This is a genomic window from Conexibacter sp. S30A1, assembly GCF_023330665.1.
GTDB lineage: Bacteria > Actinomycetota > Thermoleophilia > Solirubrobacterales > Solirubrobacteraceae > Palsa-465.
Genome location: NZ_CP097127.1, coordinates 2,833,065 through 2,890,265, shown reverse-complemented (window position 1 = coordinate 2,890,265; position 57,201 = coordinate 2,833,065). Strand labels below are relative to the sequence as shown.

Annotated in this window: 51 protein-coding genes, 2 tRNA genes and 2 pseudogenes (1 of these 55 cut by a window edge); 21 read left to right on the top strand and 34 right to left on the bottom strand. The window is 66.1% G+C overall.

The features are described 5' to 3' along the window. The first annotated feature begins 347 nt into the window (after positions 1-347). The 3 genes from M3M54_RS13880 to M3M54_RS13870 all read left to right on the top strand — a co-directional run bounded on the left by M3M54_RS13880 (position 348) and on the right by M3M54_RS13870 (position 3,831). The gene (locus M3M54_RS13880; protein ID WP_249019632.1) at positions 348-569 is read left to right on the top strand and encodes a hypothetical protein; all 222 of its coding nucleotides are present in this window, start codon (positions 348-350) and stop codon (positions 567-569) included. 399 nt (positions 570-968) lie between these two features. Then, a complete protein-coding gene (locus tag M3M54_RS13875) occupies positions 969-2,318 on the top strand; it encodes a transposase (RefSeq protein ID WP_249019222.1) in 1,350 nt (449 codons plus the stop codon). Positions 2,319-2,529: 211 nt separating this feature from the next. Then, complete coding sequence (locus tag M3M54_RS13870) at positions 2,530-3,831, top strand: site-specific integrase (protein ID WP_249019631.1); 1,302 nt, start codon at positions 2,530-2,532, stop codon at positions 3,829-3,831. A 328-nt stretch (positions 3,832-4,159) separates the two neighbouring features. Here M3M54_RS13870 and M3M54_RS13865 read toward each other — a convergent pair whose 3' ends face one another. Both M3M54_RS13865 and M3M54_RS13860 read right to left on the bottom strand, forming a co-directional pair. After that, positions 4,160-4,582, bottom strand: a complete 423-nt coding sequence (locus M3M54_RS13865; protein ID WP_249019630.1) for a DDE-type integrase/transposase/recombinase — start codon at positions 4,580-4,582, stop codon at positions 4,160-4,162. 578 nt (positions 4,583-5,160) lie between these two features. After that, positions 5,161-5,343 carry a transposase gene (locus M3M54_RS13860; protein WP_249019629.1) on the bottom strand — a complete coding sequence of 61 codons (183 nt, stop codon included), beginning with the start codon at positions 5,341-5,343 and terminating at the stop codon, positions 5,161-5,163. A gap of 200 nt (positions 5,344-5,543) precedes the next feature. On the opposite strand from M3M54_RS13860, the gene M3M54_RS17075 reads away from it, so the two are divergent. Beyond that, complete coding sequence (locus M3M54_RS17075; protein ID WP_371878597.1) at positions 5,544-6,089, top strand: tyrosine-type recombinase/integrase; 546 nt, start codon at positions 5,544-5,546, stop codon at positions 6,087-6,089. Between the two features lie 165 nt (positions 6,090-6,254). On the opposite strand, the gene M3M54_RS13855 is transcribed toward M3M54_RS17075, so the two are convergent. The 8 genes and pseudogenes from M3M54_RS13855 to M3M54_RS17065 form a co-directional block, all read right to left on the bottom strand. Further along, positions 6,255-8,303 carry a dipeptide ABC transporter ATP-binding protein gene (locus tag M3M54_RS13855; protein WP_371878679.1) on the bottom strand — a complete coding sequence of 683 codons (2,049 nt, stop codon included), beginning with the start codon at positions 8,301-8,303 and terminating at the stop codon, positions 6,255-6,257. 226 nt (positions 8,304-8,529) lie between these two features. Next, positions 8,530-9,453: an ABC transporter permease gene (locus M3M54_RS13850; RefSeq protein WP_249019627.1), complete on the bottom strand. Its 924-nt coding sequence runs from the start codon at positions 9,451-9,453 to the stop codon at positions 8,530-8,532. A gap of 39 nt (positions 9,454-9,492) precedes the next feature. After that, complete coding sequence (locus M3M54_RS13845) at positions 9,493-10,122, bottom strand: ABC transporter permease (RefSeq protein WP_249021782.1); 630 nt, start codon at positions 10,120-10,122, stop codon at positions 9,493-9,495. A 93-nt stretch (positions 10,123-10,215) separates the two neighbouring features. Beyond that, positions 10,216-10,434 (bottom strand): annotated as a pseudogene (locus tag M3M54_RS17070) (ABC transporter permease); the annotation flags it as partial. Between the two features lie 94 nt (positions 10,435-10,528). Next, entirely contained in the window at positions 10,529-11,548 is a 1,020-nt protein-coding gene (locus M3M54_RS13840) for an arginase family protein (protein WP_249019626.1), read from the bottom strand. A 104-nt stretch (positions 11,549-11,652) separates the two neighbouring features. Then, positions 11,653-13,035, bottom strand: coding sequence for an ABC transporter substrate-binding protein (locus M3M54_RS13835; protein WP_249019625.1), 1,383 nt, complete (start codon positions 13,033-13,035; stop codon positions 11,653-11,655). Positions 13,036-13,506: 471 nt separating this feature from the next. Beyond that, positions 13,507-14,826, bottom strand: coding sequence for a threonine synthase (locus M3M54_RS13830; protein WP_249019624.1), 1,320 nt, complete (start codon positions 14,824-14,826; stop codon positions 13,507-13,509). After that, positions 14,823-15,674, bottom strand: coding sequence for a FadR/GntR family transcriptional regulator (locus M3M54_RS17065; protein ID WP_371878596.1), 852 nt, complete (start codon positions 15,672-15,674; stop codon positions 14,823-14,825). The genes M3M54_RS13830 and M3M54_RS17065 overlap by 4 nt, the downstream gene beginning before the upstream one ends. Before the next feature lie 154 nt (positions 15,675-15,828). Here M3M54_RS17065 and M3M54_RS13825 point away from each other — a divergent pair, with 154 nt between their 5' ends. From M3M54_RS13825 to M3M54_RS13815, 3 genes are all read left to right on the top strand, one after another. Continuing rightward, the gene (locus tag M3M54_RS13825; RefSeq protein ID WP_249019623.1) at positions 15,829-15,981 is read left to right on the top strand and encodes a hypothetical protein; all 153 of its coding nucleotides are present in this window, start codon (positions 15,829-15,831) and stop codon (positions 15,979-15,981) included. Between the two features lie 991 nt (positions 15,982-16,972). Continuing rightward, positions 16,973-17,635 (top strand): allophanate hydrolase subunit 1, encoded by a 663-nt coding sequence (locus M3M54_RS13820; protein ID WP_249019622.1) that lies wholly within the window; start codon positions 16,973-16,975, stop codon positions 17,633-17,635. After that, positions 17,632-18,564 carry a biotin-dependent carboxyltransferase family protein gene (locus tag M3M54_RS13815; protein WP_249019621.1) on the top strand — a complete coding sequence of 311 codons (933 nt, stop codon included), beginning with the start codon at positions 17,632-17,634 and terminating at the stop codon, positions 18,562-18,564. Before M3M54_RS13820 ends, M3M54_RS13815 begins: the two co-directional genes overlap by 4 nt. 495 nt (positions 18,565-19,059) lie before the next feature. Here M3M54_RS13815 and M3M54_RS13810 read toward each other — a convergent pair whose 3' ends face one another. Beyond that, entirely contained in the window at positions 19,060-20,205 is a 1,146-nt protein-coding gene (locus M3M54_RS13810) for a hypothetical protein (RefSeq protein WP_249019620.1), read from the bottom strand. A gap of 86 nt (positions 20,206-20,291) precedes the next feature. On the opposite strand from M3M54_RS13810, the gene M3M54_RS13805 reads away from it, so the two are divergent. Continuing rightward, positions 20,292-20,861: a hypothetical protein gene (locus M3M54_RS13805; protein WP_249019619.1), complete on the top strand. Its 570-nt coding sequence runs from the start codon at positions 20,292-20,294 to the stop codon at positions 20,859-20,861. Between the two features lie 128 nt (positions 20,862-20,989). On the opposite strand, the gene mobF is transcribed toward M3M54_RS13805, so the two are convergent. The 4 genes from mobF to M3M54_RS13785 form a co-directional block, all read right to left on the bottom strand. Continuing rightward, positions 20,990-23,269 carry a MobF family relaxase gene (gene mobF, locus M3M54_RS13800; protein WP_249019618.1) on the bottom strand — a complete coding sequence of 760 codons (2,280 nt, stop codon included), beginning with the start codon at positions 23,267-23,269 and terminating at the stop codon, positions 20,990-20,992. A gap of 196 nt (positions 23,270-23,465) precedes the next feature. Further along, positions 23,466-23,690 (bottom strand): helix-turn-helix domain-containing protein, encoded by a 225-nt coding sequence (locus M3M54_RS13795; RefSeq protein WP_249019617.1) that lies wholly within the window; start codon positions 23,688-23,690, stop codon positions 23,466-23,468. Between the two features lie 873 nt (positions 23,691-24,563). Then, complete coding sequence (locus M3M54_RS13790; RefSeq protein ID WP_249019616.1) at positions 24,564-24,950, bottom strand: VOC family protein; 387 nt, start codon at positions 24,948-24,950, stop codon at positions 24,564-24,566. Positions 24,951-25,115: 165 nt separating this feature from the next. After that, positions 25,116-25,439: a hypothetical protein gene (locus M3M54_RS13785; protein WP_249019615.1), complete on the bottom strand. Its 324-nt coding sequence runs from the start codon at positions 25,437-25,439 to the stop codon at positions 25,116-25,118. A gap of 149 nt (positions 25,440-25,588) precedes the next feature. Here M3M54_RS13785 and M3M54_RS13780 point away from each other — a divergent pair, with 149 nt between their 5' ends. From M3M54_RS13780 to M3M54_RS13770, 3 genes and pseudogenes are all read left to right on the top strand, one after another. Then, on the top strand, positions 25,589-25,915 hold the full coding sequence (locus M3M54_RS13780; protein ID WP_249019614.1) for a hypothetical protein: 327 nt from the start codon (positions 25,589-25,591) through the stop codon (positions 25,913-25,915). Positions 25,916-26,454: 539 nt separating this feature from the next. Then, the gene (locus M3M54_RS13775; protein ID WP_249019586.1) at positions 26,455-27,825 is read left to right on the top strand and encodes an IS1380 family transposase; all 1,371 of its coding nucleotides are present in this window, start codon (positions 26,455-26,457) and stop codon (positions 27,823-27,825) included. Between the two features lie 621 nt (positions 27,826-28,446). After that, a pseudogene (locus M3M54_RS13770) lies at positions 28,447-29,464 on the top strand (transposase). Positions 29,465-30,411: 947 nt separating this feature from the next. Here M3M54_RS13770 and M3M54_RS13765 read toward each other — a convergent pair. Beyond that, positions 30,412-30,484: transfer RNA gene (locus M3M54_RS13765), tRNA-Glu, on the bottom strand. A gap of 137 nt (positions 30,485-30,621) precedes the next feature. Between M3M54_RS13765 and nudC the strand changes: the two genes are divergently transcribed. Beyond that, positions 30,622-31,635, top strand: a complete 1,014-nt coding sequence (gene nudC / locus M3M54_RS13760) for an NAD(+) diphosphatase (RefSeq protein ID WP_249019612.1) — start codon at positions 30,622-30,624, stop codon at positions 31,633-31,635. Between the two features lie 182 nt (positions 31,636-31,817). Continuing rightward, positions 31,818-33,293 carry a cytosine permease gene (locus M3M54_RS13755; RefSeq protein WP_249019611.1) on the top strand — a complete coding sequence of 492 codons (1,476 nt, stop codon included), beginning with the start codon at positions 31,818-31,820 and terminating at the stop codon, positions 33,291-33,293. Between the two features lie 58 nt (positions 33,294-33,351). Here the strand turns inward: M3M54_RS13755 and M3M54_RS13750 are convergent, their stop codons facing one another. From M3M54_RS13750 to M3M54_RS13740, 3 genes are all read right to left on the bottom strand, one after another. Next, positions 33,352-35,592, bottom strand: coding sequence for an acyltransferase family protein (locus tag M3M54_RS13750; RefSeq protein ID WP_249019610.1), 2,241 nt, complete (start codon positions 35,590-35,592; stop codon positions 33,352-33,354). Positions 35,593-35,744: 152 nt separating this feature from the next. Continuing rightward, complete coding sequence (locus M3M54_RS13745) at positions 35,745-36,326, bottom strand: cation transporter (protein ID WP_249019609.1); 582 nt, start codon at positions 36,324-36,326, stop codon at positions 35,745-35,747. 12 nt (positions 36,327-36,338) lie between these two features. Further along, on the bottom strand, positions 36,339-37,007 hold the full coding sequence (locus tag M3M54_RS13740; RefSeq protein ID WP_249019608.1) for a class I SAM-dependent methyltransferase: 669 nt from the start codon (positions 37,005-37,007) through the stop codon (positions 36,339-36,341). 685 nt (positions 37,008-37,692) lie between these two features. Between M3M54_RS13740 and M3M54_RS13735 the strand changes: the two genes are divergently transcribed. Next, on the top strand, positions 37,693-38,439 hold the full coding sequence (locus M3M54_RS13735; protein ID WP_249019607.1) for a spermidine synthase: 747 nt from the start codon (positions 37,693-37,695) through the stop codon (positions 38,437-38,439). Positions 38,440-38,456: 17 nt separating this feature from the next. On the opposite strand, the gene M3M54_RS13730 is transcribed toward M3M54_RS13735, so the two are convergent. Then, entirely contained in the window at positions 38,457-39,185 is a 729-nt protein-coding gene (locus M3M54_RS13730; protein WP_249019606.1) for an SGNH/GDSL hydrolase family protein, read from the bottom strand. A 240-nt stretch (positions 39,186-39,425) separates the two neighbouring features. On the opposite strand from M3M54_RS13730, the gene M3M54_RS13725 reads away from it, so the two are divergent. Continuing rightward, positions 39,426-40,394, top strand: coding sequence for an NAD(P)-dependent oxidoreductase (locus M3M54_RS13725; RefSeq protein WP_249019605.1), 969 nt, complete (start codon positions 39,426-39,428; stop codon positions 40,392-40,394). Here the strand turns inward: M3M54_RS13725 and M3M54_RS13720 are convergent. The 7 genes from M3M54_RS13720 to M3M54_RS13690 all read right to left on the bottom strand — a co-directional run bounded on the left by M3M54_RS13720 (position 40,373) and on the right by M3M54_RS13690 (position 44,590). Then, entirely contained in the window at positions 40,373-41,215 is an 843-nt protein-coding gene (locus M3M54_RS13720) for a GNAT family N-acetyltransferase (protein ID WP_249019604.1), read from the bottom strand. The genes M3M54_RS13725 and M3M54_RS13720 overlap by 22 nt on opposite strands. Further along, positions 41,212-41,400, bottom strand: a complete 189-nt coding sequence (locus tag M3M54_RS13715; protein ID WP_249019603.1) for a hypothetical protein — start codon at positions 41,398-41,400, stop codon at positions 41,212-41,214. The genes M3M54_RS13720 and M3M54_RS13715 overlap by 4 nt, the downstream gene beginning before the upstream one ends. A 187-nt stretch (positions 41,401-41,587) precedes the next feature. Further along, on the bottom strand, positions 41,588-43,042 hold the full coding sequence (locus M3M54_RS13710; protein WP_249019602.1) for an IS66 family transposase: 1,455 nt from the start codon (positions 43,040-43,042) through the stop codon (positions 41,588-41,590). A 180-nt stretch (positions 43,043-43,222) separates the two neighbouring features. Beyond that, positions 43,223-43,363 (bottom strand): hypothetical protein, encoded by a 141-nt coding sequence (locus tag M3M54_RS13705; RefSeq protein WP_249019601.1) that lies wholly within the window; start codon positions 43,361-43,363, stop codon positions 43,223-43,225. A 155-nt stretch (positions 43,364-43,518) separates the two neighbouring features. Then, positions 43,519-43,767: a hypothetical protein gene (locus M3M54_RS13700; protein ID WP_249019600.1), complete on the bottom strand. Its 249-nt coding sequence runs from the start codon at positions 43,765-43,767 to the stop codon at positions 43,519-43,521. Positions 43,768-43,799: 32 nt separating this feature from the next. Next, positions 43,800-44,204, bottom strand: coding sequence for a type II toxin-antitoxin system RelE/ParE family toxin (locus M3M54_RS13695; protein ID WP_249019599.1), 405 nt, complete (start codon positions 44,202-44,204; stop codon positions 43,800-43,802). Between the two features lie 104 nt (positions 44,205-44,308). Beyond that, entirely contained in the window at positions 44,309-44,590 is a 282-nt protein-coding gene (locus M3M54_RS13690; RefSeq protein WP_249019598.1) for a glutathione S-transferase N-terminal domain-containing protein, read from the bottom strand. A 171-nt stretch (positions 44,591-44,761) separates the two neighbouring features. On the opposite strand from M3M54_RS13690, the gene M3M54_RS13685 reads away from it, so the two are divergent. The 5 genes from M3M54_RS13685 (at position 44,762) to gnd (ending at position 48,634) form a co-directional block, all read left to right on the top strand. Further along, positions 44,762-45,046 (top strand): hypothetical protein, encoded by a 285-nt coding sequence (locus M3M54_RS13685; RefSeq protein WP_249019597.1) that lies wholly within the window; start codon positions 44,762-44,764, stop codon positions 45,044-45,046. Positions 45,047-45,076: 30 nt separating this feature from the next. After that, complete coding sequence (locus tag M3M54_RS13680) at positions 45,077-46,207, top strand: quinone-dependent dihydroorotate dehydrogenase (RefSeq protein WP_249019596.1); 1,131 nt, start codon at positions 45,077-45,079, stop codon at positions 46,205-46,207. A gap of 44 nt (positions 46,208-46,251) precedes the next feature. Continuing rightward, positions 46,252-47,121, top strand: a complete 870-nt coding sequence (locus M3M54_RS13675; RefSeq protein ID WP_249019595.1) for an MIP/aquaporin family protein — start codon at positions 46,252-46,254, stop codon at positions 47,119-47,121. Continuing rightward, positions 47,118-47,501 carry a hypothetical protein gene (locus M3M54_RS13670; protein WP_249019594.1) on the top strand — a complete coding sequence of 128 codons (384 nt, stop codon included), beginning with the start codon at positions 47,118-47,120 and terminating at the stop codon, positions 47,499-47,501. The genes M3M54_RS13675 and M3M54_RS13670 overlap by 4 nt, the downstream gene beginning before the upstream one ends. Positions 47,502-47,614: 113 nt before the next feature. Further along, positions 47,615-48,634 (top strand): phosphogluconate dehydrogenase (NAD(+)-dependent, decarboxylating), encoded by a 1,020-nt coding sequence (gene gnd / locus M3M54_RS13665; RefSeq protein WP_249019593.1) that lies wholly within the window; start codon positions 47,615-47,617, stop codon positions 48,632-48,634. Positions 48,635-48,665: 31 nt separating this feature from the next. Here the strand turns inward: gnd and gndA are convergent, their stop codons facing one another. Beyond that, positions 48,666-50,147, bottom strand: coding sequence for an NADP-dependent phosphogluconate dehydrogenase (gene gndA, locus M3M54_RS13660; RefSeq protein WP_249019592.1), 1,482 nt, complete (start codon positions 50,145-50,147; stop codon positions 48,666-48,668). Between the two features lie 189 nt (positions 50,148-50,336). On the opposite strand from gndA, the gene M3M54_RS13655 reads away from it, so the two are divergent. Next, positions 50,337-50,409: transfer RNA gene (locus tag M3M54_RS13655), tRNA-Val, on the top strand. 163 nt (positions 50,410-50,572) lie between these two features. Here M3M54_RS13655 and M3M54_RS13650 read toward each other — a convergent pair. The 6 genes from M3M54_RS13650 to M3M54_RS13625 form a co-directional block, all read right to left on the bottom strand. After that, positions 50,573-51,757 (bottom strand): hypothetical protein, encoded by a 1,185-nt coding sequence (locus M3M54_RS13650; protein WP_249019591.1) that lies wholly within the window; start codon positions 51,755-51,757, stop codon positions 50,573-50,575. A 992-nt stretch (positions 51,758-52,749) separates the two neighbouring features. Further along, on the bottom strand, positions 52,750-53,511 hold the full coding sequence (locus M3M54_RS13645; RefSeq protein WP_249019590.1) for a L,D-transpeptidase: 762 nt from the start codon (positions 53,509-53,511) through the stop codon (positions 52,750-52,752). Between the two features lie 32 nt (positions 53,512-53,543). After that, positions 53,544-54,731, bottom strand: a complete 1,188-nt coding sequence (locus M3M54_RS13640) for an ice-binding family protein (protein ID WP_249019589.1) — start codon at positions 54,729-54,731, stop codon at positions 53,544-53,546. 375 nt (positions 54,732-55,106) lie between these two features. Beyond that, a complete protein-coding gene (locus M3M54_RS13635; RefSeq protein WP_249019588.1) occupies positions 55,107-55,304 on the bottom strand; it encodes a hypothetical protein in 198 nt (65 codons plus the stop codon). 79 nt (positions 55,305-55,383) lie between these two features. Next, positions 55,384-55,914: a M55 family metallopeptidase gene (locus M3M54_RS13630; protein ID WP_249019587.1), complete on the bottom strand. Its 531-nt coding sequence runs from the start codon at positions 55,912-55,914 to the stop codon at positions 55,384-55,386. 219 nt (positions 55,915-56,133) lie between these two features. Beyond that, positions 56,134-57,201, bottom strand: the 3' portion of a protein-coding gene (locus M3M54_RS13625) for an IS1380 family transposase (RefSeq protein WP_249019586.1). 303 nt of this gene lie beyond the right edge of the window; 1,068 of the gene's 1,371 nt are visible here — the last part of the coding sequence; the start codon falls outside the window, past its right edge; the stop codon is at positions 56,134-56,136.

Here is a 57,201-nt window from a genome sequence, read left to right as displayed (position 1 = left end):
CTCTCGGCCATCAGAAGATCAGGCGGCTTTCGCGGGAAGGGGACATTCAGATGAAGGTCTCGCCCTCAGGTTGCCTTCGCTGTCTGACCATCAGAGCGTAGCGCACCCCCCATTCGACCAGCCAGACCAGAGTCCACCTCCTGCTGCTGAAGGCAGGCAGCAAACTTGGCATGTCCCTCTACGGCGGTGGTCCGACCGGCCGTCAAGCCGGCTTGATGGGCGGGCCCGCCGCGTCGGGGGTCGCGGCGTGGGTCGCCGACGTCCAATTGGTCGCAGGCCCGGGCACGGAACCTACCGCGGACGCGGTCGGTTCGCTCCTTGTTACTGCTGGCTGCGACACTTCGGGCATGCGCGAGGGTGCGGCATTGAGGCTCGACAGCGGCGAGGAGCTGCGGTTCGACATCGACCGAGACGGCCTTGCGCGTGACGAGCCAGTGCTGCGGCGGCCCGCCGCCAACGCGGGCCCGCTGAAGGACCGCCTGGCAGTGCTCGACAGCATCATCGCCACCGCACTACCTCGCCCAGCCGGAACGACCGATCGCCTGCTCGCGGCCGACCGCGAGCGCTGAGCGCCCGGCATATACCGCGACACCTCCGCGCTCAGACGCCGCTGCAAGGACGCCCAACGGGCCGCAGGCGTCCACGAACTGCGCTGGCACGATCCACGCCACAGCAAGGGCTCGCTGCTGGCTTGATTGCACTCAAGAGCCTCCTGCGACCAACTGAACACGTACTGAGAGCCCGCAATTTCAGGCCCTTCCACGAGTACTCGGGTTTCGCACTTTTGTGGGTTGAGCGGCGGCGTGTTGGCGGCGGCGGGGTGGCTGCGGGCTTGATGGCCTGAGCAGCTCGGGGCGGGAGAGGAAGGAGCATCGGCGGCTGCTGCGAAAGCGGTTGCTGTCAAGGAAACCTGTCCGTCGCAGCCAGGGGAGGCGCGCTGCGCGGCTGACCCCTGGAGGTCGCCGCCGATGCTCTGCGTCCCATCTTCGCTGAACGAGCTGCTTGTCCTGTTTGAGTCGTGTTTCACCCAGCCGACGTTCAACACGTTTCGCGCCCTGGTGGTTGGTCAGGTCTCCCAGACCCGTTTGCGGTGCGTGACCGGGATGCTGACAGGCGCCAGGCTGTCGGGGATCTGGCATCACGCTCGCTGCCACCGGTTCTTCGCCAACGCGCGTTGGTCCGTGGACGAGCTGGGGTTGGCGCTCGCGTGCCTGATCGTTGAGCGGTTCACAGACCCCGGCGGGCCGGTGCTGGTCGCGGTCGATGACACGCTTTTGAAACGTCGCGGACGCCGGATCCACGGCACGTTTTGGCATCATGACGCGACCGCTAACAGCCGCTCCGGGTCGGTCGCGTGGGGCAATGACTGGGTTGTGGCCGGGATCTGCATCCGTCTGGCGTTTCTGGAGCGGACGGTGTGCCTGCCGGTCCTCTTCAGGCTCTGGCAGCCCAGACGCAAACAGTATGTGAGCGCGTCAAAGCCCGATCCCGGACGGCCCGGCAAAGTGAAGCTCGCAAACGACATGATCTGTCTGCTTGCCGCCCGGCTTCACGATCGGCAGATCGATGTTGTCGGCGACAGCGCGTATATCAGCGGCGCGTGGCGTGAGCGGCCCAAGCGGGTGACGATCACATCCAGGTTGCGTACCAACGCGGTGCTCTACGCCCCCGCGCCACCACGCACCGGCAAACGCGGCCGACCCCGCAAATGGGGGGACCGGCTCCCGGCCCTCAACAACATCGCACTGGACCCGGCGACCGAATGGGTGGCTCACACCGTCTGTCGCTACGGCAAGCCCGTGACGCTCAAGCTCGCCGAGATCTGCTGCCTATGGGAGCCGCTGGGACCCGACAGCCCGGTACGGGTGATCCTCGTCAAAGACGACACCAGGCCGTGCGGCTACCAGATCGCGCTGATCAGCACCGACCTGCAGGCCACACCCACCCAGATCGTTGAGCGCTACGCCGACCGCTGGCCGATCGAGGTCGCGTTCCTCGAGGGCAAAGAGATCTTCGGGGTCGGCGAGGCCCGCAACCGTACCCCCAACGCTGTCGCGCGAACGGTCCCGTTCCAGTTCCTGGTCATGGACCTCACGATCGTCTGGTACGCCCTTTACGGCCACCACCCCGACATCGTCACCGAGCATCGCGCTCGTGCGCCCTGGTACCTCACGAAAAGCACCCCGTCCTTCACCGACATGCTCGTCAAGCTACGACGAACGATCATCGCCAACCAATTTCAACCCGAACAAGCCCGAACCCCCACAACCCGGGAAATCAGCGCCGTCCAGCAAGCATGGGCCGACGCCAACCTATGAACTGCGAAACCCGAGCGAGTACCCCCAGCCGGGCTCGAACCGGCGATCTCCTCCGTGAAAGGGATAGGAAGAGGGTGTCATCTCAGTAAGTACGGGCAGTTTAGCGTTGCGAAAATGCCTGTAAAAACGCTATGTCAGACTTGTTTGGTAGCCAAATTGGTAGCCAGATCAATTTGGTAGCCACGTGGTAGCCAAAGCGTATGATGGGCTCATGACCACCACTCCGACGCTCGTGATCAGGTCCCATAACGGCAAGCCGTACTACGAAGCGAAGTTCCGTGACGCGGAGCGTCAGGTGATGCGCCGGATCGGTCCCGCCTGGCTTGAACCGGGACCCGGCCGGGTCTGGGTGCCACGCAAGGGCCGGGTTCCCGAGGGCTACTTCGACGAGCGTCGCGCGCATGTGCGGGCCGCGGAGCTGGTGTCCGCGTATGTGGCGGAGAAACCGAAGAGCGGTCGTGTAGTGCAGCGCGCCACCTTCCGCGAGCTCGCTGCCGACTACATGCGCTGGCTTGAGACGGATTACGGCGCAAAGCCGACGACGCTGCGTGATCACTCCTACAAGCTGGCCGAGCCCGGAACGTCGCACCGGCGCGGCGCCGGCGTCGCCCAGGGCCGGATCATGCGCGAGCTCGGCGATCGTCTCGCCGCAGACATCACCGGCGAGGACGTGCGCCGGTTGCTGTCGTCGATGACGGCAAGCGGCATGTCGGCACGCAACGTCAACAAGCACCGCAACCTGATCGCGGCGATCTTCAACCACGGAGCCAGGCGCGCCACCGGCCGCTTCAAGCTCGAAGCGAACCCGACCGTCGGGATCGAGCTTCGGCGCGAGCCCAAACCAGCGCCGCTCTTGTACTTCTCGCCAGAAGAGATCGAAGCGCTGGCCCGGGCGCTCGAGACTGGCGTGCACCGCACCCGCGTGGGTGACGGCGATGCCGCGGAGCTCGAGCGCCGAGCTGGACAGGATGCACAGGACGCGGAGGCGGTGCGGCTCTCCGCATACACCGGTCTGCGGCGCGGCGAGCTTGTGGCGCTGCGCTGGAAGGACATCGACTGGACCGGCGCCAAGCTGACCGTGTCCCGAGCGCTCAGCCTCGGTGTCGAGGGCTCGCCCAAGAGCGGCAGCTTCCGGGATGTTCCACTGTCCGATCAAGCGCTCGCCGCGCTTGAACGGCTGTCGCACCGTCGGGACTTCACAGGCCCTGACGACCTGGTGCTGTGCAACGCCTACGGACGTCATCTCGACGCCACCGCGCTCGGGCGCCGCTACAACCGGGCGCGCGACGCGATCGGCCTCAGACCACTGCGCTGGCACGACCTCAGGCACACGTTCGGATCGCTCCTTGTTGCTGCTGGGATCGACACCGTCACCGTCAAAGCAGCCATGGGACACGAGCGCATCACGACAACGGAGCGCTACCTGCACGCACGCCCCGCCACCCAGCAAGCAGCCGCGTTCACAGCCGCGTTCGCCGCTCAAAGTGCGAGCCAGCCTGCACTGGCACACTGACTGGCCCCTTTCGGTCCCGCATCCCAGATACCCCCGGACGGCGTGCTCCCCCGGAGGAGACCCAACCGCTTAGAGAACTCCGGCTACCGCCACCGACAATAGTTGACCACTTCCGTGCGCACTGGTTGCCCCAAAGAACCTCTTGCGACGCTCTCGGCTCCTCTTAGCTACACGCTGGACGGGTTGGCGGCACCCTTACCTGCCCCCTTTGGGCAGCATCGTTCCCGCGAGCGCACTAGACTGTTTAGAGTCTCTGGCCAGCCCAATGGCGTCCACGCGGTCGGCCCATCGAACGACTGTGGTTCCCCCCGGATCGTGGAGGGTTGATCTATGCGGCTAGTGCCTCGAAGTTGACTGGGCTCATCTGCAGGATATGGCTGTGACGTCGGATGTGGTTGTAGAACCCGTAGCACCACTGTTGGGTGGCGGCTTGGGCGTGCTCGAGGTCGCGGAACTCGGCGTCACGGAGGACCTCCCATTCCAGCGAGGAGAAGAACGCCTCGGCAGCGGCGTTATCAAGAAACGACCCGACACGGCCCATCGACTGTTGGATCTCGAGCTGTCGGCACAGGCTGGTGAACCGCTGCGCCGTGTATGTGGCTCCTTGGTCGGTGTGGAAAATGACGTTGTGGACAGCACCAGGCCCGCCACGGGCCGCGACCGCGGTCTGGATCGCTGAGCGAGCCAGGGTCGCGTTCGCGCTCATGCTCGTGCACGCGGCCAGGCAACGACGGGAGTACAGATCGATCACGGTCGCCAGATAGAACTTGCCGTGCCCTCAGGCGGGGATCTCGGTCATGTCCCCGACCCAGCGGAGGTTCGGGCCACGGGCGGTGAAATCACGGCGCAGCAGGTCAGGAAACGGCTTTCTGGTCTTATCCGGCCGGGTTGTGTTGCGACGACGTCGGATCCGGCGCGCGATGAGCCCCTGTCGGCGCATCGAGGCGGCCAGCAGTCTTCTCTTGAGACCGTCCAGCCGGCCTCGCGCAGGTCGACGAGCAGCCGCGGTGAGCCGTGTCTGCCCTTCGCCTTCTCAAACGCTAAAGCGACCGGGTCATCCAGCGCCTGGCGGCGCGTCTCAGAGACGCTCCGCTCACCGCTGCTGGCACGGCCCGTCCATTTGTAGAACCACGACACAGACACCCCCAAAAGCCGGCAGCACGCGGCGTGTGGCACACGGAAGCGGGTCCTCTGATCAAGCGATCAAAGCAAGCCACCGTCACCTCGTCGCCTCCCCCGCCCAGAGGACCACGGATCGCTCAGAGGACATCACGCCCCGATCCGCAATGTCGCGACCTTGCGCCCGCAGCTGCCCAGAGCTCCTCACGCTCATCCGGCCTTGAGACCGCCCGGGTCAGCTGCGGCCCTCGCTTTCGCAACCCAGTTACCCAGGGTGCCCTCACCCACACCCAGATCCCGGGCTATCTGAGCGATCGGCTTGCCGGACTCCTGAACAATCCCGACCGCGCTCGCTTTGAACTCCTGACCTGACTTCTTCCCGCTCTCTGACATCGGGACTCCTCATAGCTGGAGCCTCCACGGTCTTGGGGGAACCTCAGGTCAGGCCCGCAAATTGCGGACGAACACCACGGCCCGGCCGGTCATCACCACGATCCTGGCGTTTACCGCGATCAACAGCCGATCACATCGCCACGCTCAACGACGTTTGACGCCCGAGCCGTCGCCACCCGGCGGGTCGCTCGACACCCACCGTGACCAGAACGAGCTGCGGGAGGACCCACCAGAGCGCCGAGGCGGTGCGAGTGGCCGCCTACGCAGGACTCAGGCTCGGCGAGCTTCTCGCACTGCGCTGGCGCGACATCGATATGCCCGGAGCGGCCTTGACGATCAGCCGTGCGATCAGCGCCGGGATCGAAGGCCCCACTAAATCTGGAGAGGTGCGGCGCGTACCAATAGCCGACCAAGCGAGACTAGCCCTCAGACGGCTTGGCCAGAGAGCCGACTACACAGCGCCTGACGATTTCGTGTTCGCCAACGCCCTCGGCCGACCGCTCGACGGCTCCGCGTCACGGCGCCGGTACAAACGCGCGCGCGTCGCCGCCGGGCTTCGACCGCTGCGATGGCATGACCTACGCCACACCCTCGGGTCGCTCCTGATCGCCAGAGGCGTGGATCTCGTCAGCGTCCAAGACGCCCTCGGACACTCCCAACTCCCGACTACCAGCCGCTACTTCCACACCCGCCCAGCGAACGAGCGCGCCGCCGCATTCACCGCGGCATTTACAGACCGTTCGTGAACAGCACGCACGTCCCGGTCCTCAACTTCACCTGCGGCCGTTCACACTCGCCCGCCACACGAAAAGCCACCGTGATCTGACGCCCTCGGCCGACCAAGAAAGCGGCTTTTGCCTGGTACCTCGCCCCTTCTCGGAGGTCTACGATGCGGTGGTTACCGTGTCGGGCTACTGCCCTGCAGCAGTGCCCAAACTCTCTAGTGACAGATGACAGCGTATGGCTCTGCCAGGCGCGAGCTCGCGCAAGGGTGGTTCTTCCTGGCTACACTTACCGTCAGGCAGCCGCCGCTGGCAGCGTGTATTGAACACACAACCAGTCGGCGGCTCTGACGGGCTTGGTATCTCGCCCGTCAACTTGATCCTTTCGTCCGCCTTCTGATCGAGGGTCGGGACTGCTGACAGAAGCGCTTCCGTGTATGGATGGTGCGGCCCGGCGAACACCGCCGCTGCGGGACCGTATTCCATGACGCGCCCCAGATACAAAACCAGCACGCGGTCGGCGAGATAGCGCACGACGCCAAGATCGTGAGAGATGAATACGTAAGCAATATGCTCATCCTGCTGCAGGTCAACGAGTAGGTTCAAAATCGCGGCCTGGACCGACACATCGAGCGCCGACGTCGGCTCGTCACACACGAGCACGCTGGGGCTGCCCGCGTACGCACGAGCTATCGCGACCCGCTGCTTCAGGCCACCCGAGAGCTGAGCCGGCCGCATCGCTAGGTGGCGTGGCTCCAGCCGTACCGAACCCACGACGTCTGCTATGCGCTGCTGCCTTTCGCCGCCCTTCAAGCCGCCGAGCTTTGTGACGGCCCTGCCGATGATGCGGCCGACGCTGTGACGGCGATTGAGCGCGGCGTCAGGGTTCTGAAATATGATCTGAACCAGCTTTAACTGCTCTCTGGAGCGATTCGCTACGATCGGCGCGGCCGCCTCGCCGCGAATTTCGACCCGCGAGCCAGGGTCAGGCGCCGTTAGCCCAAGCAGTATCCTCGCCAGGGTCGTCTTGCCACACCCGGACTCGCCCACCACTCCAAGCGTATCCCCTGCGTATAACTCGATATCGATGTCGTTAAGTGCACTGACCCGCCCGCCTTTACGACCAGGGAAGGTCTTTGACACGCGCTCAAGCCGAACCAGCGGCTCGGTTTCGGCTGGTGTTGCCGTTAGGCATCGGGAAGCATTATCTATGCGTGGAATGCTCTCCGCTTCGCGGTGCTTAAAGCACCTCGAGAGATGTTCCTTCCCCACGTCAAACACTGGTGGCGCATCAGCCCTGCATCCGTCGTCAGCTAAGGCGCACCGCGGCGCGAACACACATCCGACCTGCATCAGGCCCGGCTCGGGCAAGAATCCAGGGATCGTGTCAAGTCGATCTCGGTCCTTCCTTTGAGTCCGCTTCGGAATGCACCGCAGTAAGCCGACCGTATACGGATGCTGGGGTCTCTCCAAGACGTCTCGGGCCAACCCCTGTTCGACGATCTCTCCCGCATACATCACAGCTACCCGATCACACATCTTTGAGATGACCGCCAAGTTGTGGCTGATGAACAGCGTCGACATTACCAACCGCTGCCTGAGCGAGGCCACCAGTTCCAACACCTCAGCTTCAACGGTCGCGTCGAGCGCGGTCGTCGGTTCGTCGAGTATCAGGAGCGTAGGCTCAGACGCGATCGCCATCGCGATCACAACGCGTTGGAGCATTCCCCCGGAAAGCTCATGCGGATAGGCGCCCATCACCCGCGGCCCGTCTGGGATCTGTACCGCATCGAGCGCGTCGCGGGCCCGCTGCATAGCCTCCATCTTGGACGCCCCTAGAACCCGAAACACCTCGGCGACTTGGTGGCCGATCCTCACGGATGGCGTGAGTGCCCTCCCAGGCTCCTGGTACACGACAGAGATATCTCTGGCGCGCAGCTCTCGAAGCTCCGGTTTGCCCAGTCTCGCGATGTCCCGTCCCCGGACCAAGACCTGTCCGCCGGTCACCTTCCCGTTTCGCGCCAGATAGCTCGTGATCGCCTGCACGGCCGTGGACTTGCCGCATCCAGATTCGCCCACGAGTCCAAACGACTCGCCAACATCGATCTCGAAGCTCACGTCTCTCAATATCGGAAGGTCCACGCCGCGCACTCTGTAGCACACCTCAAGGTGAGACACTTCCAGCCCTAAAGCCTTAGTCTTGCGCCCACCGTTCACGGCCAAAGGGACATCTGCCATCTCGTCAGGCCGCACGGCTGCACACCTGTTCCCTCGGATCGGCACCGGCTGGTCCGGCATGACCGTGCACAGCTCCTGTCGGGTGCCCGGCTTCAGTAACCGCCGCATTAACAGTCACCTGCATGAGGCATCGGCTATTCTTTCCTCTAAGCGGCCGCTCGCGCCTAGAGGTGAGCCTAGACCACGTGATCGCTTTGCGGTTAAACGTAACAGAGCTCATCGCCGCTCACCCTATGAACGTACTCTCAAGCGCACTACTGATCATATTGATTGCCGTGACCAAGGAAACAATAGCCAGCGCTGGAAACAGGGTTTCCCACCAATATCCGGCAGACAGATACTGATAGCTTGCAGCAATGTCGGCTCCCCAGTCTGGCGTCGGCGGCTGCACTCCGAGGCCGAGGAACGATAGCGATGCAACGGTAAAGATCGCATAACCCAGTCTGATTGTGAACTCTACGAAAATCAGTGGCAGGACGTTGGGAAGCATTTCGACAAACATCACGTACGGTCCGCTTTCGCCCCGCAGTCCTGCCGCGGCAACGTAGTCCAGCTCCCGCTCGGCCAGCGCAGCCGTCCGCACCGTACGAGACACGATCAATGCGAAGGCTAACCCGATCACGATCACGAGCGTCGCTGTCGACGGTCCCAGCGCCACGATGAACAAAAACGCAACAATCACGGTGGGCAAGGCTAAGCCAGCTTCCACCAGCCTGCCCGTGATCATGTCAGCGACCCCTCGATAGTACGCTTGAGCCAGACCCAGTACCGTACCGCCCACGACGCCAACGCCAGTGGCCAACGGAGCGATGATCAAAATCGTCCGCGAGCCGGCGATGACCCGCGATAGCACGTCGCGGCCGAGATTGTCGGTCCCGAACCAGTGCGCCAGTGACGGGGCTTGATTGATCGCGTTGAAGTTCTGCACCAGGGGACCGTACGGCACGAATAGCTCCCCGAATGCTGCGCACACGACCCAGAACAGGAGCACCACGCCCCCAGCTTGGAACGCGCGTGACCGGAACAGCATCGTCCATCGCGGGTTCTCGAGCTCGTGTCTGGCGGTCTTACGGGCTTCGCCGCCGGTGACGCCGCCCAGGTCACCGCGCTCGCCCTGCGGCTCAGTCGTCTGCGTAGAGCGCACGTTCATGATGGCTATCAGACCGCCGGTCTAAGATAGGGAGCAGCATCAGTCGCTCGCTTCGAAGCGGACGCGGGGATTGAGGACTACGTAAAGCACGTCCGCGATCAAAGTGCCGAGCACGAAAACCACACCGATTACGAGGACTCCGGCCTCAAGCATAGGGAAGTCCTTGTACTGCGCTGCCTGATAGATTAGTCGGCCGAGCCCAGGATAGTTGAATAGGGTTTCTATTACGACAAGCCCGCCGATCAAAAAGCTCACCTCAGTTGCGATCACGGTGACTGCGGGCGACAACGCATTCCGCAACACGTGCCGACGGACGACTTGCCAACGCGGGAGTCCTTTCAGTGTGGCGGTCCGAACGTAGTCTGACTCGAGGGCATCGACCATGCCCGCGCGCGCCACCCTGAGGATGTACCCAAAGATGACACCGTCTAGTGACAACGCGGGCAAGAGGAGGGATACCAGTCTGCTACCGAAGCTGCCCTGGGCTTCGGCCTCAACGGGTAGCCACTTCAGGCCTAGTGCAAATACGACGATCAGGATCGTGCCCGACACAAACTCAGGCACTGTAGCGAGTGAAGACCCAAGCGTCGTGATTATCCAGTCTAGGCGTCTGCCTCGGTATAGCGACGTGACTACGCCTGCGGCCAGCGACGTTGGCACCACAATCACGAATGCCAAGCCTCCCAGCTCAAGTGAGCGAAGCAACGCGGGCCATAAGAGGCCAGCAACGGGTGCGCGATACTCATACGATTCGCCAAGATCGCCGTGCAAGATGCCACCGGACCAGCGAAGGTATTGGGTAAACAGCGACCTGTTCAAACCGAGTTGTTTGTCGAGAGCCGCAACAGCAGCGCGTGACGCGCTGTTGCCGAGGATCTCTCGCCCTGGACTGCCCGGGAGGACTTGACCCGCTACGAAAACGAGAATCGTGAGCAACACCAGCGTCAGCAGCGCCGCGCCGACACGCTTGACTACATAAATGAATATGTGTCACGCACCTAGGTTCGACCAGCACTCCGGTTCATGTCGCGCCAGCCTGCGCCGCGGCCAGGTGGCACGCGAATGATTTCTAGCCTCATGGGCGACCGTCCTGAACAGCAGGAGCGATGCCAGCTAGGCAGTGCAAGAGTGCGTGGGATGCGATCACATGCAACTCAGCGGCCCCGGGCGGGACGGCCATAAACGACAGCCCGGCGAGCCGTTGCCGGCCGGCTGCTCGTGCGAGCGCCTCCACCATTAAAATGAGTTCGTCGGCGCTCGGCCCGAAGGGCTCGCCGACGAAGCTTGGATTCGAGCCCATATCCAGGACATCAACGTCGATCGCGATCCATACGGCGGGCGTCTCCGCCACCACCTCCGCGGCCCACGCAGCGGCCCATTCTGCAAAGCCCGCCTGCCGGGCGCGGCCTATCGCACCTGGGTCCAGAATCTGCGCCCGCTCAACGCCAAGATCTCGGAATCGGTCAACCACACGCTTGTCGTTAACCGGTCCGCGCAGCCCTACGTGGTAGAAGCGGCGCGCATCGATGTCCGGTCGTTCGAGCATTTGATGCACCCAACTACTTCCCCAGCTTGAGAACGCGGGGTCCTCAGCACGCCAGTCGCCAGGCCTGTTATCACCATGCGCGTCAAAGTTGACGATGGTGACCTCACCGTCCGCCTCTTGAGCGATTCCGCTGATCACTGGGTACGAGGATGGGCCCGCATTACCGCCATAGCTGATCACCACGCATCCGGCGCGTCTGATGGCGCGCGTGCGCGCCTCGATTCGCTGCAGCATCTCCTCCATGTCGCCGCTCACAGCGACATCGCCAGAATCAACCAGCTTCACACGATCGAAGATTGCCATGTTCAATTCAAGTAGGAACCCACCGCGATGGCGTAACGACGCCCGTCGGAATATCCCTGGACTCATACCCGTTACCCCGAAGTTCGCGCCGCCCCCCGTGAACGCAAGATCGGGTCGCACGGGTGCCGCCCACGGGATTCCCATGAACACCGCGTCAGCATCCTGAAACCCATCGTCCTCACGAACAAACGGTCTTCCGTATGCCGTGGGGGTACTACTGCCAATCATGGGCAGCGCCAGGCTCACCCAATCGCGATCGTTCGGTTGCATTCCCTCACCGCCTTGCGCTAATAGTCGATGCCGCCATCGGCGCCACATCTAGCCCGTTGTGGGTCGCGTTCACGCTGGCGTCACTCCTTCGTCATGTTCCAATAGAACAGGCCACCCGGCACCGGGAACACGCCTAGCGTGCCTTTGCCCATGGCGGTTAAACTGTTCGCGAAATAAGGCACCGTCACCGGAGTCTGGTCTAACAGCAATGTCTCGATCTGCCCAGCGAGCCGCCGTTGCACCGCCAGATCTACTGTTCCTACGAGTTTCACCGCGAGCTCGTCGCATCTCTGATTGCTGAAGTGAGCACTGTTCCAAGCACCGCGCCCCGTCTTCGGGTCGTACGTCATCAGCGTCGCGTCCAGCAACGTGCTTGGCACTGTGTCCCGACCGAAATAAGCCATGCTGACCGTCGTGTCTAGCCACGGCGATTGTCCGAACGTCGCCGACCCATAATACTCGCTGGCCGCCATCACAGATAGTTCGAGATCGATGCCAATTCGTGCTGCGCTCTCCTTGTAGATTTGCGCGACCTCCGGCGCCGAGAGCGAATCCACCACCGCCATTTGCGCCTTGAACCCTCGCGACACGCCAGCGGCCGCGAGCAGTTTCCGCGCCTCGCTCAAGTTCTGATGCCGCTGCGGCACGTCACGATTAGTCGACGGGTAAACAGGCGCAAACGGACTATCATTCCCAACCTGAGCGTGCCCCTTGAAGATCGCCCTGACGATTCCCGGACGGTCCAGCGTAAGCGCCAGCGCCTGACGGACCAGCTTATCCCTGAACGCTCCCGCGTCACATCGCATCGACGTCATGTTGTTGTTCGAGGCCGCCTTCGAAACGACGTTGTAGCCGCCCCCAAGGAGCTGGGGGCTATTGGCTACCGAAAAGCTGTCATCCACATCTATGTCGCCACCAGACAGAGCTGCAGTCTCCGCTTGCTCGTCCGAGAAGTAACTCAGAACGATCGCCGCCGGTTTAGCCGGACTTCCCCAATAGTGTGGATTGCGCACGAACTTACCCCCAAGCTGGTCTGAGTAGCTCACCATCTTGAAGTGTCCAGTGCCAGGGAGTTCCCGGTTGAACTTCGCCCAGTCGTACCCGCGCGGAACAATACACACGTTTCCGTTTTGCTGCGACACGCCGAGGTTCGGCCAGGCCGCGACAGGACTCTCGAGCGCGAAGCGGACATAATGGTCGCCTACCTTATGGACCCCATCTGGTGTTAGCACGCCACCGAAGATGGAGGCAGCGTTGACGCCGATCTTTGGGTCGGCTTGCTGCTTGAACGTGTACACGATGTCATCGACTGTCATGGGCGTCCCGTCGTTAAACTTGACGCCGCCACGGATCTTGAACGTCCAGACCGTCGCATCGTGATTAGAGACCCAGCTTTCTGCGAGCCACGGGTGTACTGTAAGGTCGTAGTCGACAAGCGTCAGCCATTCGCCCACCAACTGCATCGTCTCAAATGCCCCGCTGGTAGAAGCGGTAAGGGGATTGACTGGGCCACCAGGCGCGCTCTGGCCGGCGCGGATAGTCGCACCAACCCCTCTCGCGGCGCGCGCGAGCCCGCGCGGTGTCGAAGCGACCGCAGATCCCTCTGAGCCCTGCAGGATTGCTCCCACTACTGACAGTGAGATTCCCGCCGTAGTTGCGTGGCGTATGAAGTCTCGTCTAGAGAGATGACCGTCGACGAATTCGTCTATGATGTGCTCTTGGACTGGTGACCCTTGGCGTCGATAGCGCTCGAGCCGGCTGCTGGCGTCTGACATAGTGATCCTCCCTTTGTTGCAGCTTGACCTGGCTGTGACGCTGCGGACCGGCAGCGTCGTAGATACTGTTTTTTTGTGGCGTCGTTACTCGTGGCGTCGTCGTTGGGCTCGTGCGTACTTTGGCACGGGGGCACATGGGTCCTTGGGTCCGAAACGAACTCAAGCCCTCCCCGGTCGACGCGAACGACTGTTACTGGTACTTCCATCGGCTGGTGCCGCTTTGACGGCATCGGCGTCATTGGGGCTAAAGGGCGACGGCTCTATCGTTTGGCCAGCCGCAATAACGGGCGCATCTACGCTGATTAGGTCGGCATACTTTGTCCCAGTGCCGGTGTTCACGGCGACGACGGTGCTGTCGGTGTCGAGCCATCCGCTATCACGCAGTTTTGATACAGCAGCGACGGTCGCTGCGCCTTCTGGGCAAACAAAGCAGCCCTCTGTGGCGGCGAGACTGAGTTGGGCTGCGAGTAGTTCCTCGTCGGTGACACTGATCGCGGTCCCGCCCGATTCATACAACGCGTCTAGAATGAGAGCGTCACCTAGGGGGTTAGGAACAGTGATGCCGAATGCGACGGTGTGCGCGTTGCTCCACGCCTCAGCACGGCGCGCTCCCTGCTGAAAGGCCCGCACAATGGGGGCGCAACCAGCAGCCTGCACTGCGACGAGCTTCGGAACGGTGCCATCGGTCCAACCGAGCTCGCGCAGCTCCAAGAATGCCTTGTGCATGCCAATGAGACCAACGCCCCCACCCGTGGGGTATACGATGACCTCGGGTAGGCGCCAGCAAAGCTGCTCGGCGAGTTCTAGGCCCATCGTCTTTTTACCCTCCAGCCGGTATGGCTCCTTGAGGGTCGAGACGTCGAAGTACGGGGCGTTCACGCCTGAAATTAGCGGTTTGAGGGCCGCGCCCGCATCGCCGATCAAACCTTCGACCAGATACAACTCGGCGCCCGCTGCAAAACATTCGCTGCGCGGGATCGGGGGGGCGTCGACCGACATTGTGATGGCAGCCCGAATCCCGGCCCGCGCGGCGTACATCGCCCAAGCCGCGCCGGCATTGCCGTTCGTGGGCATCGCAATGCGGCCGATCCCCAACTCCGACGCACGCGACACACCCACCGTAGCCCCGCGCGCTTTGAAGCTCCCGGTGGGCAATAGCCCTTCGTCCTTAAGCATGAGGCGCTTCAGGCCCAGTTCCGCTCCGAGCCGGCTTAACGGCAGGAGAGGCGTCAGCCCTTCCCCAAGCGTCACAATATGCGTCGGGTCTCGCACTGGCAGCAGCTCGTGGTAGCGCCAAAGGTCTGGACTGCGTGTCGCAAGGAACGCGGGGCCTCGAAGGTCTGTGGCTAGTGCCGCCAAGTCGTATCGCGCAAGCAGCGGTGCCCCGCACGAGCACAGGCCCTGAACCTTGTCCGGGTCATACACCCGGTCGCATGCGCTGCATTCAAGTGTCTCCAAATAGCTGAACCGGGCGCTCATTTATGTGTCGGGTCCTCGTTCAGCAAATTCGCAACACGCGCGCGGTCACGTTCCCCGAGTCGGACGCTACCCGCTGCGTTTTCTAGTACAGAGCGGAGATGCGCTCGACACACGCCGCGAGCACCGTTTCCGTCGTGATCTGCAACCGCCCGAGCCATGGCGATGTGCTGACCGAGCCACACTCTCGGTAGGCGTTCGTCGCTCCACGCGCGGTCCCTCACTGACCGCCAGAGGCGTCCGTCAGTTCGTCGCAGTAGCGTCTCCGCCGCTTCAGCCAGCACTCGGTTACGACAGATCCGCACCAGCGCGCGATGCAACGCTAGGTCACTACAGCAATCAAGCGAGTCTCGAACCAACGCGAGTTCCATCCCCTCAAGTGAGCGGTCGACCGTAGCCAGACCTCCCGCGATGGGATCGACAGCTGCGTGGTAGAGCACCTCGGGCTCAATCACTAGTCGCGCCTCGAAAACATCCACGATGTCTGACGGCCGCTCGATCAGTGACGTCGCGATGGGGCCTTGACCTACCGCCGCTGCCGACACAACGACCGACCCGGCGCCGCGTGTACTCTCGATATACCCGCTGAAATGCAGCGAGCACAGGGCTTCCCTCACCGTTGGACGGCTGACGTGAAACTGCTTCGCAAGGACGGCTTCACTTGGTAGGCGGGTGCCTACTGCGATCTCGCCGGTCTGGATCATTGAAGCGAGCGCGCTAGCAACCTGAAGCGCCACCGGCACTGATCGGTCTACTGCGCTGATCTGTAGATCATCGCGCTCCCGCGCGCGCGCCGCCCTGCCCGCGGAGTCCCCGCTGTGCGTACGTTCCGCAAAATGAGCTGCCTCCATCGAGACGCCATGCTACCTGGTTGCCTGGCAGCTTGTCAAGCTAAGATCAAAACGGGGCCGCCGGGCACCCGGTGAGACCCGTTGAGTCCCGATCGGCTCAACTAGCTGTTCCGGCTGCGGGTTCGCGTTACCTCGATATTGGAGGGGTTTTGCGATGGCGCCGGCCCTGTTAGGGGCGCTCGGACCGTTCTACGAGCCTGAGGCGATGTCCGCCCTTCCGGTCACCGCGACTCCCGGCGGCTCGACGCCGGCCGGCTCGGCGCCCCCGGGGCTGCTGCGGCAGTTCACGCGAAACTGGCACGATTGAATCAACCTTGCCGACCGCTGGTTTGCGGAGCTGATTACCGCGCACCTTCAATGTGGCCCACACCGTTCCGTGCGAGCGCTGATAGCAGCCGGCGAGACTGCATCGTCGCCGAAAAGCGAGAATCTCCGCAGTTTCATCTAGACGAACCGGCCGCGCAGCTCCTCGACTCATGAAGGACGCCTGCAACCGAATCAACCAAACCGCAGACTGAGCGCGGGTTGCGCCCAGACCGAACTCGATAGTGGTGTATGATAGGCGCTGAGTAAGTGTCGTTCTGACATACCTGAACTCAGACAGTGGAGAGCGGCCCGGACCTAAAGGGAGCGACGTCGATCCTGACATCCTAGTCAGAAGGTTCAGTGCTCACGTCCCGTGTGGCTCACGCTGAGGGCGGCGCGGTGACGCGGTCGGCATGTGCGTTCTTGACCTCGGGCCACCAGTGGATCAACACACACGTCACGTGCTCGACTAGGACGGTTTGGGTCGCATGCACCTAAAGGCTGTCAACCCAAACAAGCTTGGGAGGCATGTTGTACAACAGCCCAGGAGCTGCAGCCGATGACAACCACGGGCGCGACGTTGACGTATATGAGCCACGCGGAGCGCTGGACAGCCATGCCGCGGTGGACCCAGTCGCGGTCGACGCCGGGGCTCCACGCGTGGCGTCGGGGGGAACGGATCTGAAACTCGTCGATCCACTGCGGTTGGAGCTGCTCCTCGCCTCTGGCCGGGAGCGCCGGGAGGGCGTCGCCGCTCCCCGGTGCCGCGCCGACAGCGTGCGTCTGCTCCGAGGTGCGCAGTGGCAGTGCCTCGATCGACCGTTGGCGCGGGCGAAATCGATCCAGAGCAAGCACCCGATGGCCGCCATTGATGGCGACGTGATGCCGTTAGTAGTGGGCCCAGCCTGCCTCAATGGCGCCAGTCCTAGAGTCCCGGGGCTGGCGCTGCGCTCCACTCTGATCGGCACCGGTTGTGGAGTCCGCTCGTTCACATGACCGAGAAGCCATCAGTCAGGCCCAGCGGAGATCGTGCGGTGCTTTTACAGCTCGCAAGGAACCGAGACGTGCACGCAGTTACCCGTGCTGCGCGGATGCATTGGGGCGGCGAACTCAGAGACGTCGTGCCCGGCCACAGCACCGTTCTGCTCGTTTGGGAGACTGCGCGGCCTGACGTACGTGCTGTCACGTCGTTCCTGGGCCAATTCGCTGAACAAGGAAATTGGCTCGGAAATGGCGCAAGCGCGTCTGCCGAAGCTGCAGCTGAGCCGGTCATCATCCCTGTCCGCTACGACGGACCCGATCTGCCCAACGTCGCCGCTCGGCTAGGCATCTCGGAAGGCGAGGTCGTTCGGCTACACAGCACGGCGCGATACACCGTCGCGTTCAGCGGCTTCGCGCCAGGGTTCGCCTACCTGGTCGGCGGCGACCCACGGCTGAACCTGCCGCGCCTTGCGGTCCCACGGACCGACGTTCCAGCTGGATCCGTGGCCGTGGCCGCTGGCTATTCAGGCATCTACCCGCGCCGCTCGCCAGGTGGCTGGAACCTGCTCGGCCGTACGGAGGTCGTGCTATTTGACCCTGAGCGTGAGCCTCCGGCACTGCTCACGCCGGGGATGCACGTGCAATTCGAGCCGCGCCCGCTGGCGAGATCATGACGATACTCGAGGTCATCTCCTCTGGTCCACTTACCACAATCCAGGACCTCGGCCGTCCCGGTCTTGCGCACATCGGCGTCCCTCGCTCAGGCGCCGCAGATCGGCCGGCACTGCGCCTCGCAAACACCTTGGTTGGCAACCGAGCGGACGCACCCGCACTCGAGACGACACTTATAGGCCCTAGGCTCCGAGTGCGCGGAGCGGTTGTAATCGCGCTGACTGGCGCCCCGGTACCAGCACGCGTCGGCGGCAATTCGATCCCGATGAACACGGCAGTAGCGATCGGCGACGGGGAGGTCCTCAGCATTGGCACGGCTCGCACCGGCCTGCGGACCTACGTAGCGTTCGCTGGCGGCATCGCCGTCCCCCTGACACTCGGAAGCGCCGCCACTGACCTGCTGACCGGCATCGGGCCAGCACCGCTAGCACCCGGTGACGCTCTCGAGCTCGGCGCCGCGTCAGCCCTAACGGATTCGCCGCGCGGTGGCACGATAGAGGAGACCACCCATGTGATATCGCATGCGCCGCACTCGACCCAACCCGCCGGCCAAGCGCTGCTCCAGATCTCCTTCGGTCAGCGTGACGACTGGTTCACCGCTGCCGCCTTACGGCGGTTGACCGCGGATCCGTTCACCGTTACACCTGAATCGGGCCGCATCGGCCTTCGCCTTTCCGGCCCGCTACTTGAGCGCGCGCGCGACGGTGAGCTACCGTCCGAAGGCATGATCGAAGGTGCGATTCAAGTGCCGCCGAGCGGCCACCCAATCCTGCTGCTGACCGACCACCCCACGACCGGTGGCTACCCTGTCATTGCAACCGTACTCAGCGGCAGCCTGCCGCTGGCCGCCCAACTCAGGCCAGGTCAGAAGCTGAAGTTCACCACAAGCGACAGGGCATTCGAGTCGTGTGGCGTGTGCGGTCTTGGGTGACGACGATTGTCTGCTCGTGGTTGTCCGGGTCCTCGGTGACGGAACGGCGCGCGAAGTGGCAGCCGTCGGGAAACTCATCTGGTCCGTGGTGTGCGACGAACTGGGGTTCGCGTCCGTCCGGCTAGCGACGTTCCTGGACTGTGTTGTCGGGCGTCTCGGTCGGGCTGTGGACGAAAGTGCTGGGCTTGTCTGGCGGCTAGTCGGCGGCCACCACCGGCCGATGCCCCGGGTGCTTCGTAGGCGCGGATGTGGCAGATGCCTTGCATGCCGCCGATGCCCGGAAACGTCAGCAGTAGCTCCCACTCAAGCTGCATCACGCCGATCCTAACGCCGGCCGTTCACGGTCTGAAGAAACCTCAGGTCTCGCTGCGGCTGGCTGTCCGGGTGAGAGTTCGTGTCGGGACCGCAACCCGGCCTGCCGGCAGCGGGCGCGCAGCAACAGTGACGCTCGTTCCGGCAGGCATGGTCTGCGCCGTGATGGAGCGGAAGTGGTGCTCATAGCTCGTGACCGGATGTCCGATCCCGTGTGCGCAACTCCGGTTCCCGCTCCGGTCCGTCTGGCTCGATGACGGCTCTCCCGGGCCAGACACGTCGTGTATCGCCCTTGCGCCTGTCGTCGTGGCCGATGTTGATTGAGGGTGCGGGTGCCGGTCCGCCACTGTCGCGCGCGACTCCGCCATGCTCACTGTTGTTCTCTTGCGGGTCGTGGTCCAGTACCGCGGGATCGCGCTCCGGCTCACGGTCACGTCGTATAGGTGGCAGTGTCTGCGACCTCGCATGCCTCGGTGGCGTCCGGTCGGGTTCGTACTCGATCTCGTTGCGCCTGCCCGGCACGACCCGTTGACCGTCGGCTTCAAGCTCCGCGATCGCTCTGACCGTCGTTTCGTGTGCGAGGGGGGTGTTGATCGATGGGACCTCCGGCTCGGTTTGGCCGACCCGCTCAGCAAGCCGCGCCAGCGGATCCACGGCTGGCGTCGTCTGGTCGATGTCAGGGGCGTGGTAGATGTGTGTTTGCGCTCGTGCGCGGGTGATCGCGACATAGGTCCCTTCCCGGGTCGCCTGGGTGGTGATGATCACGTGTGTGGTGTCGGTGGTGTGGCCTTGGGCGGGGAACGGGTGCTGCACATACGCCAGCCTGAGATCCGCTTGCTCGACCTGCTGGTGGTCGAGCTTCACGCGAGCCCCGTCAGCGAGACGCAGCTCAACCTCATGCCGCTCAGCATCCACGGCCGTGACTGTTGCGTTGGTGCCGTTACGGACCGGGCCGTGGCCGGGATGGTTGATCGTGTGCCGGACCTGGATCTCGTCGCCCTCGTGTAGCTCATACGGCCTGCCGGGGATCTCAAGCCCGTGCTCGCCGAGCTGGCGGTGTTGTTTGCGGATCGCCTGCGCACGTGCGTTCAGCTGTTGAGCGACACGCTGGATGGTGACGGTTGGGCCCTCAAACGTCGTTGAGCGTGGTGATGTGATCGGATGCTGGTCGCGGTCAACGCCAGGATCGTGGTGATGACCGGCCGGGTCGCGGTAGTCGTCCGCAATTTGCGGGTGCTGGCCGCTGCCCTGCCGCCAGCGGTGATGCTGCTTATCACCATGCTGGTGGCGGCGTTTGCCGGTGCGACCGGGGTCTGATATGCCTTCCAACACGAGTTCCCCCGGGGGCCTCGTGGGAGGGGCCGTTGGGAGCGTTGGCCAGGTGAGGAGCGTGGTGTGGTGTGTGCGTGATGGCGATGAGCGCAGAGCAGGTGGTGGCGGAGGATGATCTGGTGGCTGGGCGTTTGTGTTGCCCGGTTTGTGACGGGCCGCTTGCGCCGTGGGGGTTTGCGCGCGAGCGCACCGTGCGCCTGCTTGATGAGACACGCTTGCTGCGGCCACGGCGAGCGTGCTGTCGGCGCTGCGAGCGGACACACGTGCTGCTTCCAGCCTGGGCGCTCGCGCGTCGGCGCGACGGAACGGAAGTGATCGGCCGGGCGCTTTTGGCCAAGGCCAATGGTCAGGGTCACCGCACGATCGCCGTGACGCTGGGGCGCCCGGCGGGAACTGTGCGTGGCTGGTTGCGGACCTTCACGCGCCGCGCCGGGGCGATCACCACGACCGCCCGCCTGTGGGAGCGTGTGCTTGACCCGTCAGCCGACCAACAGATCGTGTCCGGCCCGCCGCTGGTTGGGGCCGTTGACGCGCTCGGTCGAGCGGCCCGGGCATGCCGGTCACGGCTGAAGCTCACCGCGTCACCGTGGGAGCTTGCTGTGGTGTTGACGGGCCTGTTGCACGGGCCGGGACGCGACCCACCAGGGTTCTGAGACCCCGGGGTGTTGGTGGCCACGCGCGGTGGGTCGCATCGCTCGGACCGCACACGCCCGCACCCCGACAACATCCCGCGTCCTGGCGCTACGCCCCTGCCGAGCGATCAACAGCGAAAGCGAAGCGGTCACAGACGCGCAACGCACCACCACACGCCCCCGTGCCCCCTGTTTCTCTTCCTTGCCGCCGTTCCCAGGGCCACAGGAGCACGCTGCAAGGGGCTTTGGTCGTTCGGTCGTTCATAACCCAGATCATCACCCCCGATGACGCGATCATCACCATCCAGCATGTCCGTCAACATCAGCTCATCCAAATGCTCATTCGAGGTTTGCGCGATCACGAGCGTCGTCTTCCCCTGTTCCCGGTCTTGGTGGGCGGCTTCGAGTGCCTGGTCCTCGACCAGGCGCTGGTTCTCTGCTTGGTGGATCCGGTCGCGGGCTGCGTAGGTGCGGATCGCAAGCTCGGTCTCGCCTTTGCGAAACAGGGTTTGGCTGTGACGGTCACCAGGGTCCTGGGCGCGCTGGTTGACCGTGAGCGCCACCAGGGCGCCTGTGTGCCGGGTCATGGTCTCGATCCGGTCCCAGAGGCCGCCGGCACCGACCGGCTGGTTTTGTTGCGGGTCCCCAACAGCAATCAACCTCGCACCAGCGACCTCCACGGCGTGCAGCAACCGGAGCTGCTCACGGGTTGACGCCAGGGCGGCCTCATCATGGATCACCGTTGTGTCCGGCCCAAGCTCGATCCGGCCGTGGTTGAGGGCGGCATGCAAACCGACGGTCGAATACGCGACGCACTGAACGCCGTGTTCCTGTAGCTCGCTGGCGAGTCGTTCCGCGGCTGCGGCAGCGGTGCTTGTCACAACTATCCGGCGGCCCGCGTTCTGGTGTGCGCGCGCGATGCCGGTCAGGGTGGTGCTCTTCCCCGTCCCGGCATGCCCCACAATGACCACGAGCGGGTGCTCACCGCACGCCAGGGCAATCGCGGCACGCTGCTCGTTGGAGAGCCGTCCGCCATAGGCGGCGAGCTCTTGATCAAGCCGCCCCGTCTCACGCCTGGTGGTCTCTTCAGGGATCGGCGTGACCGTGGTGGTGCTGAGGCGCTGGGTGATCGTGATCACCGCACGCTCATACCCGCGATGGTCTTTGGTGGTGCCGCTCCCGTCCGCCAACAACAGAATCTCACCGCTGGCTCTGAGCGCCCGGAGCTGGTCCAGCGCCGCGAGGATCGGGGTGCCCGCTGACTGCTCAAGCGCGGCTGCCCTCGCTTCGCGGGCGGCGAACGTGGAGTCGAACTCGGTGAGCGCGACCAGCACCTGTTCGGGGCTTGCCGGCTGAAGGATCGTTTTGGGTGTGTGGCGCAACACTTCGAGGCGTTCGCGGCTGATCCGATGCCGGATCGCTTCCCGCTGCCATTCGCTGTCGAGGTCCTGGGTGGTGGCCGGCACCTTCACGCTACGGGTCAGAGTGCCCATCAGCCGGTCCTGTTTCGGCGGCAGCTGCCCGGTCGCATGCAACCGCTCAAGCTCGATGATCGCCTCCTCCGCTTCTGGGCCACCGTGGGTGATCAGCGTCTGTAGCGCACGCTCCCGGTCGGTGAGCCGCTCACGGATCGCGGCCTTGACCTGGTGGTGGCGACTCGACCAGCGGTCAAGCAGGCTCTGCGGGATGCTTGCGATCTCGAAGTACCGGCCACCACGACCCGTGCCACGCACAATCTGAAACCCAAGGGCCTGCAGCTCACGCGCAAGCTCTGTCCGGTACGCAGCACCGATCTCACGCTGGTGCACAAGCCAGGAACGCGAGTCGATCGCCACCAAACGGCCGTCCCGTCTGACGGCGGCGTGCAAGAGGACGTGGGAGTGCAGTTGCGGGTCGGGGAGCTGACCTGAGACCGCGCGGGCGGTGGTGTGCCGCCAGCTCGTCGCAACAAGCCCCGTTGCTTTCTCGTGGATCACCTCGGTGGAGTTGACACGCCGGCGCAACATCGGCACCTGCCCTGTCGCATAGGAGAGCGCACGGTCAACCGCGGTCTCGTGCGCCCGCTCGATCTTCTGACGGAACTCCCGGTCGCTGATGGCCCAGGCAGCGCTCACGGACTTCGGTGCAGAGAAGGTTGCGTCCACAGCCGCGACCGCCTCACCCGAGCCGCCGGTGCGCCTGAGCTGCTCACCGTTGTCTGGGCGTCTGACCGCCATCAGCGCTCTGAGCTGCTCCCCGGTCACCGGTCCTGACCCGTCGAGGCTGAAGCGTTCAGCACCGGTCACCCAGCGGCCTGGTGCCTCGACCCGTTCGCCGTCTTTGAGGTAGTAGTCCCCAAGCTCCGCTGAGCGGGTCTTGCCGTCCAGATACTCGGCGTACCCGCCCGCGCCGCTACCGGTGATCTTCGCGACCGTCAACAACCCAACCACCCGTGGACCCGAGCGCCCAGTGGCCCGATCAACAGCGACACACTCCACGCACTCGGTGCTCGGCCCGCAAGTTGTCCTACTTGTCCGGGTCGCCCTTGACTGAACCGGCCCGTGTCCGGGGTGGTCCGGGGGCTCCGGCTCAGGGTGGAATCCGCCTGCTGTGCGATTGGCCGGTGCATCATGCACAAACCAAGGCTCAGCTCGCGAGTTTTTCTTCGATCCGGGGCCGTAGAAACCGCCATGCGCGCCCGAACCGGGACGCGGGAATCTCCCCGCGCCTGGCGAGGTAGTACACGGTTGAGACTGGGAGCTGGAGAAGCTCCGCGACCTCTATGGCGGTCATCACCTCATCGCGTGTGAGGCCGTGGAGCCGTGGGGTGGCTGGCGCATGAGCGCCGGTGTAGGTGGTGCTGGTGGGCATGGCCAAAACATGCACCAGACGCCGGGACGGCTCAAGGACGTCTTGGGACGTCTTGCAAGACGTCTACGGACAACTTGGACATCTTCAGGACAACTTCCGGCCACCTTCACGGCCCGGACCGCGTAAAGTCCTGCAAGAAGCCACTTTCAAAGTTGTCCGCAGCCGCACTGGTCTGCTGGCGGTCGAGAACCGCCAAAACGAGCTGGACCACGCCGGTCTCGCGCCGGGCGCGGCCAGCACCACCAGCACCGCCGCCAAGACAGCACAGTTATCCGTGCCTTCGCAACAGTGCCGCTGGCCTCCCCTGCAAGACTTCACTTGCGGCGAGGAGTAGCCCGGCAAGCGAGCCTCCGCGCGGGCGGGGCACCTGCGCCACTCCGGCCTTGCGGCCTCGCGTGCCGCTGTACGGCCCCGTCTTGCGGCGGCGCCAGCTGGATGGCGGCGTTGCCGCAAGCCGTGTCCAATCCGGCGCGCGGTGTTTAGGCGACGCCTCTCCCGGCCGTTGTCCGCGGTCCGCCGGCCCGTTGACGAACTCGCTGGTCCCACAGCGGTGGGCGTGATGGCCCCCTTCCCGGACGGGTGGAATAGTGGCGCCGGCAGCCGGGCCGTCAAGGTCGCTTCGCTCCCTTACCCTCGCCTATGGCTCGGTGACCGCCCGGCCGTCCGGCGCAAGAACGCTGGGACGTCCGGGAAGGGGGCCGTGTCGCGGAGCTGTCAGGACGTCGGAAGCTGATGGCACGCGACTCGGGCCAAGCTGGTCTGTGGGCGAGGACCATCACAGGCGCGTCTTGACTTCGCTGTGGATGCCCGGTCCGTTAGTGCAGCCGTCGCTCTTTCATCACATCGCCCCCCGATGGTGCTCGTTGTTGGGGGTCAGGGGGCGTAGCGTCGGTGGAGCATCAGGCCGTTGCCTTCGGTGTCGTTGAAGAACGCCATTTTGCAAACGCTGGTGTCGTGCTCGCCTGAGAGCTGGACGCCGCGCTGCTGGAGGGCTTGCTTGGCTTCGGCGACGTCGGCGACGTGGAGTGCCAGTGGCGCGGTGTGCGGCGAGAAGGTTGCGCCCGTTCCGGTCGGGTCGATGAGGTAGACAGAGACGTTGCCGGTCTCGATCTCCGGCCAGTTCTCTTCCCAGTCGGGACTGTGCATGTCGAGCGTGTCGCGGTAGAACGCCTTGGCGCGTTCCATGTCCTTGACCGGGATCGAGCCCAAGTCGGTTCGTTGCGCGCTCGCGACCGGCGTGCTGGAGTCGGTGTTGGTCATGTGCCGCAGTATCCCAGTAACACGCCGCGGCGGCTTGGAAAAGTGCGACTCAGGTTGAAGCGCCCGATCACATCTCGTTCAGCCGGCGCGCTCACCGGCATGATCAGCGCCGCGCCTAATGCAACGTCCAAGCATAAACTGACGCAAGCCCATGCAACCGGGCCGTTAGGCGTCGTCGCCGTACTTGCGTAGCCAAACGTCAGGCTCAGTCACGCCGCCGACAGTGGTTACGGTCACCTGGGCGCGTTGGATCGTGAGCTCGGGGTTCCCGGCAGTCATCTGTGCCGCATTCAGGTTGAACTCGTGTTGATAGGTCGCGAGCCCCTGCAGGATGCCTCGCCACGCAGCCTTCAGGATCGCGGTTGAAATCGCGTCCTGGTCCCTCACCGACAGCTCCGTCAGGGAGGGGGCTCGATCGACCAGTTCCCGGACTAGGTCGTTGGCTATCTGTTTCACGAACGGCGTTACGTCTGTTGGGTCATCGCTCATGGGGCAGAGCTCCTCTATCGCATGCTGGTGAGCGGAACATATCCGACGACGACCTCGGCAGCATAGGGGTCTCCGCTACCAGCTTGCGGGCCCACCAGTCGGCCCAGGTGATAGGGTGGCGTCTGCAAACGCGTCAAAAGGCGGGGCCGATGGGCGACTATCGAGTGACGGTCAGCATGCCTACCGCGGCATATGCAGATTACCCGACTATCGTCGGGTTGCTTGCTGCGGACGCCCTGACCGAACCACCGATCCTCCTAGAGATGGACGATGAAGGCAACATCAAGTCGCTGCACCGTGAGCAGGGACAGCCGCAGCCTGAGTCATTGAGAATGATGATCGGCGTTCGAGTTCACGGTGTTGGACCGCTCGAAGCCGTCACGACGGCGTTTAATCTCGTGGCGCAGAAGATGGGCGTGGCGAAGCTCGATGCCCACTATCCGACCGTCTACCACGTCCTGCCTGTCAAGGAGTGATTGGGTAGGTCACCTCACCACACCGACGACTGTGGTGATCAGCGGCCATCGACGACGACCGAATCTCCGCCCTACGCAGCGAGTCGTAGCCAGACGGTGTATCGGTCCCACCATGCGAGCTGTACCCACTGGTAGGACGCGCCGCAACAAAGCGGCCCGACCGAGTACGGGAGCTGTGCGGTCCGTTCCGGCGGAATTACACGCCCGCACTCCATCAAGGTGGTGACGGTCTGTGTCCGCTGGCGCGACTTCGACGTTGCCAACCCGGACTAGTCATTAAGGGGTCTCCGGGCGTCGGTGTGGACATGGTGAGCGTTGGATTCTGGGTTTGAGGAGGCCTCTCGCCGTCTGAGAAAGCCTCGCATGCTGCGCGCTGGTTGGCGACACGCTCGCCGCCCACTCCGCAGTCTGCTGGCTCCTGACCTGGATCTTGCATTAAGTAGTCGCGCCCCGGGCTTGCCGGGGCGCGAGAACGTCCGCCTGAGCAGCGAAAATGTGGGTTACCACGCTCACGTTTCCGGTTCAGGAGGTTCACCCATATGGTGCAGCATGAAGGGCTGCTGGCAAAGGTAGATGTTCGGGCGGACGGCGCCGGTGTGGCGGGGCATGTCGGCAGCGCGCTTTTGGCTGGGGTGGCGGACCGGGTTGGGCTCACACGAGCGCTGTCTGTGGCGATGGCACCCAGTCGCCGGCGGCGCTCCGCGCACGACCCGGGGGTTGTTTTGCGTGATCTGGCGGTGATGCTTGCTGATGGCGGGGACTGTTTGGCGGATCTCGGCGCGTTTCGTGACCAGCCTGACCTGTTCGGGAACGTGTGCTCTGACTCAACAGCGTTTCGGGTGATCGACTCGATCGATCAGGAGTGTCTTGCCCGGTTGCGTGACGCGGTCGCGGTCGGCAGGGCCCGCGCGTGGGAGATCGGCGCAAGACCGGAGCGTTCACTGGCACGCTGGCATAACCGGCCGGAGCGGACCGTGATCGACATCGACGCGTCGCTGACCACCGCGTACTCGGAGAAGGAGCAGGCGCACGGGAACTTCAAGGGCGGCTACGGGCATCATCCGCTGCTTGCGTACCTGGACGGGACCGGGGAGGCGCTCGCAGGGATCTTGAGGCCCGGGAACGCGGGGTCGAACACCGCCAGCGATCACAAGCAGGTTTTGGATCTCGCGCTTGCGCAGCTGGATGAGAAGGCGCTTGATGGGGAGATCCTGGTCAGGGCTGATGGTGCCGGCTCAACACATGAGCTGTGCGTTTACTGCCGTGAGGGTGATCTGCGGTTCTCGTTCGGGTTTGACCTCTCCCAGCCCGTTCGTGAGGCGATCATCGCGATACCTGAGAGCGCCTGGGAACGGGCGCTCCGTCGGGACGGAACAGAGCGCGAGCATTCCTGGGTGGTTGAGATCACCGATCATGTCGACCTCTCCGCATGGCCTGAGCGCTCCAGGCTGATCGCCCGTCGCACCACCCTTACAGACGGTGATCAGCAGTCCTTCGCAGACCATGACGGCTATCGCCTGGCGGTGTTCATCACCGACCAGCAAGACGGCGACATCCGCCAGCTTGACCTGACCCATCGTGGCCACGCCCGGGTTGAGGACCGCATCCGCCAAGCGAAGGACTGCGGGCTGCGTAACCTCCCGTTCCGCCAGTTCGCCAACAACCAGGTGTGGCTCTGGCTCGTGATGCTCGCCCAGGACCTGATCGCCATAACCCAACAACTCTGCCTCAAAGACCAGGCACGTCGCTGGGAGCTCAAACGACTGCGCTACCGGCTGCTGCACCAGTCAGGCCGCATCAGCCGTCACGCCCGCCGCAGCGTGCTGAGACTCTCCGGCTCCTGGCCGTGGTCAGCACAGCTCGCCGCCGCGTTTGCGCGTCTGAAAGCGCTCGAAGCCCCCACGGGCTGACCCACGCGGCGCTGCTCAGCGCCACGGCCACCCCACCGACGATCACTCCCGCGACACCCCGGGCGTCAGCCTGCCCAAAAACAGCACCCCAACCCGCCAGAGGGACCCCGACCGCGCCACACACCGATCCGCAAGCGGCCAAAGAGACCCCGCGCCACCCGCACCAACGCTCCCGCGCCCCCCTGACAACCAACCCAGCCGCTTACTGCAAGATCGAGGCTGATGGTCAAGCGGCCCGAAGCAGAAGACGACGATGCCTGTCACGACGGCATTTTCCAGGCTTATGCGACTCCCGGGGCATGGGTGTGAAAGGTTCGCTTCGAGCCCGGCCGGGTGGTCGTCGAGGTAGCGCTCAAGCGGCGGTGGCTGATCTGCCCTGAGTGCGGCTACTCGACGAGGGCGCGCAAGTACACGCGCCCGGAGCACTCGGTCTGACGGCACCTGGATTTCGGCATCTGGCGGTTTGAGGTCCATTGCCGCCGGCGCCGGTTGTGGTGCCCAGAGCGAGGGGCGATCACCTCGGGGGTGCTGTTAGCGCGGCCGGGCTCGGAGTTCACACGCGACTTCGAGTGTCCGGTCGCGTGGTTGGCAGCCAGGACGGACAGGTCGACGATCAAGCGGATGCAGCGGATCGATTGGGATACGGTCGGGCGGATCATCAAGCGCGTCTGCGACGACGAGCTCGATCCGCGGCGTCTGGAGGAGCTCTATGAGAGCGGCGTTGACGAGGTCCGCTGGAAACGCCAGCACAACTACCTCACCTTGGTCGCCGACCATCAGCGCCGTCAGATCGTGTGCGGATGCGAGGGCAAAGTGGTGGCCGCTGCCGACCGGTTCTTCGAGGATCTCGACCCGCCGCTTCAGGACCCGCCAGCAGATACCTACAAGCCGTCGGGGGAGTCTGAGCAGACGATCATGGTCCCGTTCGGCCCCTGCCCGACAGTGCCCTCGGGCAACGGCATCCACGGCACGTGGCTCGAGTCCGACGTGGAGATCGAGCCCGCGATCTTCGCGCGCGTGGGCAAGCTGCGGGTCGTGTCGATGGACACGACCGGCGGCTACGCCAAGAGCGTCCGCGCCAACGCGCCACAGGCGACGATCTGCATCGACCCCTACCACGTGGTAGCGCTCGCCGACCAGGAGCTTGACGACGTCCGCCGCGCCTACTGGAACGAGCTGCGCTCCCGCGGCCACCAGAACGCCGCCAAGCGCTTCCAGGACGCCCGCTCGTCGCTGCTAAAGAAGCTCGAGAAGCTGGCCGACGCCCAAGCCGCCACGCTCGCCCGACTGAAGACCGCTGGCGGCGAGATGTGGCGCGCGTACACGCTCAAAAAAGCCGTCCGCGGCATCTTCGAGCGTGGCCTGGATATCGACGACGTCACTGTCCTGATCGACCGACTCCTCAGCCGCCTCGCCCGCTGCTGGCTTCAGCCGTTCGTCAAGCTCGGCAAGACGATCCGCAAACCGCGACGGGAGCCTCGCCGCCATCCGTCTCGGGATCAACCAGGGCCGAACTGAGGCGCTCAACAAAAAGGTCCGGCTGATCACTCGCCGTGCCTACGGGTTGCGCAGCGCCAAGGCCGCGCTCGCGCTCATCCTGCCCACCAGCCGCCCGATCACCCTTCACCTCCCACACTAACTGCACGTGTTCGAAATCGGCTGACACTGACCACATCGATGCCGAGAGAGCCTCAATAAAGCGCCGCGCCCCCGCAAGCCCAGAACGCGACCACTTAATCCAAGATCCAGGTCGTCAGGCGTGTTCCGGCCTCACTGAAACTTGCTGGTGGGGCGGTCAGCCGCCGGATTGTGCAGCGAAGCTCCCATCGCTCGGCTTCCATGACCACCATATTCCATGGAGGCCGCCAGCAACCTCAGGCACCCGAACCCCCGCGGACAGCGCGAGCTGCCCGGGAGTCGATGCCACCCGCACCCGCGCTCCGACGGTTCGGGACCGCGCTCGTGCGAGAGGGCGCTGTCAACCACTTGGCGCCGGGCCGAGAATGGCGCGCGCAGACTTCGTGCTCGACCACGGAGAGCCCCAAATGATGCACTCCCGTGATGCACTTTTCGCGAATCTGGCCCTAGCCGACCAGCAACACGCCCAACAATACGCCGGTTTGCAGGCGGTTCATGGATGGGCGGTGAGGGGCTCGAACCCCCGACATCCTGCGTGTAAAGCATCCCGGACTCGGGTAGGCCGAGCGTCCGCCCTCAGTGTTCCGCAAGAGGCCATCGCCCCAGGGCCTTGCCGCACTGGACGAACTCGTTGATCCTACCGGTGGAGACGCTGCCGGAGTCCGGCACCGAAACGTTGAACTGAAGCACGCCGTCCTGGCATCCGCAGTTGTCTCAGACCGCAGCAGAGCCCCCGGGCGCGCGGCGCTCGCGCGAGCGGCCCGCATAGCCATCTGCCCGACAGCCTTGCGACCGAGCGACCTCGCCGGCTGCGCGAGCATCACAGCCCGCCCGCCACGACAAACCGGCTCTCGTTTGGTAGCCAAAAGTGGTAGCCAAACCCAAATGGCCCCACTTTGCCACCCTCTGATCGCCTCAACAGCCATCGATTTGCAGGGCTTTCTTGAGTACCCCCAGCCGGGCTCGAACCGGCGATCTCCTCCGTGAAAGGGAGGCGTCCTAACCACTAGACCATGGGGGCGCGAAGCCCCATTGTATGGCGGGCGGTCCGCCGCCCCGGACGGCCGCCGTCAGCGCCGTGAACGGCCGTGGCGACCACCGATCGACCACAGGCGCAGACGACCCTGCAACTACAGTCAGCGGTAGACCGAGATGACCGTGCCCGCCCATCCAGACTCCCGCTCACCCGCGCTGTCGGGTGTCGCGCTCGCAGCGCCACCGCTGGCCCTGCCGCTGACGGGCGCGACCATCGACCGAGCCAGTGACCTGCGCGACGACCGCAACGAGATACTGCGCCTGCTGGATGACCCGCAGGCCGCCGTGCTGGGCGCGAGCGCCGACCGCGTGCTGATCGGCGACTCGCCGCGCCCGCACCTGCTGCGCCGCCCGCTCGCCGGCAACATCAACCCCCACCAGCCAATCCTGCTCGGACTCGATGCCGGTGCGCCGCTGTTCGCCGCCGACCTCGACGACCCCGAGGCCGCGAGCCAGGCAAGCGACACAGGCCTCGGCCGCCTGGTCACCCTGCGTGAGGCCGGCCTGCTGCTGCCGCAGGCCGAGAGCGGGCTTGCGGCCTATCTGGTGGCGCTGCTCGGATGGCACCGGAACCATCGCTTCTGCGCGCGCTGCGGCAGCCCGACTCGGGTGAGACAGGCGGGGCTCGCGCGGCGCTGCCCGAGCTGCGGGGCAAGTCACTTCCCGCGCACCGACCCGGTCGTGATCATGCTCGTCGACGACGGCTGTGGCAACGTCCTGCTCGGCCGGCGCATCGGTTGGGAGCCGGGGCGCTTTTCGATCCTGGCAGGCTACGTGGCACCCGGCGAGACACCCGAGGAGGCCGTGCTGCGCGAGGTCCACGAGGAGTCAGCGGTCCGCGCGCATGCGCCGCGCTACATCGCCTCCCAGCCGTGGCCGTTTCCGGCCTCGCTGATGCTGGGCTACGAGGCGAGCGCCGAGCGAGGCGGCGCGCAGCCGCCTCGCCCACAGCCCGGTGAGATGGTCGAGGTGGCGTGGTTCAGCCTCGACGAGGTGCGCGAGGCCACCGGTCCCGAGGATCGCCCGGCCAACAACGAGCACGCCAGCGGTGCGCTGCGCCTCCCGGGCCAGGTCTCGATCGCGCGCCAGCTGATCGACGCCTGGGTCGCCCGCGGCGGCCACCGGCTCGACTCATAGGCGCGCCTCCGGCTCCATGGCACCTCCCGCTCTGGGGCGCCTCTCGCTCTGGGGCGCCTCTCGCTCTGGGGCGCCTCCGAGTCGAGGTCGAATCCGCTTTGGCCAGGTGGCCGAAGCAGCCGACCGGCCGAGGCGGCAGAATTCGCAGCCCGAAAACCACCAGACCACCGCGGAGGGGTCACGTGAACGCGACGCTCGAGTTGAGCAGTGCACATCCGGCCGGCGGCTCAGTCACCGACGAGCCGCTGTTTGAGACAAAGGGGATTGACTACATCCCGCTCGCCGAGCGCCGTGGCGTGCCCCGGGACCTCGCCTGGATGTGGGCGGGCGCACTCTTCAACGTCGAATACGTGGTTTACGGGGCCCTGCTGATCGTCGGCTTCGGCCTGCGCTTCTGGCAGGCGCTGGTCGTGGTCCTGGTGGGCAACCTCTCGTATCTGGTCAACGGCCTGGGCTCGCTGCAGGGGCCGCGTGCCGGCACCGCCGCGTTCACGATCAACCGGGCGCCGTTCGGACCCGCCGGCGCGAAGCTGATCGCGGTCTTCAACTGGATGACCCAGGTCGGCTACGAGGTGCTGGGGCTCTACCTGGTTGTCTCCGCCGGCCTCGCGCTCCTCAACAAGGCGGGTGTCGGCACCTCGGACGGACTCAAGTGGGCGCTGATCGTAACCGCCACCTGCGTGCAGCTGGCGCTGCCGCTGTTCGGCCACCGGATGATGCTGCGAACGCTGCGGATGATGGTCGGCCCGTTCGTCGTGCTGTTCATCCTGCTGGCGATCCAGACGATCGGCAAGGCGCATCTCGGCGCGGGCCACGACGCCAGCTGGGCGAGCATGATGGCGGCGCTCGCGTTCGTGCTCTCCGCCGGCGGCTACGGCTGGCCGATGAACGCCAACGACTTCTCCCGCTACCTGCCGCCCGACACCAGCCCGCGCAAGATCGTCGGCTGGGTGGCGCTCGGCGGCTTCATCCCGACCACCCTGTTGATGCTGCTGGGCGCCGCCGTGGCCACCGCGATCCCCGACGCCTCAAACCCGATCGCCGGGCTGCCGCACGCGCTCTGGGGCTGGTTCATCTGGCCCTACCTCGCCTTCGTGATCGTGCAGCTGTTCGCGATCAACTCCATCGACCTCTACTCCTCCGGCCTGACCCTGCAGGCGATCATCCCCGGCATCAAGCGCTGGCAGTGTGTGCTGCTCGACACGACGATCGCGGGCGCGCTCACGGCGGTCACGGTCTTCTCCACGAGCTTCTACTCGTTCCTCGAGGACTTCGTGCTGTTCATGCTGATCTGGATCGCGCCGTGGGTGGCCATCTACCTGACAGACTTCTTCCTGCGCCGTGGCCACTACGACTCCGGCGCGCTGATGCAGACCGCCCGCGGCCTCTACCACCGCTCCGGCGGCATCCACTGGCCGGGCATCATCGCTCAGCTGGTCGGCATGGTCGCGGCCGCATCCTGGCTGAACGCCTATCCGGCCTGGATCTCGCCGCTCTCAAACCAGACCGGCGGCGCGGACTTCAGCGTCTTCATGGGCGCCCTGTTCGGCGCCGGCACCTACCTGCTGCTGAGCCGCCGCACGGTACGCGCCGAGGCGTCCGCCGCGACCGCCGACAGGGACGAGGCCTGGCTGGCGGAACTGGCCGCCGAGGGCTGAGATCGGTGGGCCGGCCCCGCTGGGCCGGCCCCACCAACGACGCCTTACACAGCCGCGCTCACTCCCCGAAGTGGGCGAAGATGCGGCGCATCTCCGGTGCCTCGAGCGGCCCCAGCGCGGCGCTGAAGGGCATTGTCAGGTGGTCGCCGTCGTGGGTCGTGAGCATGTGGTCGATCACGCTCGGGCAGACATTCTCGGCGCAGAACCACTGCACGGTCGGGATCCAGGCCAGACGCCGCGCGACGAACATCGACTGGATGTGGTTGACGAGGTCGTGGTAGGCGGGCGTCTCCGGCGAGGAGCAGGTGCGCTGGGTGGCGCCCGGGGCGGTGATGCAGGCGGCGGTCTTCTGCAGCTGACCGGGTGGGTCCTCAAGCCAGACGCCGTGACGCACATCGCGCATCACCGACCGCAGCTCGGCGGTGGTGCTCACGGGATGGTGCTCCAGGTAGCCGCCGGAGAGCTTGAAGGCGACCAGCGTCGCCACCGGGTGCAGCTCGCGGTCCTGCTGGATCGCCCAGCGGTACCAGTCGGCGCAGGGGAAGCCGGGCAGGTTGGTGTGCACGCGGTTGACGAAGCAGCCGGGCTTGTCGAGCACCACCACCGCGAAGTGCTGTGCGCGCGCCACCCGCAGCAGCCCTGGCACCCACATGCCACCGTGGGAGTCGCCCACGATCGCGACCACCCTGTTGGAGGTCGGGTCGCCGAGCTTGCAGATCTTGCTGGTGATCCCGGGGCCGAAGGCCGGCTGGCAGCCGCGCGGGATGTCGTAGCTGATCAGCACGTTCTCGCGCGCGAGCGTGGCTCCGTCCGGCACGAGGATCTTTGGCAGCGGCGCGTTGGCGCGCACCGCCGCGACCGCCGCCAAGAGCGCCGGCAGCGGTTTTGCGTCGAGCAGGCTGATGGGATCCGGCTGCCCGGGCGCGGGCCGCAGCGGCGGCACGACGATCTTCTGGGCGGCCTGCGCCTCGGAGACAAGCGTCCCCTCGACGATGAACGCCGGCACCATGATCGCCGTCAGTGAGGTGCCGATCGAGATCGGCACGAGCAACGCGGTACGCCAGCCGCGCAGCCAGCGGGCAAAGCGCAGTGGGTTCTCGTAGAAGTGGAAGGTCAGCGCTGAGAGCGCGAAGGCGCCAGCCAGGAGCCCCAGGTTGTCAATCACCGGCAACTCATGGCCAGCCGCCTGCCAGGCGATCACGAGCGTCGGGTAGTGCCACAGGTAGAAGGTGTAGGAGCGGTCACCGACGTAGGCCATCGGCCGTGTGGCCAACAGCCGATCAACGCCCCGGCGGGTGCTGTGCAGGCCCCCGATGATCAGCAGCGCAGCGCCCACCACCGGCAGCAGCGCCGCGTAGCCGGGAAAGATCGTGGCGCTCGAGAAGACGAAGGCTGCCGTCATCACCATCCCCAGCCCGACCCAGCCGAGCACCTCGCGCAGCACCCGCGAGAGCCGTGCCGCGTACGGCGCCGCGAGCGCCATGAGCCCGCCCAGCCCGAGCTCCCAGGCTCGCGCGAAGGGCGAGAAGTAGGCGCTCTCTGGGTTGGTGTAGCTGTCGTGGATGGAGTAGATGAGCGACCCCGCGCAGACGAGCACCAGCGTGACGGTGACGAGCTTCACGGCGCGACGGCGGTCAAAGACGCCGTGGCGGTGTGAGACAAACAGCACAACCGCCAGCAGCGACGGCCAGACCAGGTAGAACTGCTCCTCGACCGACAGCGACCAGAAGTGCAGGACCGGCGAGGGCAGGCCCGCGGCCGCGTTGGCGAAGTAGTTGGTGGCCGTGGCGGCGAAGTGCAGGTTGGCGTAGAAGAGCGCCGCGGCCAGCTCGTCCAGCAGCACCGGCCGGGTTGCGAGCACGTCGGCGCGCCACACGTCGTAGACGAAGTAAACGGCCACCGCGGTGACCGCCAGCGTCAGCGTCGCGGCCGGCAGGATGCGGCGCGCGCGCCGCGCGTAGAAGCGGGGGATCGAGACGCGCCCGGCGCCGTGCTCGCCGTCGCGTCCATGGACGCCTCCCAACCCCTCGCGCAGCAGCAGCCCGGTGATGAAGTAGCCCGACAGGACGAAGAAGACATCGACGCCGATGTAGCCGCCCGGCAGGAAGGGGACGTTGGCGTGGTTGAAGGCGACCAGCAGCACTGCGAGCGCGCGCACGCCCTGCAGGTCGCGCCGGCGCTCGGTGGCCACCGAAAGTGCCCCGGTCCCGCCCTGCCTGTTGGTTGCGTCCCGCCCGTCACCCGAGCGCGCCTCGCGCTCCGGTTCGTGCCCCCCTCGCGTGACGATTCCAAGCTGCATCCGCAGACCGCCTCTGGAGGTGTTTGGCGGAGGGCGACCGCCGCCCTCTCATGATGCTCGCAATACCCCAAGCTTAGGTCGCCAAACCCGATCGCAGAGACATTCTTTTGGCTCTCGCGCCGACGGCGCCGCGCCGCGAGGGCCACCGAGGGCTAGTCGCCGTCCTCGTCCTCCAGGGCTTCGATTCCCTCGTGCACGGCCAGTGCCGCGATCGCCAGCCCAATCAGCGGGTCAAGCCACCAGGCGCCGAGCAAGGTGTTGGCGAGCAGACCCACGAGCACGCCCGCCGCCATGTATGCGCAGAGCAGGTTCTGTGCTCCCTCGCCGATGGTCGCGCGCGAGTCGAGCGCGCGCCCGAGCCGCTGCTTGGCGCCCCCCAGCAGCGGCATCACGACGATGCTGGCGAGCGCCAGCGCGATGCCGACGCGGCTCGTGGACGGATGCTCTCCGGTGAGCAGCGTGCGGACCGCATCCTGAGCGACGTAGGGTGCGAGCAGGAAGAAGCTCACGGCGACCAGGCGCTGGGCGCGGTGCTCGGCGGTCTCCGAGGCGAGGCGGCTGCCGCTGAAGCGCCAGATCACGATCAGCGCCGCGCACGCCTCGATCGCGGAGTCGATGCCGAAGGCCAGCAGCGCGACCGAGCCGGCAGCGGCCGCAGCGATGATCGCCACGGCGCCCTCAACCGTCATCCAGCCGAGACTGATCCACGAGAGCGTCCTGACGCGCCCTGCCACCGCAGCTGCGTCCTACTCGGCCTTGCGCATCGTGACGCGGACCAGCCGGCGGGGCAGTGGCCCCTCTTCGAACGGTTCGACCGAAACCAGCCCGTAACCCTCGGCGAGCCGCGCGATGGCCTCGTCGGAGAGGAAGTGGACGATGAAGCCGCCGCTCTCGTAGAGGTTCTCGCCGTGGTGTGTGCCCTTGCCCCAGTCGGGGTCGCTGGTGCTGCGGGCGGTGTATACGTTCAGACCACCAGGTCTGAGCACCCTCAGAATCTCCGCCGAGAGGCGCGCGAGCTGCGCCTCAGTGAAGGCCATGCAGTAGAGCATGTGCGAGTAGCAGGCGTCGAAGCTCGCGTCGGTGAACGGCAGGGGTTCGCGCAGGTCGTGGCCAAGCACCCGCACCCGGTCGGCCAGGCCGTGAGCTGCGAGCCTGGCGCTTGTCGCCGCGGTCGCGCTCGCGGCGTAGTCAAGGGCGGTCACCAGGAAGCCGTTTGTGGCGAAGAACAGCGTGTCGCGCCCCTGCCCGGCGCCGAGCTCGAGCAGACGCGTGGCGCCCACCTCCCGGAAGGCTTGCGCGGCGGCTCGGGCGGGTACGCTCGCGTCTGTCCCGAAGCGGTCTGGGCTCGCGGCGAGAATGCGCTGCCAGTGCTCCTGCTGGGCGTCGAGCTCGGTGTGTCGGTCCGGAGCAGACATCACAGAAAATGCTACGCGGAGCGGCGCCTGCGGGGGAGCGGGCGGGCTAGCTGAGGTGTTGTGCGTACGGGGTCTACCCTCAGCGCCCGGCTCCCGGTGGCGCCCCGGTCGCCCTGCAGCTCGGGGGCAGGCTCCCGAGCTGCTTCGGCGGTGTTGATGCCGCGCCCGGGAAGCTAGCTGGCGGGTCGGACGTGACCGCGCCAGAAACAAAAAAGGCGGTCCGGGGGCGACGACCGTGCCTGCTCTCACGCGTAGCCTGCGCGCGGAAAAAAGCTCTGTCGCCAGCCGTCGGGAGCCGCCTCGCTTGGCTTTCGCTGGGCCTGCTCCCTCCCGAACCGCTGCGCTGAAACTTACCCCAGCGCCTGTGGTGTTTGCAAGCCGTCGCAGCGAGTGTTCGCGCAATTTGGAGAGAAAGCGCGCACCGGCGAGCAGGCCGGCGCAACCGACGCCGGCGGGGACCAGCAGCTTCGATCCGCACCTCCTGATCGAAGTCGCAAGGCCGTAAGCGTCGCTGGGCAGGCTGGTCTACACAATGGTCGCGATCAGCGTGTTGTAGATCGTCGTCTGCGCCCCGCCGACGGCGAGTGCGGCAATCACGGGCCAGCGCGGCGAGCTCGCCTATCGTCAGCATTCGCTCCACGCGCCCAAGGAAACACCCTGAACCTACTCGAAGGTCAAGGCGATCATGAGTCGCAGTGATCGGGTCCTGATCAGCACTGTCGGCGAGCTCTCCGTGCTCGCCGACCCCGACCGCCCAAGCGGCCGGTTGCTGCGCCAGGACGACATGGACGCCTCCTACGTAGACCTGGCCGATTCAAGCCACCTGGAGTTCGACTACCTGCGCTGGATGCGACTGGTGCTGCGGGCCGCAGGGGCCAGACGCGTGATCCACCTGGGCGGCGGCGCGTGCACACTGGCGCGCGCGCTGCTGGCCGACGATCCAGGCTCGCGCCAGCGCGTCTACGAGCTCGACGCCCGCGTCCTCGAGCTGGCGCGAGCGCACATGGGGCTGCGGCGCCAGCCGGGCCTCAGGGTGCAGGTCGGCGACGGCCGCGGGGCGCTGGACGGGCTGGCAGACGCGAGTGGCGACGCGATCGTGATCGACGCGTTCACCGGCGCGCGAGTGCCTCGCCACCTGGTCACCGTGGAGGCCCTGCGGGACTGTGCCCGGGTGGCGGCGCTGACGCTGGTGAACGTGGTCGACACGGCGGGGCTCGCGGACGCGCGTGCGATCGCGGCCGGACTCGCTGAGGCCTATCCCGCCGTTGCGGCGCTGGCTGGACCCAAGCGCCGCGGCAACATCGTCCTGTTTGCGGCAGCAAGCATGCCCGATCTGGCGGGGATCGAGTCCCGCGCCGCCGGCGACCGCTCGCCCGCGCGACTGGTGCGTGGCGGCGAGCTGGCTGGAGCCGGTGCCTGGCGCGACCGTTGAGCGGTGTCTGCGACCGCTCAGCTGATGCCGAGCTGGCGCAGGTCGGCCTCAAGCAAAGTGGCGATGTGACGGTAGCCGCGGTTGTTCGGGTGACCGGCGGTGTAGTTGATCATGGTCCGGTCATCGCCGGTGCGCTTGACCCAGGAGCCGGTGAACCAGCGCTGCGTAATCGGGTCGATCCAGAGCGTGCCGGGGACCCGCTCCTGGGCCAGGTGGATCGCGTGGTTGACGTAGAGCGCCTTGCGGTCCGGGTGGCCGTTGAGCCAGATCGGGCCGAGCACCACGATCGTCGCCTGCGGCAGCGCCGCCCGCAGCGAGCTCAGATCCCGCAGCGCAGCGGCCTCCGTCTGCGTGTAGGGGACGTGCGGCATCGCGTCGTTGTGGCCGCTTGCGACGATCACCACCCGTGGCTGGGCGGCGATCACGGCCGGTAGCCCAGCGGCGATGTTCTTGTGGTCGCGGATCGCGACCCGTACGTAGCCGCTGCCGGGAAGGCCGACGATACGGGCGGTCCAGTGCTCGGCCCGGGCGACGAGGTAGGCGTACCCGTCGCTCGGCTGCGTGGCGCCCACGCCGAAGGTGTAGGAGTCACCGAGGAAGGCGGCGTCAAAGGGCGCGCGCGCGGCCGCCGGCGTCGCCGCGGCACGGGCCGTGGCCAAGCCGCCGAGCGGCACGGCAGAGGCGCAGACCGCCACCACGCAGAAGGCGGCAGCGACGCGGAGCTTCTTGAACAGAGGTCCGGACACGCGCTAGCTATCGGCACCGTGTGCCGGCGCTTGAACGGTCGGGCTCAAAATCGGACGGGCTCCGGCTCGGCGGGAGGCCTGCGGTCAACGGACGCTGACCGCAGGCCGGGGCTCGGCGCAAGCGCGCGCGGACGCCCGCGTGGGATGATCCAGTTCATGTGCGCAGGCTTTCTGAGTAGGGTCGACAGCTACGGCCGACGCAACCGCGCGCGGATCCACGTAGGCAGAGGGGGAGTGTAGGTGACCACCACAGGTGAACCGTCGCGGGCTGGTTTGGGCGTTCGGGCGACCCAGGTCGGCTGGATCGGGACCGGCGTGATGGGCGCCTCCATGTGCGGGCATCTGCTGAGCGCCGGCCACGAGCTCACCGTCCACACGCGCACACGCGAGCGCGCCGAGAGCCTGATTGCGCGCGGGGCGCGCTGGGCGCAGACGCCGGCCGAGGTCGCGGCCCAGGCGGAGGTGACCTTCACGATCGTCGGCTACCCGGCTGACGTGCGCGAGGTGATCCTGGGTGAGCACGGCGTGCTCGCGGGCGCGCGACCCGGCAGCGTGATCGTCGACATGACGACCAGCGAGCCCGCGCTCGCGCAGGAGATCTTCCAAACGGCGGCCCAACGCGGGGTGGCGAGTGTCGACGCGCCCGTCTCAGGCGGCGACGTCGGCGCGCGCACCGCCAGCCTCGCGATCATGGTCGGTGGCGAGCCGACGACGGTCGAGCGGATCATGCCGCTGCTTGAACAGATGGGCAAGACGATCGTCCACCAGGGACCTGCCGGCGCCGGGCAGCACGCCAAGATGGTCAACCAGACGCTGATCGCGACCGGCATGATCGGCGTGTGCGAGGCGCTGCTCTACGCCCACCGTGCCGGCCTGGACCCCGAGGTGGTGCTCGCGGCCGTGGCGGGCGGCGCGGCGGGCTCCTGGTCGCTGTCCAACTACGGGCCACGCATGCTGCGCGACGACTTCGCGCCCGGCTTCATGGTCGAGCACTTCATCAAGGACATGGAGATCGCGCTCGGCGAGGCCAGACGCATGAACCTGGCGCTCCCGGGCCTCGCGCTCGCACACGAGCTCTACCTGGCGCTGCGGGCCCAGGGCGGTGGCCGTGACGGCACGCACTCGCTGATCCGCGCGCTCGCCCGGCTCTCGGGCGAGGAGTGGCAGCCGGGCGGGCCAGCGGCGGATCAACCGAGTGCAAGCTTGTAGTAATCGTCGGTTGCCAGGGCCCTTAAGCCGACGGCCGTGTACAGACCAAGCGCGTGCTCGTTTTCGACCTCCACCTCCAGGTCCACGTACTCCACGCCCGCTTCGAACAAATCGGCACAGGCCCAGCGCAGCACACGCCCGCCGATCCCCCGGCCACGCAGTGACCGGTCGATGACGAAGCCGTAGACGCCGCCGCGGGCGCCGTCACGCGCAAGCGCGATCGTCCCGACCGCCGTCCCGTCAAGCATGATCACGAGCGTGCGCGAGCGCTCCCCGGAGAGCCTGTCGGGGTTGACCGCGGCGTCGCCGAACGCGTCGAGGTAGAGCCCCGAGAGCAGCGCAATGTCCTCCTCGGTCGCCTGGCGCAGACGCAGCTGCGGACCAGTTGGCGCGGCGGCCGGGCGCGCATCGAGGCGCAGCGCGTGCTCGGAGTGCTCATAGACCATCCCGTAGCTCTGCGCGAGCGCATGCCCGCCCGCGGATACCCGTGGGACCACCAGCAGCACCTGCCCGCCACCGAGGGTTCGCAGCAGCGCGAGGGCCTCGTCGAGCAGCGCACGACCGATGCCGCGACGCCGCCCCAGCGGGTCGACCATGCCGGTCACCTCAAAGACACCAGCCCGGTAGCCGTAGATTCCGAGGAAGCCGCAGAGCTCACCGTCCTCCCACCAGAGCAGGTCGCGGACCTCGCCGGCCTTGCGGCTGCGCAGCGTCCCCCACTCGAGCTTCAGACGGCCGCCGTCGGCGGCCAGGCAGCGGCGCTCGAGGTTCGCTATCGCCTCGAGCGCCGCCGTGTTCAGTCCCTGCGCCTGCTCGATCATCGCCGCCCTCCCCAGCCGTGACGCTGGATCAAGCGCTCACGCCCAAGCTCGACCCGGTCCTGGATGCACAGTGAGCGCCGGCGAGCCTGGTCGAGCTTCATCCAGACTGTCTGTGGCACATCACGGCTCGCGCTGAGCCATCGTCTGCCGGGTAGCACCATCGCCGCCATCGTGCGGGTCAACATGTTCTTCCTCTCTGTGAATGTATGTAAGGTCAGCGTCGAGTGACACGTCCGCAGGCGTGTCCGACCGCCACGCCGGCCGCGCGTTAAACGTCACTATCTAGAACCTGCTGGTGTTACTTCTGGCTACTGCTCATCATGTCGTACGCGTTCAGGGGGTCGCCGGCGGAGTTGGCGGCGTGATCGCGGCTCAGGGCCCGGCTGGGAGGAGTGACGGTAGCGGCTGTCGGTGGTGGGCGGCTTCCGCGGCGCTGATGAGGTAGTCGAGCACGGGGCGGTCTTGGAGGCGTAGCGTTTCGCGTACGGAACAGATCCGCTCGACCCAGCGGCTGCCTTCGTCTGATTGGGTGCCGCCCTGGATGCGGCGTAGCAGCACCGCGTGTCTGACCGCCCGCTCCGCCGCGTTGTTCGTGAGCGGGATCTGGATGTTCTCGACGTCGCAGAAGGTCCACAGCGCCTCGTACTCGTCAAGCAGCCCTGAGCAGAAGTTGGCGGTGCGCTGGTGCCGGCCGCGGGCGCCTTGCTCGAGCAGTGCTTGGATGCGCTCGCGTAGCGGTTGCAGCTGCTCGCGCAGCCAGTCCAGATCGTGGTCGTCTTCGAGGTAGCGGCGGTGGATGTTGATCACCTCGCGCGCTGCCTTGACCAGCTTCTTGCCGAGCCTGCCCGCCGCGCGGTGGCGCTCGGAGACCTCGACCAGTTGGCGGATCACGTGGCACCAGCAAAGCTGCTGTTGCAGCACGTCGAGGAAGTGATAGCCGGCGTAGCGGTCTGAGACCACGAACCCGCCGAAGTTCTCGCCCAAAAGCTCCTTGGCCGCTGCCTGGGAGCGGTGCGGGTCGATCCGATAGCACGCCGCCAGCGCGCTGGAGGCCAGCCACAGGTACTGCTGCGCGCCTCGAAGCCGCCAACTGGTCTCATCGGCGTGCACCAGCCCCGCCTGCTGGATGTACTCGCGCAGCTTCTCCCACGGATCCTTCAGGACCTGCGACATGCGCATGATCGCCGCGTCGACCGCGCCGAGCGAGATCGGGATCCCGAACACCTCCTGGCAGACCTCGCGCACCTGCCGACGCGAGAGCCGGTACACACCGGCCAGCGTCGCGATATGCGCCTCCAAACGAGCCGCGAACGCCGACCACGACACCCCCGCAGGCAGCTCAGCCAGCCGCGGCTTACCGCAGCACGGGCAGCGCAACCGCAACAGCTCATACTCGAACACCAGCGGGCGGATCGGCGGCAGCTCCCACTGCTGATGGATCACCGGATCGTCAACCCGCTCCTCCGAGCCATCGAAAGTATGCCCGCACGAGCACGCCTGCGGCAGATGCTGGCTGCGATGATCAACACGCTCCGGCGGCACCATCTGCCGATGCTTGCCCTCATGCCCAGGCTGCCCACCCGGCTTGCGCTTGGACTTCGAGAGCTGCTTGAGCTTCTCCCGCGCCTCCCGCCGCCGCTCAGCCCGCGACTTCGGCGGATCCGACGACGGCGGCTGCGAACTGTTCCGCGAGTCCCGATTGTCCCGCCGCTCCAGCTCCTCGATCCGCGCGTCCTGCTCAACGACACGCTTCCGCAGCGCCGCGTTCTCCTCGACCAACAGCGCGTTCTGCGCCCTCAGCTCACCAAACTCAACATCGCCGGCCACGCTCCATAACTACGCCCACACCGACGAAAACCCTGCTCAGACCCCCTGAACACGTACATCATGTCCGCCGGGCCGGTGGCCGACCCCTCACTCGTATGGCGCCTGCCCTCATTTGGGCAACAAAAAAGGGCGGCCCCGATGGGGTCCGCCCTCGCATGCTCGGTATGTGATGCGCTGATATCAGCGCATCCACCTCACAGCGAGAAACCCACCGGTGCCATCCGCCGTGCCCGGCATCGACAGGCTGGCGGACGTGAGCACGCCGAATCCAAGCCCGGCGGCTGCGGTCACGTTGAGCGTGTGGTTGGTGAAGATTTCCATGACTTACCTCTTACGGTACTACTGCCTGGCGGGTGACATTACGCAATCAGATGCGGGAATGCAAGTACCCGGCCAGGAAAGTTCGTGAACGTCGGTGCCTGGTCGCGGCAGGCACCCGCATATCACGCCGCGGCTCGGACGGGCCTCGCTTGCGCTCAGGCTCCGTCTTCAGTCACAAGCTCGCCGTCGCGCATCAGCACCACGGCGCCACCGTCAAAGACGGCGCGCAGCTCCAGCCTGCCGCCGAGCGCCGCCACAAAGCGCGCCAGCACCTCCTGCCCCACGTCCACGCTGGCGTCAGCGGCGACCCTGTCCGGATCCGAGGCCGACAGCGCCTCCACTATCCGCGCTTGCTCGATCCCGATCTTCGCCGCGTGGGCTGCGACCAGCGCCTGGGCATCCATCAGCACTCCGTAGTTCCGCACGTCCTGCTCGTTCAGCGCGCGCTCGGCTCGTATCTCCCGCCAGCTTCGCGTCCCCTCTGCCAACTTCGCCCACCTCCTCGAATGCTTCGCAGATGATTGTCGTACAGGCGGTCGGCCACCGGGATGCTGCGGGCGTACCAGCCCCGCCAGTCATTGGTCTTGTCGCCGCCGACCAGCACGATCGCGCGCCGCCGGGGGTCGAACGCGAACAGCACGCGCAGGTTGCCGCCGATTGACCGCAGCTCCTTCATGTTGTGGTGACGCGAGCCCTTGACCGAGTCGACGAAGGGTCGGCCCAGCCCCGGCCCACGCTGCTCGAGACGATCCAGCGCCACGGCCACCCTCGTCGCCGACTCACCGTCGAGCGCCCGGTACCAGCTCACCACGCCCGCCGTCATCTCGATCTCCCAGCCCATGTCGAACATGCTCGCGCACCCACGCAAGCGCCGCGCGAAAAGACACACTTTCCTGACAGTCCGCGCCACAGGGTGACGCGCTGGCGCACGCCGGACGGGCTGCCTCAGCTCGTGGGCCCGGGCAGCTGGCCTGTTGTGAGCTTGGTGACCATATCGTCGGTCTCCTCGCGGTATACCGTCCCGTCGGCGAGCTCCAGCACCGGGAGATACTTCTGGCCGCTCAGCCTGACGACCTCTGCACGCGAGCGCTGGCTCTTGCCGAACCCGTGCTTGACGACCTCGTAATCGACACCCTGCTCGTCGAGCGCCTTCTGCAGCCGCGAGCACGCGTCGGCGTCCACATGCAGGAAGGTGTAAGAGCAGCGGTGGAGTCTGACCTTGGTCACGCCACCTCACAGTAGCCGACCGCCACGGTCTCGCGATCGCACCTTGGTTTGGGGGTACACCGTACGCTTTAGTCGGACACATCGGCACGGCGCGGATCGCCCGCAGCCTCGCCGAGGGCTGGCGCCCGCAAGCCGGTCACGCTCGGGTAATCGCAACAACATGGAGGCAGGATGGCTCAAGCACAGGCGACGACCTCGGTTGACGACGATCGCGTGCGGGTGACGACGTGGGTCTTTGACCCCGGCGCCTCCACGGGCGCACATCGCCACGAGCTCGACTACATCGTCGTGCCGATCACCGGCGGTCGGTTTCGTGTGATCAACGCGGACGGGACGGAACTGGAGCGAAGCCAGGTTGCCGGTGCCCCGTACGCCGGTACCGCCGGCACGGAGCACGACCTCATCAATGCGACCGATGCCACGGTGAGCTTCGTGGAGATCGAGCTCAAGCACTGAGTGCGCGATCAGAGTCCTACCGTGTGAGCCGTGTACGAGGCGCTCTTTGACAGCGTGCTGCGCCGCATCCCGCCGCAGCGCGCGCACGCGGCCGCGCTCGGCGCCATAGACGCCGTAACGAGCAGGCCACGACCGCGCCGCTGGTTGCGGCGAGCCACCCACCGGCAGAGCGGGGTGATCGCGATCGAGGCGCTCGGGGTGCGCTTCCCGTCGCCGCTCGGCATCGCCGCCGGCCTGGACAAGGATGCAGAGCACTACGAGGCGCTCGGCGCGCTGGGGTTCGGCTTCGTCGAGGTTGGGACGCTCACGCCGATGGCGCAGGCCTCAAACCCACCACCGGTCCTCGCGCGACTCCCGGCCGACCGGGCGCTGCTGAACAGGATGGGGTTTCCAAACAAAGGCGCCGAAGCAGCGGCGAGGCGCCTCGCTCGTCGCCCGCGCCAGACGCTCGTCGGCGCCAACGTCGGCAAGAACCGTGAGACCCCACTCAAGCGGGCCGCCGATGACTACGTGAAAGCGGCCACGGCGCTCGCGCCGCTCGCCGACTACCTGGTGCTGAACGTCAGCTCGCCCAACACACCGGGGCTGCGGGAACTCGAATCGGTGGCGCGGCTCGAGCCACTGGTGCGCGCGACGATGCAGGCCGCAGGCACGACGCCGCTGCTGGTGAAGATCAGCCCCGACCTCGCGGACACGGCGATCGATGCGCTGGCCGACATGGCAGTCGACCTCGGGCTGGCGGGGATCGTCGCGACCAACACGACGCTTGACCGCGACGGACTCGCAACTCCCGCCGAGCGGGTCGCGCGCGAGGCCTGGGCTGAGGGCGGCGGGGTATCGGGGCGTCCGCTGAAGCACCGCTCGCTGGCCGTGCTCACACGGCTGCACGCGCGGGTCGGCGGCCGCCTGGTGCTGGTGTCCGTCGGTGGCGTCGAGTCGGCCGATGATGTCTGGGAGCGCGTGCTCGCCGGCGCGAGCCTGGTGCAGTCCTACACGGGTTTCGTCTACGGCGGTCCCGCCTGGCCGCGGTCCGTGAACCGGGAGCTCGAGCGGCGCACGCACGCCGCGGGTGCGCAGACCCTGCAGGAGCTTGTCGGGGCGAAGGCGACCCCGCGGGCCGGCGAACAGCGGGCTGACGCGGACCACCTTCAAGCCGGCTGAAGAACCTCTTCCCACACGTCAACCTGACGTGTGACAATGGCATCGTGGTCAGCGGCAGCGATCCAGCAGCACAGGCCTCAGCGCCCGCCACGTCAAAGGCGGAGCTGCATGCGGCAGAGCTTCGGCGCGAGAACGAGCGCCGCTGGCTGGAGTTCGGCTCGCGGGCTGAGTTCAATGACCCGCGGCTCGAGTACAGGCGCCTGTTCGCTGAGCTGCTTGGCACCTTCATGCTCGTGCTGGTCGCCGCCGGCGCCGGCCTGTTGCACGCGGAGGGTCAGATCAGCCTCAACGCCGCCGTGGTCGCCCCCGGCCTGATGGTGATGGCGATCATCCTGTTCATGGGGGCCGTCTCAGGCGCGCACCTGAACCCCGTCGTGTCAATCGCCTTCGCGATGCGCAGGGACTTTCCCTGGCGGCGTGTGCCCGCCTACATCGTGGTGCAGCTGGCTGGAGCGGTTCTCGCCGGCCTTTTCCTGCTGGCTGTTTTTGGAAACGTGGGCCACCTCGGCGCGACGCTTCCAGGGCCGGGCTACGCGGCCTGGCAGGCGCTGCTGATCGAGGTCGTGCTCACCGGCATCCTGGTCAGCGTGATCCTCGGCACCGCATCGGCCGCGCAGAACGTGGGTGCGATCGGCGCGATCGGCGTCGGCGGGTACATAGCGCTGGCCGGGATGTGGGCGGCGCCGGTGAGCGGGGCCTCGATGAACCCAGCGCGCTCGCTCGGCCCGGCGCTCGTCGCGGGCGACTGGCGGGCCTTCTGGGTATATGTCGTGGGCCCGCTGGCCGGGGCGGCGCTGGCGGTCGGCGCCGCCGTGATCCTGCGCGGCAACGGTGGCGACCGGGTGGCGCAGCTCGCGGCCTCGGGCAGGCTCGGCTCGAGCCTCGACGAGCACCCGGCGGTGAGCGGCGAATGACTGCGCCGGATGAGCCGGCCGGGGCCGTCCACATCAAGTGGAGGCAGACGGTCGCCGATCACGACTACGCGGCCGCCACGGCCTACCTATCACTCAAGCTGGGAGACGACGCCGTCGAGAACGCGGTGCAGCGCCTGCGGGACGCCAAGCTCACAAGCCGACGCGCCAACGACATACTGCGGGCCGCGGGGCTGACCCCGGCGCCGCTGGACGACCCCGGTGTGATGAAGGACCTGATCAAAGCCGTGGAAGGTGAGGAGCTGAGCCCGGTCCTGGTGCTGAGCGGCAAGCGCGGTTCCGACATCGCCGACGGTTTTCACCGCGTGTCGCTCGTCTACAGGCTCGACCCCTACGCGGTGGTGCCGCTGAAGATCGGCTGACCCCCTCGGGCCCGCGATCCACACATCCCGAGGCCGGTGGGACAAACGACGCCGCACCGGGTAGCGATCAATAAGCTGGCCGGTGAACCGCAAAGCAATCTGGAGGCCAAGTCATGCAGCTGGGAATGGTCGGACTCGGGCGCATGGGCGCCAACATGGTGCGTCGGCTTGTCCGGGACGGGCACGAGCTGGTGGTCTTCGATGTCTCCTCAGACGCTGTGGTGTCGCTCGCGCAGGAGACCGGCGCCACCGGCGCCACCTCACTTGAGGATCTCGTCGCGAAACTGCAGCCCCCCCGGGCGGTGTGGACGATGGTCCCCGCCGCATTCACCGACGACACGATCTCCAAGCTCGCGGAAATCGTGTCAGAGGGCGACGTCCTGATCGACGGCGGCAACAGCTACTACCGCGATGACATCTCACGCGCCGAGAGGCTGGAGCCGCGGGGGATCCATTACGTCGACGTTGGCACCAGCGGCGGCGTGTTTGGGCTCGAGCGCGGGTACTGCCTGATGATCGGCGGCAGCGACGGCGCGGTCAACCTGCTCGATCCGATCTTCAAGTCCCTCGCGCCTGGTCTCGGTGAAATCGAACGCACGCCGGGTCGCTCCGGCGACCCGTCAACCGAGGAGCAGGGCTACCTGCACTGCGGCCCCGCCGGCGCTGGCCACTTCGTGAAGATGGTCCACAACGGCATCGAGTACGGGCTCATGGCAGCCTATGCGGAGGGACTGAACATCCTGCACCAGGCGAACTTCGGCAAAGAACAGCAGGTTCACGACGCCGAGACAGCCCCGGTTCCCGGCGCGGAGCGCAACTACGCCTACGACCTGGACCTGACCGCCATCACCGAGGTGTGGCGACGCGGCAGCGTTATCGCGTCATGGTTGCTCGACCTGACCGCAGCGGCGCTCGTCGACTCACCGGCGCTTGAGGAGTTTCATGGTCGTGTCTCGGACTCAGGGGAGGGGCGGTGGACAGTGGATGCCGCGATCGACGCGGCGGTGCCCGCCTACACGCTCAGCGCCGCACTGTTCACGCGTTTCAGCTCACGCGGCAACGCGGACTATGCCGACAAGCTGCTCTCGGCGATGCGCAAGCAGTTCGGCGGGCACGCGGAAAAGGACTCGTGATCGCCAGGCCGCCTGCGATGGGCGCGCCGCCTCAGTCGCCGGCGGCCACCTCCCGCCGCGATGGTTCCGCCCACAGAGTGTGGAAGCTGCCATCCCTGTCGGTGCGCCGATAGGTGTGCGCGCCGAAGTTGTCCCTCAACCCCTGGATCAGAGACGCGGGCAGGTGCCGCCGGCGCAGCGCGTCGAAGTAGGCAAGCGAGGAGGCGAACGCCGGTGCAGGCACCCCGGCAGCTGCCGCCCTCGCCACGACACGACGCCATGAGTCGGTGCTCTCCCTGATGGCGTCAGCGAAATAGGGGGCGGCGAGCAGGGTCGGCAGCTCGCTCTGCTCGTCGTAGGCCTCACGGATCCGGTTCAGGAACCACGCGCGAATGATGCATCCGCCGCGCCAGATCGATGCCACCCGGCCCAGGTCGATCGCCCAGCCATATTCTGCGGATGCTGCCCTGATCTGGTCGAAACCCTGCGCATAGGCCACGATCTTTGAGGCATACAGCGCCCTGCGCACGTCCTCCATGAACTCGCCGGCATCGAGCTCCTGAGGGTTGACCGCAGCGCCGAAGGTCTCGCGCACCAGCGACCTCTGCTCGACATGCCCTGACAACGAGCGGGCAAAGGTCGCCTCGGCGATACCGGTGACAGGGATTCCCAGGTCGAGCGCGCTCTGCACGGTCCAGCGTCCCGTGCCCTTCTGTTCGGCCTGATCTTGAACGATGTCGACGAACGGCCGGCCGGTCTCGTCGTCTGTGTGAGCCAGCACCTGCATCGTCAGCTCGATCAGGAACGACTCGAGCTCGCCCGTGTTCCAGTCAGCAAAGACGTCCGCGAGCTGCTGCGGCGAGGCCCCGGTGATCTCGCGCATCAGGTCGTAGGCCTCAGCGATCAGCTGCATGTCGGCGTACTCGATGCCGTTGTGCACCATCTTGACGAAGTGGCCGGCCGCGCCTGGGCCAACATGCATGCAACAGGGCTCGCCATCCACGTGGGCGGAGATGCGCTCGAAGATCGGGCCCAGTTTCCGGTAGGAGGCCTCGCTGCCGCCGGGCATGATGCTCGGACCGTGCAGCGCGCCCTCTTCGCCGCCAGACACCCCGGTGCCGACGAAGTTCAGGCCGCGCTGCGCGAGCGCCGCTTCGCGCCGGGCGGTGTCTGCAAAGTGGGCATTGCCGGCGTCAACGACGATGTCACCCTCCTCCAGCAACGGAACCAGCTCATCGATCACCGCGTCGGTCGGCGCTCCCGCCTTGACCATGATGATGATCGCCCGCGGCCGCTCGAGGCTTGCGACGAACTCCTCAATCGAGGTCGTGGGGATGAAGTCTCCCTCATTCCCGAACTCTTCCACCAGCGCGTCCACGCGCGCCTGAGTGCGGTTGTGCAGCGCAACCGTGTAGCCGTTACGCGCGAGGTTCCTGGCCAGGTTGCGTCCCATGGTCGCCAGGCCGGTGACACCGATGGCGGCACGACCCGTGTTAGAGGTGTCCGTACGCTGCACGTCGCCGCTGTCGCTCATGATCTGCTCCTGTCTGCGAGTCGGTGGTCACATCGTGGGCTGGCGTGCAGACCGGGCCCCGACGGCCTTGGCGACCGGGGCCGGGCACGCTCCCAGCGGGACCATATCCGCCCGGACCGTTGCGCGCAGCCACGACGCGCGACTCCGAACGGCCGCGCCGACGACCTACACTCTCACCGCGCTGCACACGGGCGGTTAGCTCAGCTGGTAGAGCGCCTGCTTTACACGCAGGATGTCGGGGGTTCGAGCCCCTCACCGCCCATCGCTGAACTGCTCGTGGTCACGGGCGATGCGGGCTCTGGCAAGGTCGTGCGGCATTGGCCGGGGGCCGGGCTGGAGGCCTTTTTGAAGCCAAACTGTTCGCAGTTATTCCGGCTAGGTTTCGGAAGACAGAACAAAACGGTACCGCCAGGCGAAACCTCGAGCTACTCCGGATAGGTGTCGGCGAGTGGGGAAGAACGGCGCAGCCACTCCTCGAAGAAGGGGTCGACAATTCGCCAAACACCGCGATGCTCGTCGATCAATCCGCGCCGCTGGAGGCGTAGCAGCGTCGGTTTGATCCGAGCGGCGCTTGAGAAGCCATAGCGCGCGACCAGCGGCCGGCTGGTGAGCTTTTGCCCTCCTCGATCAGCGAGCATCTGTAGCGCGCGAACCTCGTTGACCTCGCCGTCATCGCCGCTAATGAGCAAGTCCAGCATCGCGGAAAATTCTGAACGCTCGATTGTCTGAACTAGGTCGTTGTGGGCGTCGATCACGGTCTGCAACTGAACGGGTCTCCCGGGCCGCGTCTCGTTCCAGCATTCCCAGGCGAGCTGCTGGGTTCGCCGTGGATGAGCGGCCGTTAGGTTGAGTAGATGCTCCAAGGCCGCTTCTTCGGCTGGCTTTGAGGTGGCCTGGAACTGAAATTCGAGGTATTCCAGGAACTCGATTCGCCCGATCACCGGCAACTGCAGTTGCGCGGCCTCACCGAACAGCGGTTGGCTTGAGTCCTCGAGCATCATCTGGAGGACGGTCCGGATCGAGCCAGTGAAGAGCAACGACACATGGTTGGCCCCGGAGCTCATTAGGGCGGAGCGGATCACCGCGAGTGGATCCCCGGGACAGTGAGCCAGTCGCTGAAACTCATCGAAGATCACGACCAGATGGTTGGAAAGCTTGCGCATGCTCACAAGCTGGGCGTGAAGTGCTTCCGCGTCCTGCTCGGTGGTACGCGCCACGCTTTTGACGCTCCCCTTGATCACCTTGATGTCGAAGCCGATTTCCTTCTCCAGAGCTTCGAACTGTCGTTGCGCCGAGCGCCGCAGGTGACGGTCAGGGTGAGCCGACAGGGCGTCATGCACGCAGCCGATGAAGCCGGGGATGCTCACGACACGCTGAAGATTGATCTTTACAACGTCGAACGCGGGCGCATCCGGACCGTGGTCACGGCCGAGCTCCAACGCGAGCTGGTTGGTGAACGTCGTCTTCCCGGTATCACGAGGCCCGAACAGCGCGACGTTCGTCTGACCCTTGAGCGTCAACGCCACCTGCTGCGCGAACGCGTCCATGCCGACGATCTTCGCCGGGTCGTCCAGCGGCCGGTCCCAGATAAACGGGTTGAGTGCTGCCATCAGTCCATTGATTGTACCGGCCAGCGAAACTATTTTGTTTCGCAGGCCGGTACGCATCTCGGCGATGGCGCTCCGCGGCATCAGCAGATCGACGAGACTCTGCTTGCACCGACCAGGCGACTTTCACTAACGATCAGATTCCTCGTTCCTGTGGCTCTCATGAAAGCCTTATGGAAGCGTCAGCCGCCACGATTGCATCTTCATTCGACCGTCAGCCACAAGCCGAGCCCGGTAAACATTGAGCATCCGTCACGCCTCCCGGGCCCGGATCGCGACCGCCCACTCGTTACACGCAGGACGTCGGAGGTTCGAGCCCCTCACCGCCCATCGAGGAATTACCTCGTATTGCGTATTTTTGACGGATCAGCGTGACGGATTGGCGCTCGGTCGCCCGATATGGCTACCAAGCGGAGAGCAGACCCGCTGCACGAGCACCGCGCGAGAGCCACCAGCGCCTTGGCACCGGCCAAGTCAAGCAACAGCATGGACCGGGGTCTGCCCTCAACCAAGAGCCCGATCGCAGATCGGTTCCAAGCGTCGCTGATCAGCTCACCCTCCCAGCGTCCCCGGTCCGAGGCGCCCTACGGATTCGACAGCTCGGTACGGCCAGCGCGGCGTTCGCGGCGGTGATGCTCTGCCGCGCGACGTCTGCTCTGTCGGCTTCCGGTCAGAAGCGTGAGCCTCCCCCTGCCGACAGCGGTCGCGACGGGCCCGTGGGTCAGCCAGACCTCGCGCTGCCGACCAGCAATCTCATAATCCGTCTATGCCAGTCGCGCTGACCGGAGTCCGCGTGGTTCTAGCCACACCCGGCGGCCCGGCAGGCGCGCGAACGCTATTTCGGAAGACCCTGAGGCTCTTGCCGCGCGGCCTTGGCACCTCCCCCGTGACCCTGCCCGCCTTCGGCCGGTCACGCGGTCGGTGTGCGGGCTTCTCCGCGAGGCCGAGGCCATGCGTCGCCCCGGCTCTGGTCTCGGCCGCGGCCACCATCGGAACTAACTGATCGTGATTGGCGTGCCGGCGCCAACGCGCTTGGCAAGCCAGGTGATGTTCTTGTTGGCGAGCCGGACGCAGCCGTGCGACTCCGCTGTTCCCAGACGCCCACCGAGGTTTTGGAGCCCGTGGATGGCGATCTGCCCAGGCCCGCCGTCGAACTGTTTGAGGACCGCCGACCGATCGCTTGTAGCCAGCGCGAAGGGACCGCCGGGCTGTCCGCTTGAGAGGATGACATCCTCCTCGACGAAGTACTGACCCGGTTGGGTGGGTGTTGAGGGCTTGCCGACGATCGCCGAAAAGCGCCGCACCGAATGTCCGTCGTCGTAGACGGTCACCGTCCGGGAACCGAGATCGACAACGATGTGCCAGAGCGTCACGCGAAGCTGCGTTTGCGCAGCGTTGATCCAGCCCGAAGCGGGCGGCGGGCGAGTGCCGAGCGTACGGCCGGGCAGCCGCACCCGCAGCCAGGTCCGACCGCTGCGGTCGGCTGTCCGGGAGAGGATCGGCAGCACGGTGGGCCCGCCGGTCAGGGGCCTTCGGGCGAGCACGATTGCGATGCGCCGACCATTTGGTGCGGCACGCACCGCTTCGTTCGCGGTCAGGACCGCGACCAGCTGCTGTTTCGCTACCCGCGCGCCTGCCACCGCCGGCTCTGCGAGCGCGGCGCCGATCAGCGCGAGGCTGACTGCGAGCGAACCGACGATGGCCCACAGCGCCCTCCAAAGCCTGCCATGCCGCTCCCTCACGTAAGGGCTAGCCATCAGTGGTCACCCGTTGCACGCTCTGGCGGTCGTCAACCTGTGAACCCGACGACGGTGATCGGCTGGGCGGGAGGTGATCCTTTGAGCTTGGCTGCCGCGCAGGCCCTGTAACGAATGTGGAGCAGTTTGGCGTGCGTCGCGTCCATGAAGCTGACACGCGCGGTGATCAGACGAATCCCACCGACGGCGCCCACACTCGCGCGGAACGGCCCCCGGTGTTCTCTGGCGATGACCCTGCGTCCTAGAGAGAACACCACGAGGCGGATATGGCGTCCGGTCACGGCAACTCGGAAGGCTTGGCGGACACGCCGGCTCGTACCGTGGCGGGCGATTCCGTTGCCCACCGCGCGCGGGATCGTGGCCAGCAAAGCGGTACCGGCGTGCGTGCGCTTGGCCTTCCCGCCACCCGTTCCGGTCACCGGCGCCCCGGTGGAACTCGTCCCGGTCGTGCTGGTGGAGGTCGTGCCGCCGGCTGTTGCGCACGCCGACGGCGTGATCGTGTCATCGATGAGCGTGACGGCGCCGTTGCGCGCGAGCGCGCGTCCGAAGACGGTGACGTTGTCATTGAGCGATACCGACGTGTCGGCGAGGATGTTGCCGACGAACACCGATGAGGCTCCAAGGGTTGCCGAGCTGCCGACCTGCCAATAGACATTGCACGCCTGGGCTCCATTGATCAGGTTGACCGCGCTCGCAGACGCGGTGGTGAGCGTCGAGCCAGCCTGGAAAATGAAGACCGCGTTCGGGTTGCCTTGCGCGTCTAGTGTCAACGTCCCGGTAAGTCCAAGGGAGGACGCTGAGTTGTAGACTCCCGGCGCGAGCGTCTGGCCGCCGAGGTCGCTGGTCACCGTTACGACCGGAGTGCGCCCGGCCGCATCGTTATAAGCGGTGGTGAGATCCGACTGTGCCTGGACCGCAACGGCGTCCGCCACGTGGGTGGTGCCGTTCACATTCCCGGGTGGGAAGCCCGTTATGGCCGTGCCCGGACTCAGGCCGAGGTCACCGTTCAGCGTCGATGGGCCGGTATTAGTCACAGTCGAGCCGGCCAGCACGGCGAAGCTGCTTGCCGTGCCTAAACCCACAGGTGCCTGGGCGGCGTACGCGTTGTATGCGGGCCAGGCGAGCGCCAGTAACGGGAGCAGCGCAAACAGCCACAGCCGCCGCCTTCCGCCCCAGGTCGACATCGTGCCTCGTGGCCGACGTTGCGTGTTGCTTCTCATGCGACAACTCCCGTTCCCGGGAGGGCAAGTTGTCGGTGCGGTCCCGCGCAGATGTTTTGAGGTGGCCGTCCGGAGTCAGCTGCGTTCACAAGCAGCGGCGTGCAGACAATCCCTACCTACCTGCCTGTCAGTATAACACGCGGTTGGGAGCCTTCTGAGGTACGGTTCGTGGACGTCAGCAGCCGCGGTGTAACGAGCGCTTGAGGCCGGAGTGCGTGGCACCACCTGAGCAATCGGGACACTGGTTGAGCACAAAACGAGGTTTGTGGTGTTGTTGAACTTGGACGGCGGGCAGGGCGCCCGGACGCTGACCTACGCACTTGAGCTCAAGCTCTCCGCAATCACTAAGGGGTTGCGCCGGACACTGACCTAGGATCAGGCACCGGGAGGGTAGGCCATGAGCAGGTCGCGGCCACCGCGGGCGCCTGCGTGTTCTAGTGTGAGGCTCACCGTCTGTAGCAGAGCGGCAGCAACGCGAACACCGACAGTCAGGCGCGCCAGCACTTCCCCAGGCGCAGCGACCTCGATCGCGACAGCGCCGAGAACCTGGCTGCTGAACACCAGGCCCGCCATCGCCGGACCCACATCGATCAGCGAGGAGCGCTCAGCGGTCCGCCCCCGCAGACACTCACGCGGCTTCGGTCGTGGCCGTTCACGTATCCACGAGGGCACGGGTGAGCATGATCACGGTGACAAAAGTCTGATAGAGCCGCAGCGGGTGCTCGCCCGAGAACGTGACGACGCGCGTGCTCGTGCGACTCACCCCGTCAAGCCAGCTGGCCATCTCGGCCATGTCGGCGGTCAGGAACGTGATCTCGATCGTGGCCGGCAGCCTGATCGCTGGTGGCTCAGCTTCAGCGACTCGGTCAACGGCGCGGGTGGCCGCTTCGCGGATCAGCTCACAGGCGCGCCGCGGATGCAGGCTCTCAGCCGCAGAGCGGCTGAGAGAACGCTTGACCACGACCCGCTCGGCGGATGGGAGAAATGGAGCCGCCTCCTCGGCGGTCGCCTGGTCGCCGGTGATGAGCATGACCGGCACACGATGGTGAAGCGCGACCAGTGCATTCAGCGCGCTCTCTCCGACCTCGACACCGCTTAGCCGCACGTTCCAGACCGCGCGCGGGTTGAAGGTGTGTGACAACACGGCACGGTCGGCACTGACGCCGCCGTGGTAGGCGACCATCCTCGATCTTGCAGTAAGCGGCTGGGTTGGTTGTCAGGGGGGCGCGGGAGCGTTGGTGCGGGTGGCGCGGGGTCTCTTTGGCTGCTGACGGATCGGTTTTCGGCGCGCTCACGGTGCCCGGGGCGGTGTGGGGTGTTGTTTTTGGGCAGGCTGACGCCCGGGGTGTCGCGGGAGTGATCGTCGGTGGGGTGGCCGTGGCGCTGAGCAGCGCCGCGTGGGTCAGCCCGTGGGGGCTTCGAGCGCTTTCAGACGCGCAAACGCGGCGGCGAGCTGTGCTGACCACGGCCAGGAGCCGGAGAGTCTCAGCACGCTGCGGCGGGCGTGACGGCTGATGCGGCCTGACTGGTGCAGCAGCCGGTAGCGCAGTCGTTTGAGCTCCCAGCGACGTGCCTGGTCTTTGAGGCAGAGTTGTTGGGTTATGGCGATCAGGTCCTGGGCGAGCATCACGAGCCAGAGCCACACCTGGTTGTTGGCGAACTGGCGGAACGGGAGGTTACGCAGCCCGCAGTCCTTCGCTTGGCGGATGCGGTCCTCAACCCGGGCGTGGCCACGATGGGTCAGGTCAAGCTGGCGGATGTCGCCGTCTTGCTGGTCGGTGATGAACACCGCCAGGCGATAGCCGTCATGGTCTGCGAAGGACTGCTGATCACCGTCTGTAAGGGTGGTGCGACGGGCGATCAGCCTGGAGCGCTCAGGCCATGCGGAGAGGTCGACATGATCGGTGATCTCAACCACCCAGGAATGCTCGCGCTCTGTTCCGTCCCGACGGAGCGCCCGTTCCCAGGCGCTCTCAGGTATCGCGATGATCGCCTCACGAACGGGCTGGGAGAGGTCAAACCCGAACGAGAACCGCAGATCACCCTCACGGCAGTAAACGCACAGCTCATGTGTTGAGCCGGCACCATCAGCCCTGACCAGGATCTCCCCATCAAGCGCCTTCTCATCCAGCTGCGCAAGCGCGAGATCCAAAACCTGCTTGTGATCGCTGGCGGTGTTCGACCCCGCGTTCCCGGGCCTCAAGATCCCTGCGAGCGCCTCCCCGGTCCCGTCCAGGTACGCAAGCAGCGGATGATGCCCGTAGCCGCCCTTGAAGTTCCCGTGCGCCTGCTCCTTCTCCGAGTACGCGGTGGTCAGCGACGCGTCGATGTCGATCACGGTCCGCTCCGGCCGGTTATGCCAGCGTGCCAGTGAACGCTCCGGTCTTGCGCCGATCTCCCACGCGCGGGCCCTGCCGACCGCGACCGCGTCACGCAACCGGGCAAGACACTCCTGATCGATCGAGTCGAT

Coding starts and splice junctions, on each gene's coding strand:
- M3M54_RS13700 (WP_249019600.1), bottom strand. CDS start 43,767: ATGGATGCCCAGGCGCTGGTCGCAGCCCACGCGGCGAAGATCGGGATC.
- M3M54_RS13855 (WP_371878679.1), bottom strand. CDS start 8,303: ATGGCAGATGTCCCTTTGGCCGTGAACGGTGGGCGCAAGACTAAGGCT.
- M3M54_RS13805 (WP_249019619.1), top strand. CDS start 20,292: ATGAGCGCAGAGCAGGTGGTGGCGGAGGATGATCTGGTGGCTGGGCGT.
- M3M54_RS13825 (WP_249019623.1), top strand. CDS start 15,829: ATGGCGCCGGCCCTGTTAGGGGCGCTCGGACCGTTCTACGAGCCTGAG.
- M3M54_RS13875 (WP_249019222.1), top strand. CDS start 969: ATGCTCTGCGTCCCATCTTCGCTGAACGAGCTGCTTGTCCTGTTTGAG.
- M3M54_RS13870 (WP_249019631.1), top strand. CDS start 2,530: ATGACCACCACTCCGACGCTCGTGATCAGGTCCCATAACGGCAAGCCG.
- M3M54_RS13790 (WP_249019616.1), bottom strand. CDS start 24,950: ATGACCAACACCGACTCCAGCACGCCGGTCGCGAGCGCGCAACGAACC.
- M3M54_RS13795 (WP_249019617.1), bottom strand. CDS start 23,690: ATGCCCACCAGCACCACCTACACCGGCGCTCATGCGCCAGCCACCCCA.
- M3M54_RS13775 (WP_249019586.1), top strand. CDS start 26,455: ATGGTGCAGCATGAAGGGCTGCTGGCAAAGGTAGATGTTCGGGCGGAC.
- M3M54_RS13820 (WP_249019622.1), top strand. CDS start 16,973: ATGACCGAGAAGCCATCAGTCAGGCCCAGCGGAGATCGTGCGGTGCTT.
- M3M54_RS13720 (WP_249019604.1), bottom strand. CDS start 41,215: ATGATCGAGCAGGCGCAGGGACTGAACACGGCGGCGCTCGAGGCGATA.
- M3M54_RS13705 (WP_249019601.1), bottom strand. CDS start 43,363: ATGGAAATCTTCACCAACCACACGCTCAACGTGACCGCAGCCGCCGGG.
- M3M54_RS13750 (WP_249019610.1), bottom strand. CDS start 35,592: ATGCAGCTTGGAATCGTCACGCGAGGGGGGCACGAACCGGAGCGCGAG.
- M3M54_RS13780 (WP_249019614.1), top strand. CDS start 25,589: ATGGGCGACTATCGAGTGACGGTCAGCATGCCTACCGCGGCATATGCA.
- M3M54_RS13835 (WP_249019625.1), bottom strand. CDS start 13,035: ATGCAGTTGGTGGGCGAATGGCTGACGCTTGTCGACTACGACCTTACA.
- M3M54_RS13670 (WP_249019594.1), top strand. CDS start 47,118: ATGACTGCGCCGGATGAGCCGGCCGGGGCCGTCCACATCAAGTGGAGG.
- M3M54_RS13645 (WP_249019590.1), bottom strand. CDS start 53,511: ATGGCTAGCCCTTACGTGAGGGAGCGGCATGGCAGGCTTTGGAGGGCG.
- M3M54_RS13695 (WP_249019599.1), bottom strand. CDS start 44,204: ATGGGCTGGGAGATCGAGATGACGGCGGGCGTGGTGAGCTGGTACCGG.
- M3M54_RS17065 (WP_371878596.1), bottom strand. CDS start 15,674: ATGGAGGCAGCTCATTTTGCGGAACGTACGCACAGCGGGGACTCCGCG.
- M3M54_RS13860 (WP_249019629.1), bottom strand. CDS start 5,343: ATGTCAGAGAGCGGGAAGAAGTCAGGTCAGGAGTTCAAAGCGAGCGCG.
- M3M54_RS13740 (WP_249019608.1), bottom strand. CDS start 37,007: ATGTCTGCTCCGGACCGACACACCGAGCTCGACGCCCAGCAGGAGCAC.
- M3M54_RS13850 (WP_249019627.1), bottom strand. CDS start 9,453: ATGAACGTGCGCTCTACGCAGACGACTGAGCCGCAGGGCGAGCGCGGT.
- M3M54_RS13785 (WP_249019615.1), bottom strand. CDS start 25,439: ATGAGCGATGACCCAACAGACGTAACGCCGTTCGTGAAACAGATAGCC.
- M3M54_RS13650 (WP_249019591.1), bottom strand. CDS start 51,757: ATGGCAGCACTCAACCCGTTTATCTGGGACCGGCCGCTGGACGACCCG.
- M3M54_RS13715 (WP_249019603.1), bottom strand. CDS start 41,400: ATGTTGACCCGCACGATGGCGGCGATGGTGCTACCCGGCAGACGATGG.
- M3M54_RS13830 (WP_249019624.1), bottom strand. CDS start 14,826: ATGAGCGCCCGGTTCAGCTATTTGGAGACACTTGAATGCAGCGCATGC.
- M3M54_RS13880 (WP_249019632.1), top strand. CDS start 348: ATGCGCGAGGGTGCGGCATTGAGGCTCGACAGCGGCGAGGAGCTGCGG.
- M3M54_RS13685 (WP_249019597.1), top strand. CDS start 44,762: ATGGCTCAAGCACAGGCGACGACCTCGGTTGACGACGATCGCGTGCGG.
- M3M54_RS13815 (WP_249019621.1), top strand. CDS start 17,632: ATGACGATACTCGAGGTCATCTCCTCTGGTCCACTTACCACAATCCAG.
- M3M54_RS13640 (WP_249019589.1), bottom strand. CDS start 54,731: ATGAGAAGCAACACGCAACGTCGGCCACGAGGCACGATGTCGACCTGG.
- gnd (WP_249019593.1), top strand. CDS start 47,615: ATGCAGCTGGGAATGGTCGGACTCGGGCGCATGGGCGCCAACATGGTG.
- M3M54_RS13735 (WP_249019607.1), top strand. CDS start 37,693: ATGAGTCGCAGTGATCGGGTCCTGATCAGCACTGTCGGCGAGCTCTCC.
- M3M54_RS13630 (WP_249019587.1), bottom strand. CDS start 55,914: ATGGTCGCCTACCACGGCGGCGTCAGTGCCGACCGTGCCGTGTTGTCA.
- gndA (WP_249019592.1), bottom strand. CDS start 50,147: ATGAGCGACAGCGGCGACGTGCAGCGTACGGACACCTCTAACACGGGT.
- M3M54_RS13635 (WP_249019588.1), bottom strand. CDS start 55,304: ATGGCGGGCCTGGTGTTCAGCAGCCAGGTTCTCGGCGCTGTCGCGATC.